The organism is Falsihalocynthiibacter sp. BN13B15 (assembly GCF_041205415.1).
GTDB lineage: Bacteria > Pseudomonadota > Alphaproteobacteria > Rhodobacterales > Rhodobacteraceae > Falsihalocynthiibacter > Falsihalocynthiibacter arcticus.
This window is the reverse complement of record NZ_JBGFCE010000018.1, coordinates 1-51,465: the sequence shown is the minus strand read 5'-3', so window position 1 is coordinate 51,465 and position 51,465 is coordinate 1. Positions and strand designations below refer to the sequence as shown.

57 protein-coding genes and 2 pseudogenes are annotated in these 51,465 nt (G+C 55.0%); 33 read left to right on the top strand and 26 right to left on the bottom strand.

What is annotated here, in order from left to right:
• The 4 genes from AB9F26_RS20320 to AB9F26_RS20305 all read right to left on the bottom strand — a co-directional run.
• A partial coding sequence (locus AB9F26_RS20320) for a branched-chain amino acid ABC transporter permease (protein WP_369768936.1) occupies nucleotides 1-708 on the bottom strand: 708 nt, incomplete at its 3' end.
• Between the two features lie 4 nt (nucleotides 709-712).
• Nucleotides 713-1,540 (bottom strand): tryptophan 2,3-dioxygenase, encoded by an 828-nt coding sequence (gene kynA, locus AB9F26_RS20315; RefSeq protein WP_369768935.1) that lies wholly within the window; start codon nucleotides 1,538-1,540, stop codon nucleotides 713-715.
• A gap of 51 nt (nucleotides 1,541-1,591) precedes the next feature.
• Nucleotides 1,592-2,692 carry a ParB N-terminal domain-containing protein gene (locus AB9F26_RS20310; RefSeq protein ID WP_369768934.1) on the bottom strand — a complete coding sequence of 367 codons (1,101 nt, stop codon included), beginning with the start codon at nucleotides 2,690-2,692 and terminating at the stop codon, nucleotides 1,592-1,594.
• Nucleotides 2,676-4,076, bottom strand: coding sequence for an AAA family ATPase (locus AB9F26_RS20305; protein ID WP_335586190.1), 1,401 nt, complete (start codon nucleotides 4,074-4,076; stop codon nucleotides 2,676-2,678). The genes AB9F26_RS20310 and AB9F26_RS20305 overlap by 17 nt, the downstream gene beginning before the upstream one ends.
• A gap of 538 nt (nucleotides 4,077-4,614) precedes the next feature.
• Between AB9F26_RS20305 and AB9F26_RS20300 the strand changes: the two genes are divergently transcribed.
• On the top strand, nucleotides 4,615-5,793 hold the full coding sequence (locus AB9F26_RS20300; protein WP_335586189.1) for a replication initiation protein: 1,179 nt from the start codon (nucleotides 4,615-4,617) through the stop codon (nucleotides 5,791-5,793).
• Between the two features lies 1 nt (nucleotide 5,794).
• On the opposite strand, the gene AB9F26_RS20295 is transcribed toward AB9F26_RS20300, so the two are convergent.
• The gene (locus tag AB9F26_RS20295; RefSeq protein WP_335586188.1) at nucleotides 5,795-7,240 is read right to left on the bottom strand and encodes a TrkH family potassium uptake protein; all 1,446 of its coding nucleotides are present in this window, start codon (nucleotides 7,238-7,240) and stop codon (nucleotides 5,795-5,797) included.
• Nucleotides 7,241-7,349: 109 nt separating this feature from the next.
• The gene (locus tag AB9F26_RS20290) at nucleotides 7,350-8,147 is read right to left on the bottom strand and encodes a sulfotransferase (protein WP_369768933.1); all 798 of its coding nucleotides are present in this window, start codon (nucleotides 8,145-8,147) and stop codon (nucleotides 7,350-7,352) included.
• A gap of 238 nt (nucleotides 8,148-8,385) precedes the next feature.
• On the opposite strand from AB9F26_RS20290, the gene AB9F26_RS20285 reads away from it, so the two are divergent.
• Genes AB9F26_RS20285 through AB9F26_RS20275 form a run of 3 tightly spaced genes read left to right on the top strand, consistent with a single transcriptional unit; the run spans nucleotide 8,386 to nucleotide 10,703 of the window.
• On the top strand, nucleotides 8,386-9,378 hold the full coding sequence (locus AB9F26_RS20285) for an LLM class flavin-dependent oxidoreductase (protein WP_369768932.1): 993 nt from the start codon (nucleotides 8,386-8,388) through the stop codon (nucleotides 9,376-9,378).
• Nucleotides 9,375-9,977, top strand: coding sequence for an exonuclease domain-containing protein (locus tag AB9F26_RS20280; protein WP_335586185.1), 603 nt, complete (start codon nucleotides 9,375-9,377; stop codon nucleotides 9,975-9,977). Before AB9F26_RS20285 ends, AB9F26_RS20280 begins: the two co-directional genes overlap by 4 nt.
• Before the next feature lie 39 nt (nucleotides 9,978-10,016).
• Nucleotides 10,017-10,703 carry a pentapeptide repeat-containing protein gene (locus AB9F26_RS20275; RefSeq protein ID WP_369768931.1) on the top strand — a complete coding sequence of 229 codons (687 nt, stop codon included), beginning with the start codon at nucleotides 10,017-10,019 and terminating at the stop codon, nucleotides 10,701-10,703.
• A 3-nt stretch (nucleotides 10,704-10,706) separates the two neighbouring features.
• Here AB9F26_RS20275 and AB9F26_RS20270 read toward each other — a convergent pair whose 3' ends face one another.
• From AB9F26_RS20270 to AB9F26_RS20220, 11 genes are read right to left on the bottom strand one after another with little or no spacing between them, the layout of a single operon-like run.
• Nucleotides 10,707-11,912 (bottom strand): NnrS family protein, encoded by a 1,206-nt coding sequence (locus AB9F26_RS20270; RefSeq protein ID WP_369768930.1) that lies wholly within the window; start codon nucleotides 11,910-11,912, stop codon nucleotides 10,707-10,709.
• Nucleotides 11,913-11,920: 8 nt separating this feature from the next.
• Nucleotides 11,921-12,196 (bottom strand): DUF6522 family protein, encoded by a 276-nt coding sequence (locus AB9F26_RS20265; RefSeq protein ID WP_335586181.1) that lies wholly within the window; start codon nucleotides 12,194-12,196, stop codon nucleotides 11,921-11,923.
• A complete protein-coding gene (locus AB9F26_RS20260; RefSeq protein ID WP_039004288.1) occupies nucleotides 12,193-12,426 on the bottom strand; it encodes a hexameric tyrosine-coordinated heme protein in 234 nt (77 codons plus the stop codon). Before AB9F26_RS20260 ends, AB9F26_RS20265 begins: the two co-directional genes overlap by 4 nt.
• Nucleotides 12,386-12,586 (bottom strand): cbb3-type cytochrome oxidase assembly protein CcoS, encoded by a 201-nt coding sequence (ccoS, locus tag AB9F26_RS20255; RefSeq protein ID WP_335586180.1) that lies wholly within the window; start codon nucleotides 12,584-12,586, stop codon nucleotides 12,386-12,388. Before ccoS ends, AB9F26_RS20260 begins: the two co-directional genes overlap by 41 nt.
• The gene (locus tag AB9F26_RS20250) at nucleotides 12,583-13,380 is read right to left on the bottom strand and encodes a DUF2189 domain-containing protein (protein ID WP_369768929.1); all 798 of its coding nucleotides are present in this window, start codon (nucleotides 13,378-13,380) and stop codon (nucleotides 12,583-12,585) included. The genes ccoS and AB9F26_RS20250 overlap by 4 nt, the downstream gene beginning before the upstream one ends.
• 10 nt (nucleotides 13,381-13,390) lie before the next feature.
• Nucleotides 13,391-13,546: a hypothetical protein gene (locus AB9F26_RS20245; protein ID WP_335586178.1), complete on the bottom strand. Its 156-nt coding sequence runs from the start codon at nucleotides 13,544-13,546 to the stop codon at nucleotides 13,391-13,393.
• Nucleotides 13,543-14,415 carry a cytochrome-c oxidase, cbb3-type subunit III gene (ccoP, locus tag AB9F26_RS20240; protein ID WP_369768928.1) on the bottom strand — a complete coding sequence of 291 codons (873 nt, stop codon included), beginning with the start codon at nucleotides 14,413-14,415 and terminating at the stop codon, nucleotides 13,543-13,545. Before ccoP ends, AB9F26_RS20245 begins: the two co-directional genes overlap by 4 nt.
• Entirely contained in the window at nucleotides 14,412-14,579 is a 168-nt protein-coding gene (locus tag AB9F26_RS20235; RefSeq protein ID WP_369768927.1) for a cbb3-type cytochrome oxidase subunit 3, read from the bottom strand. Before AB9F26_RS20235 ends, ccoP begins: the two co-directional genes overlap by 4 nt.
• A complete protein-coding gene (ccoO, locus tag AB9F26_RS20230; protein ID WP_335586175.1) occupies nucleotides 14,576-15,304 on the bottom strand; it encodes a cytochrome-c oxidase, cbb3-type subunit II in 729 nt (242 codons plus the stop codon). The genes AB9F26_RS20235 and ccoO overlap by 4 nt, the downstream gene beginning before the upstream one ends.
• Nucleotides 15,305-15,307: 3 nt before the next feature.
• A complete protein-coding gene (ccoN, locus tag AB9F26_RS20225) occupies nucleotides 15,308-16,945 on the bottom strand; it encodes a cytochrome-c oxidase, cbb3-type subunit I (RefSeq protein WP_335586174.1) in 1,638 nt (545 codons plus the stop codon).
• A gap of 1 nt (nucleotide 16,946) precedes the next feature.
• Nucleotides 16,947-17,372 carry an Rrf2 family transcriptional regulator gene (locus AB9F26_RS20220; protein ID WP_335586173.1) on the bottom strand — a complete coding sequence of 142 codons (426 nt, stop codon included), beginning with the start codon at nucleotides 17,370-17,372 and terminating at the stop codon, nucleotides 16,947-16,949.
• Between the two features lie 240 nt (nucleotides 17,373-17,612).
• Here AB9F26_RS20220 and AB9F26_RS20215 point away from each other — a divergent pair, with 240 nt between their 5' ends.
• The 6 genes from AB9F26_RS20215 to AB9F26_RS20190 all read left to right on the top strand — a co-directional run bounded on the left by AB9F26_RS20215 (nucleotide 17,613) and on the right by AB9F26_RS20190 (nucleotide 23,710).
• Complete coding sequence (locus AB9F26_RS20215; protein WP_335586172.1) at nucleotides 17,613-18,383, top strand: FCD domain-containing protein; 771 nt, start codon at nucleotides 17,613-17,615, stop codon at nucleotides 18,381-18,383.
• On the top strand, nucleotides 18,376-19,527 hold the full coding sequence (locus AB9F26_RS20210) for a PLP-dependent transferase (protein ID WP_369768926.1): 1,152 nt from the start codon (nucleotides 18,376-18,378) through the stop codon (nucleotides 19,525-19,527). Before AB9F26_RS20215 ends, AB9F26_RS20210 begins: the two co-directional genes overlap by 8 nt.
• Nucleotides 19,528-19,575: 48 nt before the next feature.
• Nucleotides 19,576-20,838 (top strand): sugar ABC transporter substrate-binding protein, encoded by a 1,263-nt coding sequence (locus AB9F26_RS20205; protein WP_335586170.1) that lies wholly within the window; start codon nucleotides 19,576-19,578, stop codon nucleotides 20,836-20,838.
• 68 nt (nucleotides 20,839-20,906) lie between these two features.
• A complete protein-coding gene (locus AB9F26_RS20200) occupies nucleotides 20,907-21,770 on the top strand; it encodes a carbohydrate ABC transporter permease (RefSeq protein WP_369768925.1) in 864 nt (287 codons plus the stop codon).
• A gap of 8 nt (nucleotides 21,771-21,778) precedes the next feature.
• Nucleotides 21,779-22,618 carry a carbohydrate ABC transporter permease gene (locus AB9F26_RS20195; protein WP_335586168.1) on the top strand — a complete coding sequence of 280 codons (840 nt, stop codon included), beginning with the start codon at nucleotides 21,779-21,781 and terminating at the stop codon, nucleotides 22,616-22,618.
• A gap of 12 nt (nucleotides 22,619-22,630) precedes the next feature.
• A complete protein-coding gene (locus AB9F26_RS20190) occupies nucleotides 22,631-23,710 on the top strand; it encodes an ABC transporter ATP-binding protein (protein ID WP_369768924.1) in 1,080 nt (359 codons plus the stop codon).
• A gap of 354 nt (nucleotides 23,711-24,064) precedes the next feature.
• On the opposite strand, the gene AB9F26_RS20185 is transcribed toward AB9F26_RS20190, so the two are convergent.
• Nucleotides 24,065-24,277 carry a LysR family transcriptional regulator gene (locus AB9F26_RS20185; protein WP_369756864.1) on the bottom strand — a complete coding sequence of 71 codons (213 nt, stop codon included), beginning with the start codon at nucleotides 24,275-24,277 and terminating at the stop codon, nucleotides 24,065-24,067.
• Nucleotides 24,278-24,385: 108 nt separating this feature from the next.
• Between AB9F26_RS20185 and AB9F26_RS20180 the strand changes: the two genes are divergently transcribed.
• Nucleotides 24,386-24,805, top strand: coding sequence for a nuclear transport factor 2 family protein (locus AB9F26_RS20180; RefSeq protein WP_335586166.1), 420 nt, complete (start codon nucleotides 24,386-24,388; stop codon nucleotides 24,803-24,805).
• 466 nt (nucleotides 24,806-25,271) lie between these two features.
• Nucleotides 25,272-25,451 carry a hypothetical protein gene (locus tag AB9F26_RS20175; protein WP_369768923.1) on the top strand — a complete coding sequence of 60 codons (180 nt, stop codon included), beginning with the start codon at nucleotides 25,272-25,274 and terminating at the stop codon, nucleotides 25,449-25,451.
• Between the two features lie 430 nt (nucleotides 25,452-25,881).
• On the opposite strand, the gene AB9F26_RS20170 is transcribed toward AB9F26_RS20175, so the two are convergent.
• A complete protein-coding gene (locus AB9F26_RS20170; RefSeq protein ID WP_369768922.1) occupies nucleotides 25,882-26,160 on the bottom strand; it encodes a hypothetical protein in 279 nt (92 codons plus the stop codon).
• Between the two features lie 201 nt (nucleotides 26,161-26,361).
• A complete protein-coding gene (locus tag AB9F26_RS20165; protein ID WP_369768921.1) occupies nucleotides 26,362-27,243 on the bottom strand; it encodes a DMT family transporter in 882 nt (293 codons plus the stop codon).
• Nucleotides 27,244-27,759: 516 nt separating this feature from the next.
• Between AB9F26_RS20165 and mobC the strand changes: the two genes are divergently transcribed.
• Genes mobC through AB9F26_RS20140 form a run of 5 tightly spaced genes read left to right on the top strand, consistent with a single transcriptional unit; the run spans nucleotide 27,760 to nucleotide 32,117 of the window.
• Complete coding sequence (gene mobC / locus AB9F26_RS20160) at nucleotides 27,760-28,308, top strand: plasmid mobilization relaxosome protein MobC (RefSeq protein ID WP_335586162.1); 549 nt, start codon at nucleotides 27,760-27,762, stop codon at nucleotides 28,306-28,308.
• Complete coding sequence (locus AB9F26_RS20155) at nucleotides 28,298-28,810, top strand: hypothetical protein (protein ID WP_369768920.1); 513 nt, start codon at nucleotides 28,298-28,300, stop codon at nucleotides 28,808-28,810. The genes mobC and AB9F26_RS20155 overlap by 11 nt, the downstream gene beginning before the upstream one ends.
• Before the next feature lie 32 nt (nucleotides 28,811-28,842).
• Complete coding sequence (locus tag AB9F26_RS20150; protein WP_369768919.1) at nucleotides 28,843-30,099, top strand: hypothetical protein; 1,257 nt, start codon at nucleotides 28,843-28,845, stop codon at nucleotides 30,097-30,099.
• Complete coding sequence (locus AB9F26_RS20145; RefSeq protein ID WP_369768918.1) at nucleotides 30,029-31,435, top strand: type IV secretory system conjugative DNA transfer family protein; 1,407 nt, start codon at nucleotides 30,029-30,031, stop codon at nucleotides 31,433-31,435. The genes AB9F26_RS20150 and AB9F26_RS20145 overlap by 71 nt, the downstream gene beginning before the upstream one ends.
• A gap of 37 nt (nucleotides 31,436-31,472) precedes the next feature.
• Complete coding sequence (locus AB9F26_RS20140; protein ID WP_369768917.1) at nucleotides 31,473-32,117, top strand: class I SAM-dependent methyltransferase; 645 nt, start codon at nucleotides 31,473-31,475, stop codon at nucleotides 32,115-32,117.
• A 240-nt stretch (nucleotides 32,118-32,357) separates the two neighbouring features.
• On the opposite strand, the gene AB9F26_RS20135 is transcribed toward AB9F26_RS20140, so the two are convergent.
• Entirely contained in the window at nucleotides 32,358-33,146 is a 789-nt protein-coding gene (locus AB9F26_RS20135) for a FadR/GntR family transcriptional regulator (RefSeq protein WP_369768916.1), read from the bottom strand.
• 132 nt (nucleotides 33,147-33,278) lie between these two features.
• Here AB9F26_RS20135 and AB9F26_RS20130 point away from each other — a divergent pair, with 132 nt between their 5' ends.
• The 12 genes and pseudogenes from AB9F26_RS20130 (at nucleotide 33,279) to AB9F26_RS20075 (ending at nucleotide 44,666) form a co-directional block, all read left to right on the top strand.
• A complete protein-coding gene (locus AB9F26_RS20130) occupies nucleotides 33,279-34,301 on the top strand; it encodes a DctP family TRAP transporter solute-binding subunit (RefSeq protein ID WP_369768915.1) in 1,023 nt (340 codons plus the stop codon).
• Nucleotides 34,302-34,358: 57 nt separating this feature from the next.
• Entirely contained in the window at nucleotides 34,359-34,871 is a 513-nt protein-coding gene (locus tag AB9F26_RS20125) for a TRAP transporter small permease (protein ID WP_369768914.1), read from the top strand.
• Nucleotides 34,868-36,142 (top strand): TRAP transporter large permease, encoded by a 1,275-nt coding sequence (locus AB9F26_RS20120; RefSeq protein WP_369768913.1) that lies wholly within the window; start codon nucleotides 34,868-34,870, stop codon nucleotides 36,140-36,142. Before AB9F26_RS20125 ends, AB9F26_RS20120 begins: the two co-directional genes overlap by 4 nt.
• Nucleotides 36,143-36,161: 19 nt before the next feature.
• The gene (dgoD, locus tag AB9F26_RS20115; RefSeq protein WP_369768912.1) at nucleotides 36,162-37,337 is read left to right on the top strand and encodes a galactonate dehydratase; all 1,176 of its coding nucleotides are present in this window, start codon (nucleotides 36,162-36,164) and stop codon (nucleotides 37,335-37,337) included.
• A 318-nt stretch (nucleotides 37,338-37,655) separates the two neighbouring features.
• Nucleotides 37,656-38,678 (top strand): annotated as a pseudogene (locus AB9F26_RS20110) (IS30 family transposase).
• A gap of 225 nt (nucleotides 38,679-38,903) precedes the next feature.
• On the top strand, nucleotides 38,904-40,154 hold the full coding sequence (locus tag AB9F26_RS20105) for a DUF3604 domain-containing protein (RefSeq protein WP_369768911.1): 1,251 nt from the start codon (nucleotides 38,904-38,906) through the stop codon (nucleotides 40,152-40,154).
• Between the two features lie 9 nt (nucleotides 40,155-40,163).
• A complete protein-coding gene (locus AB9F26_RS20100) occupies nucleotides 40,164-41,141 on the top strand; it encodes an HAD family hydrolase (RefSeq protein WP_369768910.1) in 978 nt (325 codons plus the stop codon).
• A gap of 119 nt (nucleotides 41,142-41,260) precedes the next feature.
• The gene (locus tag AB9F26_RS20095) at nucleotides 41,261-42,019 is read left to right on the top strand and encodes a hypothetical protein (RefSeq protein WP_369768909.1); all 759 of its coding nucleotides are present in this window, start codon (nucleotides 41,261-41,263) and stop codon (nucleotides 42,017-42,019) included.
• Nucleotides 42,020-42,039: 20 nt separating this feature from the next.
• On the top strand, nucleotides 42,040-42,288 hold the full coding sequence (locus AB9F26_RS20090; RefSeq protein ID WP_369768908.1) for a hypothetical protein: 249 nt from the start codon (nucleotides 42,040-42,042) through the stop codon (nucleotides 42,286-42,288).
• A 3-nt stretch (nucleotides 42,289-42,291) separates the two neighbouring features.
• The gene (locus AB9F26_RS20085; protein WP_369768907.1) at nucleotides 42,292-43,554 is read left to right on the top strand and encodes an AMP-binding protein; all 1,263 of its coding nucleotides are present in this window, start codon (nucleotides 42,292-42,294) and stop codon (nucleotides 43,552-43,554) included.
• A 10-nt stretch (nucleotides 43,555-43,564) separates the two neighbouring features.
• Entirely contained in the window at nucleotides 43,565-44,296 is a 732-nt protein-coding gene (locus AB9F26_RS20080) for an SDR family NAD(P)-dependent oxidoreductase (protein ID WP_369768906.1), read from the top strand.
• Complete coding sequence (locus AB9F26_RS20075; RefSeq protein ID WP_369768905.1) at nucleotides 44,271-44,666, top strand: hypothetical protein; 396 nt, start codon at nucleotides 44,271-44,273, stop codon at nucleotides 44,664-44,666. The genes AB9F26_RS20080 and AB9F26_RS20075 overlap by 26 nt, the downstream gene beginning before the upstream one ends.
• 2 nt (nucleotides 44,667-44,668) lie before the next feature.
• Here AB9F26_RS20075 and AB9F26_RS20070 read toward each other — a convergent pair whose 3' ends face one another.
• On the bottom strand, nucleotides 44,669-44,983 hold the full coding sequence (locus tag AB9F26_RS20070; protein WP_039004259.1) for a polymer-forming cytoskeletal protein: 315 nt from the start codon (nucleotides 44,981-44,983) through the stop codon (nucleotides 44,669-44,671).
• 152 nt (nucleotides 44,984-45,135) lie between these two features.
• Between AB9F26_RS20070 and AB9F26_RS20065 the strand changes: the two genes are divergently transcribed.
• From AB9F26_RS20065 to AB9F26_RS20050, 4 genes are read left to right on the top strand one after another with little or no spacing between them, the layout of a single operon-like run.
• Nucleotides 45,136-46,290: a fumarylacetoacetate hydrolase family protein gene (locus tag AB9F26_RS20065; RefSeq protein WP_369768937.1), complete on the top strand. Its 1,155-nt coding sequence runs from the start codon at nucleotides 45,136-45,138 to the stop codon at nucleotides 46,288-46,290.
• 48 nt (nucleotides 46,291-46,338) lie between these two features.
• The gene (locus tag AB9F26_RS20060; protein ID WP_335586199.1) at nucleotides 46,339-47,157 is read left to right on the top strand and encodes an ABC transporter substrate-binding protein; all 819 of its coding nucleotides are present in this window, start codon (nucleotides 46,339-46,341) and stop codon (nucleotides 47,155-47,157) included.
• 11 nt (nucleotides 47,158-47,168) lie between these two features.
• Nucleotides 47,169-47,999 (top strand): amino acid ABC transporter permease, encoded by an 831-nt coding sequence (locus tag AB9F26_RS20055; protein WP_369768904.1) that lies wholly within the window; start codon nucleotides 47,169-47,171, stop codon nucleotides 47,997-47,999.
• Nucleotides 47,999-48,727, top strand: a complete 729-nt coding sequence (locus tag AB9F26_RS20050) for an amino acid ABC transporter ATP-binding protein (protein WP_369768903.1) — start codon at nucleotides 47,999-48,001, stop codon at nucleotides 48,725-48,727. Before AB9F26_RS20055 ends, AB9F26_RS20050 begins: the two co-directional genes overlap by 1 nt.
• Here the strand turns inward: AB9F26_RS20050 and AB9F26_RS20045 are convergent.
• From AB9F26_RS20045 to AB9F26_RS20030, 4 genes and pseudogenes are all read right to left on the bottom strand, one after another.
• Nucleotides 48,724-49,413 (bottom strand): ABC transporter ATP-binding protein, encoded by a 690-nt coding sequence (locus tag AB9F26_RS20045; protein WP_369768902.1) that lies wholly within the window; start codon nucleotides 49,411-49,413, stop codon nucleotides 48,724-48,726. The two genes, AB9F26_RS20050 and AB9F26_RS20045, sit on opposite strands and share 4 nt — an antisense overlap.
• Nucleotides 49,410-50,159, bottom strand: coding sequence for an ABC transporter ATP-binding protein (locus tag AB9F26_RS20040; RefSeq protein WP_369768901.1), 750 nt, complete (start codon nucleotides 50,157-50,159; stop codon nucleotides 49,410-49,412). Before AB9F26_RS20040 ends, AB9F26_RS20045 begins: the two co-directional genes overlap by 4 nt.
• Nucleotides 50,152-51,135 (bottom strand): branched-chain amino acid ABC transporter permease, encoded by a 984-nt coding sequence (locus AB9F26_RS20035; RefSeq protein ID WP_369768900.1) that lies wholly within the window; start codon nucleotides 51,133-51,135, stop codon nucleotides 50,152-50,154. Before AB9F26_RS20035 ends, AB9F26_RS20040 begins: the two co-directional genes overlap by 8 nt.
• Nucleotides 51,132-51,465: pseudogene (locus AB9F26_RS20030) on the bottom strand (branched-chain amino acid ABC transporter permease); the annotation flags it as partial. The gene AB9F26_RS20035 and the pseudogene AB9F26_RS20030, both read right to left, overlap by 4 nt.

The window sequence follows — 51,465 nt, the reverse complement described above, 5'->3', positions numbered from 1 at the left end:
TCCGCCGATAACGATCACGACGAAGGCCAAAATCAACACAGGTTCGCCCATTCCAACCTGAACCGACTGAATCGCCCCAACCAAGGCCCCCGCAAACCCTGCCAGCGCCGCGCCAATGGCAAATACCACGGTATAGAGCCTTTTTATATCCACACCAAGGGCGGCAATCATTTCGCGGTCGCTCTCCCCTGCCCTAATCTGAATGCCCAGCCGTGTGCGCGAAATCAACAGGAAAAGCCCCGCCGCAACAGCCAAGCCAATCCCGATCAAAACCAGCCGATACAGTGGATACTGCATCCCTCCAGGAAGGGTCACAGGCCCCGAAAGCGCCTCGGGGATATTGAGGAAAAGCGGGAACGAGCCAAAGGCCCACCGCGTCGCCTCCGAGAAAATCAAAATCAACGCGAATGTCGCGAGCACCTGATCCAAATGATCCCGCGCATATAATCGCCGCAAAACCACAATTTCCATCAATGCCCCCGCAGCCGCCGAGGCCGCAAGCGCCGCGACCAAAGCCAGCAAAAACGATCCCGTCCAACCGGCAACCGCCGCCGCCGCAAAGGCCCCGACCATATAAAGCGAGCCATGCGCCAAATTGATCAGCCCCATAACGCCAAAAACAAGCGTTAATCCTGCGGCCATCAGAAACAACATGATGCCGAATTGGAGGCCATTTAATATCTGCTCAAGCAGGAGAACCAAACTCATGAGATCAAAGGTCTGTCCGAACGCGCCAAAGCTCGGGAAACAGCTCAACCGCCAACATTTTCGTCAAATACGCCACGCCCGCCGTGCCCCCCGTTCCGCGCTTAAATCCAATCACCCGCTCGACAGTGGTGACATGGTTAAACCGCCAGCGCCGGAAATAATCCTCCAGATCGACCAGTTTTTCGGCAACCTCATACAGCGACCAATAGGTTTTCGGATCGCGATATACCTGCGCCCACATGGCCCGCACCGCATCGTTTTCGCAATGCGGCGTCCTCGAAGGCGTGCCAATCGTTTCGGTCGGAATATCCATCCCCTGCCGCGCCGCTAGCCACAAAACTTCCTGATATAGGCTCTTTTTGTGCAATTCGGATTCAAGTCGTTCCATCGCTTTCGGGTCATGCGCATGGGGCTTCATCATGTCCGTATTTCGGTTCCCCAAAATGAATTCAACAAGCCGATATTGTGCCGATTGAAACCCCGAGCTATGCCCCAAGGATTCGCGAAACGTTGTATAATCGCTGGGCGTCATCGTGCGCAAAACATCCCACGCATTGTTAAGCTGCTCCATGATCCGCGACACCCGCGCCAACATTTTGGACGCCTCCTGAAGGTTGTCCGTGGCAATTGCCGAGCGCGCTGTATCCAATTCATGTAGCATCAATTTCATCCAAAGTTCAGACGTTTGATGCTGAATAATAAACAACAATTCATCTGGCGCCTTGGACAGGGGATGTTGCGCCGTTAGCAGCTTATCCAGTCCAAGATAGTCGCCATAGGACATGGATTTTGAAAAATCGGTTTTGGCACCATCTTTGTTTCGATCTGTCACTGTCTGCCCTTACTTAACTTTGGTCTAAAAAATTTTAACTCGTTGAAAAATTTAACCTTTTTCAAATAACTGCGCAAGATATTGCATGGCTTCCTCCACCAAAATACTATCAACACGTGCGCCTTTAATCCGAATAAGGTGCCCTTGGCTATCACTTTGTCGCTGCAAGGTAACCCCTGTCGAAAGGCGCAGCGTATCCGCCCCTTCCCATCCCGTCACCCGTTTTGGCCGCCCGCCCTTGGGTTTTGGTTGTGCGTCATCTTCGTATTGCAGCACAACTTCTTCCAGAAGCGCCCATTCCTCGATTGCGGACTGGCATTGCCCCCGCTCCTGCCCTAGGGCCAGATTTTCACGCAACCGCGCCTCTGCCCCATTGCGCAGAACCGCCGCCAGCCGAAGCCCATCTTTTTCCCGCAGCATTTCTGGAAACACAAGCAGGTCGCCGAGCTCCTCAAAGATCAGAGAGAAAGATCGAATCTTGGAACGCTTCGCTTTCGACGCCGCACTAAACAGCGCATCAACGGCCGCCTCCGTGCTGGCAAAAACACCTTGCTGTGCCGAAATAACCGCGATGCGCCCACGCTCAAAATGCGACAGCGACGCGCGAATTTCGTTCTCCTCAACCATCGCCGTGACCGCTCCGCCAAGCGCCTCCGGTTCACGGACCAACGCCTTAATCGTCGCGTATTTTTCTTGTTTGGTTAACGCGTAGAGGTCGCGCACCGCCTGAAGGCGTCGAAATCCAGAGATCAGCCCATAGGGTTGCGCCGCACCATCCTGCGCATAAATCTCCACAGGGAGCCTCAACCCGTGCGCCGAAATGGACAGCTTCAACTCGTCCATTTCCGCCGCATCTAAAACCATCCGGTCTCGCACCATGGAGTTTTCGGCGATGCTCTCGATCGCGATATCTTCGATCAAACGCCCCTGCCCTTTGGCGTCTCGATGCGCATTAGCATCCGTCTTATCGCGCGCCATTTCTGAACGCCCCTCAACCGAAATTCCCGCATGTTCGCGCGCGGCATCCGCCGCAACTTGTGAAATTGGCGCGACCACTGCGTTCGGGCGATTAAGGGTTTCGCGACGAAACTCTGCTTCAATCTTGTCTAATTCATCCGCGCTTGGCGCAATAACTTTACGTCGCTTGGCCATCGTCCGTCTCCTGTTTTGCCATCTTCTCATCCCGCCACCACGCAGCAAGAACGATCTCTTTCACCTCGGCCCACGTTCGGTCAAATGTCTCTCGCCCGCGCACATAGGTATCGCGATTGAACTCGCGATAATCCGCTTCATAAATCCCATTCACCTGCTCGCCAGCCTGCCCAACCATTGCGGTCAAGTCCTGCCGAAACGTGGTCATGAAGTCGCCGAAATAAGCCTGAATAACATTCGCGAGATCAGTCTGCTGAGCGGCATCAAAACGCGTTATCAACGTCCGCACGGCATCCCATTCAAACTTCACATCCTCCAACCCAAGCTTGCGCCGCTGGCTATTTTCACCATCCTCGATGCTGGCAAATGTCGAATAGAGCATGTCGAAAAATCGACCCGTGGAATCGAACTCAAGGAACGATGCTCCTAGAGGTACCAGAAGGATGTCAGCTGCCGCGAGGGCATTGATTGTGAGGTAGCCGAGGGCAGGGGGGGTATCGAGGAGGATTATGTCATACTCGTCAAGGATTCCGCCTTCTTCGAGGCCGTTCGTGAGGGCATCCCAAAGCGGCCAGGATCGCGATTGCATCCGCCAAACGGGCACTTGGAACTCTGCCCAGTAGAGATTGAGCTGAGCGCCTATCAAGTCTATGTTCGGCCAGTGGGTGCTTTGGATGAGGTTTCGCGGCGAAACCTGCAGCGCTTCCGTTAAGGTTTCGTCAAGGGGGAGTTCGGGCTGTCCACCTGCTTTTCGGACTTTGTTTTCTTCTTCAACGTGGCGGGCATAATCGCGGGCCATAATCGGGAAGGCGGTGCTCCATTCATCTTGAACGGTGCCACCCATAATCGAGGTCATTGAGCCTTGGCTATCGAGATCAATGACGAGGACTTTGTAGCCATCCAAAGCCGCACTCATGGCGAGATGTGCGCAGGTGGAGGTTTTGCCAACACCGCCTTTGAAGTTCGCGACCGCGATAATCTTGGCCGGAAGTCCCTTGGGGCGATAGGGACGGTATTCGCGATTGGCCGCGCCTTCGGTGGCGAAATGCTCGCGCAGGGCCATCACATCCAAGAGGGAGAACCATTTGGAATTGCTTTCGCCAGCACCTTGGGGCAGGTCTGGATGGGCCTTGAGGACACGGCGAAAATGGGCGGGGGCGACGGGGATCAGATAGCGGCAGACTTCCCATGTGGAGAACTTTCTAAGCCGCTTTTTACCATCCGGAGCGTGACCGTTTTTCGCCAGTTCATCGCGCCCCTTCGAGGCGAACGCTGCAGCTTTCGCGAATCGGGCGGTATCTATAGGCTGAGAAAGAGATGCTTCTGCTCGGGCTGGATCGATGCCGAAGTAGGGGGGCAGGGGAGACTTACCAGAGGATGTCATCTTGATTCACCGATGTTTGCTAAATTACGCGTCTTTGCGGTTTTTATCTCACATGACAGGCCGTTTGGGAATCAATCTTTCCTGAATAAAGATAAATAAAAGAAACACAGCGCCTTTTGCTTTAAGAATATATAGAATCTTTAAGGACTTTAATTCAGATAAATTTATTTATTACAGTTGGTTAGATGGGCTTGGGTGCCCGACTACAGGCGCAAAGGGACCCTGATACGGGACGAAAGGTGTTGGAATACGGGATGTAAGGTACCGATTCGCGGTTTTAGTATCTAATTGTCGCGTTAGAGCCTGTTTGGGAGAATCAATGAAGGTAGCTGCGTACCCCTGTCCTGTAAATTGGTACCTTTGGCAGTGTGAGACTGGACGGATCAGCGTGAAAGGAACCCGTCTACGGGACCACAATCTTCCCTGTTAAGGTATCCCAAACCGGATTGTGAAGAGGTTCCTTTTGAGGTAAAGTCCTGGGAACTATCCAAAGAGATATCCCATTGAGCGCCGAATTTTGCACGTACAGGGCAACAGAATGCAGGACATACCGAAAGATAAATTAACCGGCGCGCTCAAACGGGGGGCGGTGAAAAAGCACGTGGCGGCGATTCATGTGTCGGGCAAACTGACGCTCTTGCAACGCAAACTCTCGAATGTATTGCTTTTGAATGCCTATGACACTCTGACTCAACAGCAGGTATTTCAAATTGATGCGCGCACCCTTTGTATGCTGGTGGGCTATAATTCCAACGACTTTGATACGCTAAAACAGTCGCTGCGCGGGTTGGCGGAAACGGTGGCGGAATGGGATATGTTGGATGCGGCGGGCAAGCAGGAATGGGGCGTGTCGAGCCTGTTGAGTTATGCCAAACTTAAGGACGGGATTTGCGAGTATGCCTATTCGCCCGCGCTTGCCGAGAAACTGGCGGACCCGAAGGTTTTTGCGCTGATTAACCTGAACATTCAACGCAAATTTACCAGCGGTCACGCACTGGCGCTCTATGAAAATTGCTATCGGTTTCATCGCACGGGCAGCACCGGATGGTGGCCGCTTGAGATGTTTCGCCGCCTGATGGGGGTTGCGGATAGCGAATACTACGAGAGTTATAAACACCTGAACGCGAAGATTATTAAGCCCGCCGTGTCAGAAATTAACCGCAGTAGCAATATTCTGGTGACGCCAGAAGTGCGCAAACGGGGGCGGGCCGTGAGCGACATTCGCTTTACCATTCAGAAAAACCCGCAACTATCGATTTTGGATCTGGACGATGGGGCAGGGCTGCGCCGCGCGCCCGTGTATGACCGGCTTCGGGGGATGGGGATTAGTGACCGCTTGGCGCGGCAATGGTTAACGGAACACGGTGAAACGGTGATCCAAGGCAAGCTTGATTATGTGGCGGGGCAGGGTGGTGTGAAAAGCCCTGAACGCTATCTCGCAGCGGCGCTTCGTGATGATTATACGGCGGAACCAGATACAAAACCTGTGCCTGTCATGTCGGCCCGCGCGGCACGATTGGGGCGTGTTAGAGACTATTCAGCTGCCCGTACTCCAACGCAGAGGGACGCCGATAAACGGCTGTTTTTCGCGAGTCTGACCGAAATTCCAAAACGGCAAGATTTTGAACGCCACGGATGGATGTCCGCGCAAAATGCGGTTGCGATTTTTGCGTTTTGGGAAGAGTTTAACCCCGAAATTTTCGACGGCTTAGAGTGACCTAAATAGCCCAGAAACGGCGCGAGGCCAAAACATAGAGCGACAGAATTTCAAGTCGCCCCGCCAACATACCAAAAATCATGATCCACTTTGCCGTTTCGGGGAAAGCCTCCATCGATCCTGTGCCACTGACGGCCTGACCATAGGCGGGGCCGATGTTGGCGACCGACGTCCAAGCGGCCGTGATCGAGGTTTCGAGCGACAATCCGGTGAGGGAGAGGGCGACGGCGATGACCCCCATAGTGAGGATGAAAAACGCGAAAAACGCCGAAACAGAGACGATTACGTCTTGACTGAGGGGGCGACCATCGAGGCTTGGGCGCGAGGCGGAATGGGGATAGCGAAGTTGGCGGAGTTGGTCTTTGACGCATTCGATGAGGACCAGCCAGCGGAAAATCTTGATCGAACAGGCGGTGGAGCCAGTGCAACCGCCGATCAGTCCGACCAAAATAATCACCGTGAGGGGAAAGCTGCCCCAGGCGGCGATATTGACGCTGGTGTAGCCCGTGCCCGAAAACAGCGACGCGAGGTTAAAGAAGGTTTCGCGAAAGGTCGCCTCTGCTGTGTCGGTGCTGGTGGTCCAGCGATAGAAAAAGACCAAGCCACCGGACACGAGAATCCAACGGAAATAGGCGCGGACTTGGATGTCTTTGAGGAGGGGGTTGGCCTGACCGCTTAGGATCTGAACGAAGCGGATGAGAGGGAGGCTGGCGAGGATCATAAAGACCGTCGCAACATACTCCAGCGACCCCGTAAATTTTGCGAAAGACTGGTCGGAGGTTGAGAAACCACCCGTGGAAATCGTGGTGAGCGCATGCACGAGGGCATCGAAATATCGCATGCCGAAATAGACGTAAGCAACGAAACAAATGACGGTGAGGAGGATGTAAATTCCCAACAGGGATTTCGCGATATCCAAGGCGCGAGGCAAAACTTTTCCTTGCGTATCAAAGCCTTCGGTCAGGAAGAATTGCATCCCCCCAACCCGCATAGTGGGCAGGAAAATCATCGCGACAATGACGATCCCCAAGCCGCCAAGCCACTGCAAAATACCACGCCAAAGCAACACACCTTCAGGCATTTCATCGAGGCCGAAAAAAACCGTGGATCCGGTGGTTGTCATGCCGGACATGGACTCAAAATACGCGTTAACGATGGTTGTGTCGGGCGCGCCGAAGATAAAGGGCAGGGCGCCAAAAACTGGCAAAACAACCCAAGCGAGCGACGTCAAAAGGAAGGATTGCCGCCGCCCGAGGGACTTACTTTGGTGGTTGGAGGTGGCGATCGACGTGAGGAGGCTAAAGAGGATGGTGATCGCGCCCATCATGGTAAATACGGACGCCGGTTGGCCGCCAAAATACGCATCAACGGCCCCGCAAACCAACATGAGCGCCCCCATTATCCCTGCGAGGATTCCGATAATATTTGCAACGGGGCGAAGTTCCATTTAGCGCCTTTGCAAAGCTACTGGGACAGGGGGATGGTTTGGACAACATTATCGCACAAGGAAGGGTATGCAAGGAATTTTGCCACACCACACCGCGATACGTTAAAATCTAGGTTTCATCGTGATAATCAAAGCGTTCCATCATCGGCCGACACATCTCATTGACGATCGCGCGAAATTCAGGATCTAGGGGGCTTAAGCGGTTGCTGATGTCAATTTTGGCGTGATATTTTGGGGAATACCATGGGTCGTTTTCGTTGAGGGCGGCGTCGGGATCAGGATTATGAATGCCAAGTCTGTCAGGATCGATGTCCGATAAGCCTGTAAACGCGCGCAACGCGTCAAGAACGCTTTCTTGCAGGATGTCTTCATAGCGAAGCACAAAAAGAACATCCTTAAGACCAGGATGGTCGATGTGGTGATAGGTACTCATATAAACTTCAGCACATTGTTTGACGTCTTCCACACCAAAAACGAGGCCGGATTTTTCATTCACCGCCTGAAGCGAACGCACCACATTGTAGGGGTGGCGCACGGTTGTCACAAATTTTACCCGGCCATGCAAAAGTGCATTTATTTCGGAAAAATATGGTGTCATCGCCGGGTCTTTTACGGTCAAAATCTTGGGGTCGTCGAATACTTTGCTCACATGCGCAAGCGAGAGTTCAAGGTGGTGGCGGCTGTGTAACCGGAAATGCTCGGGCTCGGCGAAAAAGGTCTTGGTGTGATTATCCCAATTGTCCATCCCCGTCCAATAGGACTGAATAAAGGGTAATATGAAACTAATTTCGGAATGGTAAGGATTGGTATCTTCCGAAGTACAGATGAGATGGTGCGTAACAGTTGTTCCAGAGCGAGGAGCGCCGCCAACAAAAATGACAGGTTGAGATTCGTCAATGGGATGCATGTTTAGCACTTCTCTTTTGGAGCTTCATTAATCCGGTTCAGGGAAAATGAGGTTGCAATTTCCCACGATAAACAATCACGGATACGGGTAATTCGCAAAAGGGTTTTTGTAAAGTCGGGATTCTTGGGCGTCGGTATGCATAAGTCTTGATACAACGTGGTGTTTTCTGCCCAAATGTAGGTCCGCCCCTTGGCTTTGGAGGGTGTCGTCCTTAGGTTCCACCTAAAGGACACATTCAATGCATCATTTCTCCCTTCTCGATTTGTCGCCCATTCCCGAGGGCAAAACTGCGGCCGACGCCATTGCGCATACGGTTGAACTGGCCCAGCTTGCCGAGGCGGCGGGGTATCATCGCTATTGGTTGGCGGAGCATCACAATATGCCCGGAATTGCCAGTGCGGCAACCGCGGTGGTGATCGGCCATGTGGCGGCGGCGACGCGCAAAATGCGGATCGGGGCAGGGGGCGTTATGCTGCCCAATCACGCGCCCTTGATGGTGGCCGAGCAATACGGCACGCTGGCGACGATTTACCCTGATCGGATTGATCTTGGGTTAGGGCGCGCGCCCGGAACAGACATGGAAACGGCGCGGGCGTTGCGCCGACATATGACCCCTGAAGATAGTTTTCCACAGGATGTTCAGGAGCTAATTGGCTATTTTGACGCGCCAAAAGCGGGGGCCAAAGTGCGGGCAATTCCGGGGGAAGGGACGCAGGTTCCCGTGTGGATTTTGGGGTCGAGCCTTTATGGTGCGCAACTCGCGGCCTATTTGGGCCTGCCCTATGCGTTTGCCTCCCATTTTGCACCTGCGATGTTGGGCGAAGCGCTGGACGTTTATCGCGAAACATTCCGACCCTCGCAGTTTTTGGCCAAGCCCTATGCGATTGTGGCAGCAGGGGTTTGTGCGGCGGACACGGACGAGGAAGCGGAGTATCTTCGCACGTCACAATTGCTGGCGTTTGCGCGGCTTCGCACAGGAAATCCGGGGAAATTACCCGCGCCGATTAAGGATATTTCGGCGGAAGTTCCCGCCGCCGTTTTGAGCCAAGTGAAGCAAGCGATGTCATGTTCGGCGACAGGATCACCCGCGCGGGTTGAATCCCAGTTGCGACAGATAATTGACAATTTTCAGCCCGATGAATTGATGATTACGGGGATGATCCATGACCACGCGGCGCGGATGAAGTCGTTTAAAATTGCGGCGGAAATTCTGACCGAGTTGCGCCAGTGAACGCCGAATTCACACGGGTTAGAGACGTTCCACAGGGGGCGTTCCGCTTTATTGCGCTTGATGTGGAAACGGCAAATGGCGATGCGGCGAGCATTTGTCAGATCGGGATTGCCTGTGTGCAACCCGACAATCATATCCAGTGCTACGCCACCTATGTGAATCCTGAAATGCCATTTGAGCCTTTCAACTCCGAACTTCATGGGATTGATGCGCAAACAGTCTCTAACGCACCGCTTTTCCCACAAATATGGGCGCGGTTGCTGCCGCTTTTGGCGGGGCATCACCTGATTCAGCACAGTAATTTCGACAAGAACGCCATTAACGCAGCTTGTGCCGAGAATGGCCTGCCCGACCCCGCATTGCAGTGGAGTGATAGCGTTGGGATTGCGCGGCGAACGTGGCCGAGATTAAAGGGCAATGGCGGGCACGGGCTTGGCAATCTCAAGAAAATTTTGGGGCTGGAATTTGAGCATCACGACGCCGGAGAAGACGCTCGCGCGGCGGCTTTGGTGGTGTTACATGCGGAGGAATACCTCGAAATGGGGTTTGAGGCGCTGGTCCTTTCTAAGAAGGAACGGCAACTTTCGTTTCCGTTTTAGCAGACTTGTTGGGTATAAATTTTTCTGGGATTTTGAGGCATGGAATTGAACGAAACCACTCTCACGGATTGTCGCCCCACGCGAGTGGAAATCGAGCGCATAAGCGGCGACGGGCAACCGGCAACGCTGATCGGGTGCGATCTTGAAGGCATGGACTTGTCGCAACTTGATATGGCGGGCTGGCGGTTTGAGCGGTGCAATCTGGCGCGGGCGTCCTTCAACGGCGCGCATCTTGAGGAGGCCACGTTCAAGGGGTGCCGCTCGGCGGGGTCGCGTTTTCTGAGCGCTGATTTGCTGGAAGGTACGATAGACGGCGGCGATTTTAGCAACGCCAGTTTTCTGGGCGCGACGCTTAACGGCGCGTCAATCCTGCGGTGCAAAATGACGGGCGTTGACCTCACGGATGCGAAGGCGATGAGCCTCGTGCTTGAGGAAGTTCTGCTGGTTCTTGCCATTTTGCCGAAGTTTTCGTTTCGAAAAATGACCCTCAAGCAAGTTGATTTTAGCGAGGCCGATATGAGGTCGTGCGATTTTCGGGATGCGGTTTTGGACGAGTGTTCGTTGCGCGATGCTAACTTGTCGGACTGTCGATTTGAGAACGCAGATTTGCGGGGGTGTGATTTGGGCGGGGTGAAGTTGACGGATGCGCGGCGTTTTAAGGGCGCGGTGATTTCTCGGCAACAGGCAGCGGAATTGCTTGGGCAACTTGGTTTGCGGGTGATGTAGTTCCTAGTTGCGTGCGGGTTTTGGTTTCATGAGGGCCGCGCCGTAAAAGAGAGCGAAGCCGAGGAAGGCCGCAATCCAGAGTGCACCGGAGAGGGAATAGAGGGTCATGGCCGCGTCGCTGTAAAATGCGGCGGCTAGGCGTGCGATGACCGATCCGATTAGGAACGCAAAGATTGCCACAGTACCGTGTCCCGCGCGTAGGGTTTGGCCAGTGTGGCCCAATGTGGCGCGGGTCATCATGGCCAAAGTCATCAGGCCAAACGCGCCGGCCATCCACAAATGTTGCGCGGCAATGGCGGGAAAAAGATCGGGCCGAAGGATCGAAAATCCCTCCAGAACGGCGCCGAGGGGGAGGAAAGCGTAGGCAAGATGCAGGACCCAAAGGAGCGGTTCGGCCAAGGTTTGCGCCCCTTGCCAGCGGATAAGGCGGGCAAAATGCAGCAGGCCTATGATCAGGAGGGCGATCCCCGTTAGGGCGAATGCTGGAGCAAAAACCCACAACAGAAGTGCGAGAACCGTGGCGAGAAGAGTGGCTTTGTCGAAGCGTTTCATTGGGGGGACGGGGAGGCGTGTGGCTTTTTTCTGGACCAACCAATTGCGGGTGAAAGAGGGGACGACGCGCCCACCGATGACGGAAATCATCAGGACCACAGCAGAGATACCGATCCGAAGCCCGTAGCCTTGTGCGGCGATTTCCCCGCGTGCGGCTTCGATGTGGAACAGCAGATTTGCTAGAATGAAGACCGATAGAAGGGCGAGGACCACCAGATTGCGCCAGTTTTTACCAGCGATAATCTCGCGCAGGATAACGCCGCCCAGTACGATGGGAAAGGACAGATCAATGGCGGCCGCGAAGCCTGTGGGCCAGAGGTCGGCGCTGGCCAAGGCAATACGTCCCGCAAGCCAAAGCGCGAAGAGGCCGGCTAGATTCCAGCCGACGACCGGGAGGCGGCCTGTCCAGTTGGGCACTGCGGTGAGTAAAAACCCCGCGATGATCGCGCCGAGGTAACCGAACAGGAATTCATGCGCATGCCATGAAATTGGGTCGAGGTGGGTTGGCAATTGGAGGTTGCCCGACAGCATCAAAATCCAGAGGACCATCGCCAATACCGCCCAGAGAGCTCCGAACAGGAAGAAGGGGCGAAAGCCATAGGAGAATACGGCGGGGCCTTGCCATTGGCGGCTTTGTTCGGAGGTTGTCTGTTTCATATTAGAGCCTATTGCTGGTCTTTTGGGGTGCGGGAGGTGGCAGGGAAGCTTGCACGTTTGAGAATGTTCCCCGCCTGATCGACGACAAAACGCACGACGCGGTCGCGGTAATGGAAGGTGAGGCGCGCACGACCAAGATCTTCGTCAATGCCAGCTTCGCTTAGGGAGGTGATCTCGCCGTTGCGCATCAGCGCCTGAACGGTGGTGACCTCAAGATTGAAGGCCTCCGCAAGCAGGGTGGCGTCGACGACAAAACCGTCTTCATTGGTTTCGACCTGCGTCATGATGCGTCTCTCCAATAGCCGTTGGCGGCGGCGACCGTGGCGAAATGGGTGGCGACAATCTGGCTTGAGGCGATCAGCGCATCGGGGTCGACGGCATATTCGGAGCGCAATTTTTCGCGGATGCTGGCGTCGGGTTGGGTCATTTTTATCGCGACGCGGCTAAGTTTGACGGCCAGTTCATAGCCCTCTTCAGGAGTTTTTGTGATCAGGGTGGGGAGCCAAGTTGTCATGTTTCTGTCCTTTTGTTCGAGGGGGAATATCCTTGAGCAATACCCGCGAGGCATTGCCTTGGGGATCATCGAATTGGTTGTTGTGGAACGCCCAAAAGAAGGCGGCGACACCGATCAGGCCGAAGCTGATGGAAAGGGGAATAAGGACAAGAAGGCTCATTGCGCGTCCTTCCAAATGGCGCGGTAGGCGTGCCATGTGCCGTGCCCGAGGACGGGGAAAACCACGGCCAAACCGAGCAGGCCCGTTGCCATACTTATTGCAAGTCCGACTGCGATGATCGCCCCCCAAGCGAGGGCGACGGGGAGGTTTTGCAGGGTCATGGAGAAGCTGAGGCCCAAAGCCGTAAGGGCGTCGCGTTTTTGGGCGAGCATCATCGGTATGGAAAACAGGCTGAGAGCGAAGGCGAAACCCGCGAAAAGGCCGCCAACCGCGCCGCCGACCAGGATTAGCGACCATCCGCGCCCTGTTGTCAGAACGTTGGCGAAGGCCACTTCGGCGCCGGGAAAGGGGGTGAGGCCGAAGAAGAGCGCATAGAGTAAATCGGCGGCGCGGAGCCAGAATAGGACCAATAGGCCCAGCAATAGACCCGCATAGGCCAACTGTCCCGAGGACGCGGGGCGCACCAGTACCATGCGCCAGAGGGAGACGGGGTCGCCCGTTTCAAGTGCGCGACTTTTTTCATAGAGGCCAAGGGCGAGGAAGGGACCGATAATCAGAAAGCCTGCGATGGCGGGGAGTGCGAGATAAAGCAGACCCGCGGCGGCCAAGGCCCAAAGCGCGGCATAAGAGAGCGCAACGAGCAGGATGCCATAGGCGAGGCTTGAGACGGGACTCGCGCGCAAGTCGTTCCAACCTGCGGCCAACCATGTGAAAGCCTCGCGCGCGGGCAGGGCGCGGGCAAAGATCAATTCCGGCTTTTCAGGCGCGCGAAGCGTTGGGAGAGGTTCTAGCATGTCAGATCCTTCAACAGGCGGGTTTGGCGGCGGGGGCCGCCGAAAGGGTGCAATCGGGTTGCGACAAGAAGGCCACCGAAATGAAATGCGCGTTGGCTGCGATAAAAATTCCGACAAAAGCCACGGCCGCTATTATGGCCAATCTGCGCTGTGAGGTTGCGGTCATTGGGGTGCCTCCTGTGCCAATTCGACAACATAAAGCGTGAGCAGATTTATCTCGGCGTTGGAGAGGCGGTCCGACCACGATGGCATCACGCCCTTTCGCCCGTGGCGTAATGTTTGCAGGACGGTATGCGGGTCTTGGCCATAGATAACGGCGGCATCCGTGAGGGAGGGTGCGCCGTTTTCCAGCCCGCCTTCGCCAGTTTCGCCGTGGCACGCGCTACAGTTTTCCTCAAACAGAAGGGTCGCGGGGGCGTTGGGGTTCATCGCGCCATTGGGCAGAGTGGACACCAGATCGCCAAGGGCGGTGAGTTCGTCGGGTTCCATCCAGTCGAAAGCGGGCATTTCCGCAAAGCGGGTGTCCTCATGCGGAGCATTGATGCCGACGCGCAGGGTTTCGGCGATGATTTCAGGGTCGCTGCCCCAAAGCCAAGTGGCATCATTCAGCGCGGGAAACCCCGGTCCGCCGCCCCCTTCGGTACCGTGACAGGCGGCGCAATTGTCCAGAAACAGGCGATTGGCCGCGGGCATGGCGAGCGCCATCAGGGGGGCATCGTCGCGAAGGGGCGCGACATCTTGGGAATCAAACTGCGTCATCCAATCGCTGCGTTTTGCGTCCAAATCTTCCAAACCGTCGAGGGCCTGTTGCTCCTGACTGAGGCCAAGAAGGCCGCGCGTGTAATCCTTGCCGATGGGCCACGCGGGCAATAGCACCCAAGTGATGACGGCATATAAAAAGGTGAGCACCAGCGCCCAAATCACGATTTTCGGAAACGGGGTATTGAGTTCCTTAATGCCGTTCCAATCGTGGCCAGTGGTTTCATAGCCGGTGACGGGATCGACTTCAGGGGGCTCGTGATGTGGGCCGCTCATTGGTTTTCCTCCGCCAATTGGTCGGGGAGGATGGAGCGGGCGGCGCGGTCATGCTCGGCGCGGCGTTTGGGACTATAGGCGCGGATTACGACGATCAGGAAGAACCCCATCATCCAGATCGGGCCGAAGATTTTGGCGACAGCGACGAGGGTTTCGTAGGTCATTCGACGTCTCCCGCTTGGATTTCATAGGCCGCATTTGTCAGGGTGCCGAGGGATTGCAGATAGGCCACCACCGCATCCATTTCGGTCAATCGCGATGGGTCGCCATCAAAGGCGCGGACCGCAATATCATCGCCATAGTGTTCAAGCAGGGCGTCGACATTGTCGGAATCCGGTTGGCTTTGGGCCGTTGCATCGGTAAGGGCCGACGCGATCATGTCGGGATTATAGGGCACGCCTAGACGGGCGAGCGTTGCGAGTTGGCGCTCCAAAAGCTCGGTGTCGAGCGGCTCCATAAGCCACGGATAGGCGGGCATGATCGAGGCGGGAACCACGTCGCGCGGATTGATCAAATGCAGGCGGTGCCAGTCGTCGGAGTATTTTTCGCCTTGCCGCGCGAGGTCGGGGCCAGTGCGTTTTGAGCCCCACAGCATCGGGTGATCGTAGGCACTTTCGGCGGCGAGGGAGTAGGGGCCGTAACGGTCCAACTCATCGGCGAGGCTGCGGATCATTTGGCTGTGACAGGCGTAGCATCCCTCGCGAATATAGATTTCGCGCCCCGCCAACTCGAGCGGTGTATGGGGGCGCATATCGTCTGGCACCTCGATGGTTTCGTCGATCACAAACAGAGGCGCGATTTCCACGATGCCGCCGATGGAGGCGGCAAAAATGATGCCCACAACCAGACCCATGGAGACTTTTTCAAGATTATAATGCAGCTTTAACATGGTCTACTCCGCCGCTTGTGGCTTGAGAGGAAAATCGAGCGGTTCGTGCAACGGGTCCGCAGAGCGGAACGTGGCCCAGCAGTTTACTGCACAGATTATCGCGCCCGTCAGGAACATCAGCCCCCCGATTGTGCGCAGCAGATAATAGGGAGCCATCGCCTGAACCGACTCAACGAAGCTATAGGACAGCGCGCCGCTTTCGTCATAGGCCCGCCACATCAAACCCTGCGTAATCCCCGCGTTCCACATTGAGATCACGTAGATCAGCGTACCACTTACGGCGAGCCAGAAATGCCACTCAATCGCACGCGGCGAGGCCATGGTTTCACGGCCCGAAATTTGCGGCACCAAGGTATAGATCGCGCCGAAGATGATCATCGCAACCCAGCCAAGCGTGCCGGAATGCACGTGTCCGATGGTCCAATCGGTATAGTGACTTAGGGAGTTCACTGGACGGATCGCCATGAAGGAGCCCTCAAACGTTGAGAGCCCGTAGAACACCGCTGCGACGAACATGAACCGCAAAGTCGCGTCATCGCGTACCTTGTGCCACGCACCGTTTAGGGTGGCGATGGCATTGCCCGCAGACGCCCAAGACGGCACCAAAAGCATGATCGAAAACGTCATGCCGAGGGTCTGAACCCAATAGGGAAGGGCGGTGTAATGCAGGTGGTGCGAGCCAACCCAGATATAGAAAAACACGATGCCCCAGAAGCTGACGATTGACAGGCGATATGACCAAATCGGACGCCCAGAGCGGACAGGCAGGAAGTAATAGAGCATCCCCAGAAACCCAGCGGTCAGGAAAAACGCGACGGCGTTGTGCCCATACCACCACTGGATCATGGCGTCCTGAACCCCCGCCCAAATGGTGAAGCTATCGGCGGCACCAAAACTCACAGGTAGGGCAAGATTGTTGACAATATGCAGCATCGCAACAACGAGGATAAAGGCCATATAGTACCAGTTCGCCACGTAAATATGCGGCTCATGGCGGCGGGCCAAAGTGCGGATATAGAGGGTGAAATAGATCACCCAAACGACGACCAACCACAGATCGGCATACCACTCGGCTTCGGCGTATTCTTTGGATTGGGTGCTGCCCATTAGGTAGCCCGTTACAGCCCAAACGCAGAATAGATTGAAGCCGATGAGGATGAACCAAGGGCTGATGGAATCCGCGAGACGGGTGCGGGCCGTGCGCTGAAGCACGTAGAAAGACGTGGCAATCAGGGCGTTACCGCCAAAGCCGAAAATCACGCTGGTTGTGTGTACGGGGCGCAAGCGGCCAAAGCTGGTCCAACCGACGGCGGGCGTTGCTTCTGGCCAATAAAGAAGGGCGGCGACCCAAACACCGACCCCCATGCCGAGAATGGCCCAGATTAACGTCATATGGATTCCGAACCGCGTGGGCCGGTCATAATATTGGTTGGCACGATCTGCGTTGGGTTCAGGATCATAGAAGGCGCCGCCGATGCTAAAAACCAGATACAGGCCTAAAACCATGGCCATTGTGCCATGAACCGCCATCACGCCGTGACGCGCGCCGGCGGCCATGAGCAAGCCAAGGAGGACAAGAGCGACCGCGAGGCCAAAGCCGACCCGCCGTTCAGATTGACTGAGTGTTGCGGCTGCGGTCATGCTAAAATTCCTTTGGGGTAACAAGTGGGGCGAGGGCGATATCTGCCAATGTCTCGCGATCAAGATCAGCCAAAAAGGCCCTTTCGGCGGAGCGAAGTTTGGCTTTTAACCGACAGCGCCCGTCGATTGTGCAATCGCCACCACTCGCGCCAAAGCATTCAACAAGCGGCTGGCCATCTTCGAGCAACCTTACAAGCTCCCCGAGGCGAATGTCCGTGGCCGCCCGTGCCAGGGTCGCTCCACCACCACTACCACGACGGGTTGTGACGATGCCACCCGCAGCCAGTCGTTGCATGATTTTGGTCAGGTGATTGCGCGACAATTCAAACTCATCCGCCAATTCTGCGGTCGAAAACGCGCGCTCTGGGGCGCTTGCCATACGCATAAGCATACGCAGGCCGTAATCGGTGAAGGAGGTGAGGCGCATGAAGGGCTCCGCATTAAATAGGTATCTATAGTACCTATTATCAGAGCGAGCCAAGAATGCAAGCAGGAATTGCTTCGGCAGGCGGTGAGATCTTTTCGAATCACTTTTGGTCAGTGACGGGGTTTGGCAAAAAATAGAGCCTATTGTTTTCTAACTTAATGAAAATACATGATTATATTTTGTCATACATTATACTTGATTTTGTCGGACATTATATCGTAGCGTTACTTCAGAAGGTTCATGGGGGTCACGGTTTTGCCAGATCAAACGCAACAATCAAAACGAGATCGGGCGCAACAAGTCGCCCAAGCGCTCGATTTATTAGAAGCGGGCAACAGTAAGCGTGACGTGCTGGATGCGCTGTCCTTAATGATTGAACGCGCGGGATTGGGGATTGGGGATAGCTTGCCGCCCGAGGTTCAGATTGCCCAGAAACTGGGAGTTGGGCGTGCCAAAGTGCGCGAGGCTTTGACCGCATGGCAAAACATGGGGATCGTGACGCGCAACAAAAAGGCGGGCACACGGTTGGCCGCCGAAGTCTGGTCCAATTCCATCCATATGCCTGTGACGCTCAAGCTCGAAGCCGAGAGCCTTTTGCGGACCCATTCCGTGCGCCGACCACTTGAAATCGAGACATCGCGCTTGGCCGCACGCTATGCGAATGACGAACAAAAGCGCGAAATTTATCGACGCGTTTTGGAACTGATGCGCATTTATGACGCTGGCGGCGATTGGCGCGCGGCAGATTACGAATTTCACCGCGCTTTGCACGAAGCCTCGGGAAATCCGCTTTTCGGACAACTCATTCGGCAAATTCAGCAAGGCTTTAACGAAATTTACGAAACACCCTTTGGCCAACCACATTTGGGCCAAGCTTCAATTCCCCTGCATTTGGGGCTCGCAGATGCGGTCATTGCCAATGACGAAAATGCCGCTGCGAGAATTACGGATGAGATTATGAACTTAGTAGAACAAAATGTCCGCGAGATTATGGAGACCTATAATGGTTGAAAGCGACAATATATCCACCTTGCTTGCCTCCGTTCTTGACGATGTACACGGCTCTATTGTGCCGCCAATCGTGCAAACGTCGCTGTTTGCGTTTGATAATTATCAGGCGTTTGAGGACCGGATGGCGGGGCGCACAAATACGGCGATTTATACCCGTGTGCAAAACCCGACCGTAGCGGCGTTTGAAGGATTGATGGCAAAAGCCGAGAAGGGCGAGGCCGCCGTTGGGTTTGCTTCGGGCATTGCGGCGATTACGTCGACCTTGCTGGCGTTCCTAAAACCCGGTGATCGGGTGGCCTGTGTTGAGCATGTTTATCCGGACACGTTCAAGTTTATGGAGCAGATGTTGCGTCCCTTTGGGATTGAAACAACCTATCATACCGCCAGTGCATTTGAGGATGATCCTGACCTTCTGAAAGGGGTCAAGATTGCTTATCTCGAAAGCCCAAGTTCGGTTATTTTCGTGTCCGTTGACCTCGCGAAAGTGGCGGGACATGCCGCGCGGCACGGTACGCTGACGATGATCGACAACTCGTGGGCGACGCCTGTTTTCCAAAACCCGCTGACCTTGGGCATTGATATCGTTATCCATTCGGCGTCGAAATACATCTCGGGGCACTCGGATACTGTGGCCGGTGTCGTGGTGTCTTCCGCTGAGCATATCGGGAAAATTCGTGATCTGACGCTGCCACTCTTGGGGGCGAAACTTGCGCCGTTTGAGGCCTTCTTGCTGGTGCGTGGAATGCGCACCCTCAACGCGCGGATGATGCAACATCAAGCGACGGCGAACCTGTTTATCGATCGCCTTGCCTCGCTGCCGCAGGTGCGCAAAATCAACAGCCCCGGCGCGAACCACGTTCCCGGATTGACGGGGCGCAGCGGCTTGTTGTCGATTGAATTTGACGAGAGCGTCGACATTCCGAAATTCTCGGATGCGCTGCAACATTTCCGCCTTGGCGTGAGTTGGGGCGGGTTTGAGAGCCTTATTCTACCGGCGAGAGTGGGCCTAGCCCAAGCTGGTGAACAAAATTCAATGCAAAAATTTGGTGTTTCTCCTCAGCTGGTCAGACTCAGCCTTGGGTTGGAGGATCCAGAAGATCTTTGGGCGGACTTTAGTGCCGCCCTGAGCCAAAGCGCGGCCTAATCAGGCATAAAAAGACGCTCGTATTAACGTTCAACAAGGATGGAGACTATGACAAAAAATCTACTTACCGCATTAAGCGCTGCTGCCATGCTGATGGCTTCAAGTGCATATGCCGACACCACGCTTAAGCTGGTTGAAGTGATCACCAGCCCCGAGCGCACCGAAGTTTTGCAGGGCATGGTCGATGCTTACGAGGCTGCAAATCCCGGTGTGACGGTCGAAATTACCAGCCTCCCATGGGGTCAGGCGTTTGAAAAACTCGCGACGATGGTTGCGGGCGGCGACATCCCTGACGTGGTCGAAATGCCCGACACATGGCAAGCGCTTTATGCGGGGTCGGGTCAGTTGGCCAGCCTTGCGGGCTATGTTGACGGCTGGGAAAACGGCAGCACCCTCACCGAAAAAACATTGGCGATGGGCAGTCAGGCGGGCGATCTTTATATGATCCCTTACGGCTTCTATTTGCGGGCGATGTTCTACAACAAAAAACTCCTTGCCGAAGCGGGTGTAGACACCCCTCCTGCAACGATGGAAGAGTTCATGGCGGCCTCTGCGGCGGTGTCTGAACTTGAGGGTAAATCTGGGTATTGTCTGCGTGGCGGTCCAGGTGGCACCAACGGTTGGATCATGTTCGCGGCCACAATGAACGGCACGAATGAGTTCTTTACCGAGGATGGCCAGAGCCGCATCAACGAGCCAAAATCCGTTGAGGGCATTCAGTTCATGATCGATATGTATCAGAAGGGATATGCGCCCAAAGACAGTGTAAACTGGGGCTTTAACGAGATCGTCGCGGGTTTTTATTCCGGAACCTGCGCCTTCCTTGACCAAGACCCAGACGCGCTGATTGCGATTTCCGAACGGATGCCCGCCGAAGATTTCGCGGTTATTCCGATGCCCGTTGGACCCTCTGGCAAAGCCTTCCCAACAATCGGTTTCGCCGGTTGGTCGATCTTTGACTCCTCCGAGCACAAGGACGATGCGTGGAATTTGGTGGCTGCCCTGTCAAACCCAGATGCGAACGCGACTTGGGCCAAACGTGTAGGCGTTATTCCAATTCACACAGGCGCCGATCAGGACCCTTATTTCCAATCGGAACAGTTTGCGGGATGGTTTGCCGAGTTGAATGGCGAACAATATGAGCCGACCGTTATGCCAACCTATCTTGAGCAATGGGGCTATTTCGGCAGCACCATTTTGCTGGAAACCAGCCAAGAGGCGCTTTTGGGTCAGCGGACCGCACAAGAAGTTGCGGATGAATGGGCCGAATTGCTCACTGCTGAATATGCAAAATGGAAAGCTGCGCAGTGATTTCGCGCAAACATACAACAGCTTCGCCCGGGGGAACCCGGGCTAGGCGCTCGCTTTATTGGCAATATATGGTGGAGCCTTTCCTCTATTTATCGCCCGCGATTTTCCTGATTGGTGCGGTGATTATGATCCCGTTAATCATCGGGATTTCCTATTCCTTTCAGTCGATTAACTTGCTTAAGCCCTTTGACTCGGGTTGGGTTGGTTTTGAAAATTATCAGGCGCTTTGGTCTGATGCCAAATTCTGGCTCGCCTTGAAAAATACCTTCTGGTGGACCTTCTATTCGATCAGCTTTCAGTTCATGCTCGGCCTTGGTCTGGCGATGTTGTTGAACACGCAATTCTTTGGCAAGAAGCTGTTTCAGGCGCTCGTGTTCCTGCCTTGGGCGGTGCCGACTTTCCTCTCGGCGCTAACGTGGGCGTGGTTGTTTAACCCTGTGATCGGGCCTTTGCCGCATTGGATGGCCAGCCTCGGAATCCTGTCGGAACCCTATAATATTATGGGCGATCCGGATTTGGCGCTTTGGGGACCGATCGTTGCCAACATATGGTTTGGCGTGCCGTTTTTCGCGATTACCCTACTGGCCGCGTTACAATCCATCCCTGGGGAGCTTTTTGAAGCTGCCGAGATTGATGGCGCATCTGCGTGGCAAACCTTCTCCAAAATTACCCTGCCGTTTTTGGCCCCGATGATTGCCATCACCATTTTGCTGCGCACCATCTGGATCGCCAATTTCGCCGACCTTATCTATGTGATGACTGGCGGCGGCCCCGCGAATTCGACGCAAATCGCCAGCTCCTATATTTTCACCACCGCCTTTCGCAAACTTGATTTCGGATATGCTTCGGCCATCGCCGTCGCCCTTCTGGGCATCCTGTTGGTCTATGCGGTGGTCCTGCTTTGGCTTCGCAAGAAGCTGGTCAAGGTCTGAGGTTTATTATGTCAATCACACGCAAACGCCCCGTCCTGACCGTTGGAAAATACGCCGCCCTTTTGGCTTATCTCAGCTTCGCTCTTTTTCCGCTATACTGGCTGTTTAAAATCGCCATTACGCCGGATAAGTTGATCTATACCGAGGGCACAAAACTTTGGCCGTCGAGCTATACGTTTGAAAATTTCGGCACGGTGATTTTTCAAACCGATTTTCTTCAGTATTTCGGAAACTCTCTCTATGTGTCTCTGGGAACGGCGGCGCTGACAACGTTTTTTGCGGCTGGGGCGGGCTATGCGTTTTCGCGGTTCGATTTCGCGGGGAAAAAGCTGATCGTGGCGATTATGCTCATCACCCAGATGTTTCCGCTGTTGATGATTATCGCGCCGATATACAAGATCGTGGCCTCGCTTGGGATGCTCAATTCGCTGACCTCGCTGATTGTGGTTTATACCGCGTTCAACATCCCCTTCGCGACTTTCCTGATGCAGTCCTTCTTTGATGGTATTCCCAAGGATCTTGAGGAAGCGGCGATGATGGATGGTTGCACACGGTTTCAGGCTCTGCGCCAAGTGATTTTCCCGCTGACGCTTCCCGGATTGGGGGCGACACTCGGATTTGTCTTTACGGCGGCATGGTCGGAACTCTTGTTCGCACTCATGCTTATTTCCAAAAACGAGGCCATGACTTTCCCTGTTGGGTTGCTCACTTTCGTTTCGAAATTTTCGGTGGATTGGGGGCAAATGATGGCTGCTGGCGTGTTGGCGCTGATCCCGAGCTGTCTCTTCTTCATCTTCATTCAACGCTACCTCGTTCAGGGCCTCACGTCCGGCGCGGTAAAAGGATAAGGGGCCAAACATATGGCACGTATCGAACTCAAAGATGTGGTGAAACGCTATGGCTCCGTTGAGGTGCTGCGCGATATTAACCTTGATATTCAGGACGGCGAATTCGTGGTTCTGGTGGGGCCGTCGGGCTGTGGAAAATCCACGTTGTTGCGCATGATTGCCGGGTTAGAGCCTATTACCTCGGGTGAATTCCTGATTGACGGCGAAATCATGAATGACGTGCGGCCGCGGGATCGCGACATCGCGATGGTTTTTCAATCCTATGCGCTTTATCCGCATATGAGCGTGGCGCGCAACATGGGGTTCTCGATGGAGATCCGAAAAGACCCCGCAAATGAGCGCGTTTCGCGGGTGAAACAGGCGGCGAAAACCCTCGGCCTAACCGCTTTGACCGAGCGTTTGCCCAAGGCGCTTTCTGGCGGTCAGCGCCAACGTGTTGCGATGGGTCGCGCCATTATCCGCGACCCGCGCGCCTTTTTGTTTGACGAACCGCTCTCGAATCTTGATGCGGCCCTGCGGGTTGAAATGCGGCTGGAAATTGCGCGACTTCACCAAAAGCTTGGCGCGACGATGGTCTATGTGACCCATGATCAGGTCGAGGCGCTCACTCTGGCGGATCGGATCGTGGTCTTGGATGGGGGCGACATCCAACAAGTCGGCTCGCCGCTTGATCTCTATGAACGTCCCGCGAATAAATTCGTGGCCCAATTTATCGGGTCGCCCACAATGAATGTGGTGCCCGTAAAGGGGCTATCCGGTGGAGTGACGACGGCCGATGGTGTGACGATCCCATTGCCACATTTGCCAGACACGCTGGCCGCCGTTGAGATGGGTATTCGTCCCGAACATATCGACGTCGTAGACCCAAACGCAGGGCACTTGGTCGGAATCGCTGACGTGGTCGAGCATTTGGGATCGGACACTAATATCTATGTCAACGTTGAGGGGCTTGGTCCTTTGATGGTGCGCAAACACGGAAATATTCCCGCCAAATCTGGTGATCGGCTTGGCCTGCGCATTCAATCCGAAAATGCCCATATTTTCGCAGCGGGTGGCACGGCTTTGCGGCGGGTTACATCCGCGACAGCTTAAACCGGCAGTAATGTGCGCGGCGTTGTCGCAACCAAGGAGAGTTGTCCGAGTTTTTGCAATAATTATCGAAATGAACTCGTTGGATGACATTAGAAAAACGATTAAGGGATTCAGACTAAGTCTCGTGCCTGCCGTCAATTTGTGGGATGCGGTGATCTTTCGCGCAACTTGTCATCACCAAAGCTGCCATCAAATAGACGTTTTTCAGCGTGAAACAATTCGGTTATGAAGGTTCGGAACACCGTCAATCGGGCTGTGTGGCGCAAATCACGCCGAAAGAGGAACCAAAGTTCACTATCGTAATACGATTGCATCGGGGCGACGCGGGTCAGTTCCGGATCAGTATCCCCGATCCTACAGGGCAGTTCGGCAATGCCCAGACCGCTGCGTGCCGAGACGTGCAATGCGGTCTGGGACGAGATTTCGACCGCCTGACGCGCGGTAGAATAGTGATTGTGCTAGGCGACGCGAAACCGTCGAGTGGTTCACTCCAAGTGTACGCGCTGCGCCTGCAATATTTCTGGCCCGTGCGATTGCCAAAAAGACGCGGTAGTCATTCCAATCCATCAACTCTCGCTTCCTCCGACTCCTATTTTTGCACGGTAGATTTGCATAGATTGCCAATTTTTGGACGGCCTTTGATCATGTATGCAGGAAAAAAATGGAGGAAGTAAAATGACCAACACAACTGAACTCAAGAACCACCTGCAAGAACAAGTTGTCAGGATGTATGCCTGCCTAGATGCCGAAGATGTCGGCGGATACATGGCTTTCTTTACCGAGGACGCTTCGTTCGAAAGCCTGTTTGGTGCCATGCAGGGACGTGAGACGATCCGCGACTTCATGACCAACCATGTTGCGTCTGGGATGGAACATGGAGTGCGTCATTTTTTGAGTAACTTCTATCTTGATGTGGATGGCACCACCGGGAAGCTTAGTTTTTATGTCGCCAAGATGCAGGTGAAAGTCGGGCCAAGTTTGATCGGTTCCGCCGCAGCAGAATGCCATTTCGATATGTCTCAGGGCGACACGCCTTTGAACAAGATCATCTTACACATTGATGAGGCATCCCTGACCACACCCGATGAATTGTGATGGGCATTGAAGCAAAACGGAGCCGGATCCGTCGCGCCGTGTTATTGGAGGTACCCCTGTGGGTAGTTTGAAAAGCAGTCATTTGTTCGAACAGACAGAATTCACACTTTGTTCGCCGAACCGCCAGAAAGTTTCAATTTTGATACCAAAGAGCAATTCAAACGGCGGTTTACCCCCTCTGAACAAGTGGTAACTTGCTACGTTTTGAAGCCATTGTTTTTCCAGAGACATCGCGCCCAACTAGACGCCCAAAAACGGCGGCCCTGCGCCTGTTAAATGCCGGTTTGCTGATTTAGGGATCATTCGAAAATAAATTAGGTTTTAGTCAGATAGGCGAACTAGAGCCTTAATTAAATAACGGAGACTTAATATTAAAACTGTCCTCACAACGACCGCCGCCATTCTTGCTTTTACTGTCCCTACTTGGGCTGCCAGCGTGTCCGAACTGGATACCAATGGGGATGGCATGGTGACAATTGATGAGCTGAAAGTCGTCAGTCCTGAAATCGCCGATGAAACCTTTGCCGCTCTGTATCCGTTCAGGCCTTTGGCGAAGGTGGTGGTTGATCTTACTCCTTTACGGTCCTCAAAAAACAAGCGTTTGACGATCCAACCACCACCACAGCTCAGCATTCTAAAGTGCTGAGCTGTGGCTCTTGTTTCGCACAAAAGCTGGGATATTCATAAGACAAGCGTTTGTTGAACGCCCCATCTGTCCGCAAACCACTCACCTCCGACAGCGGTATAGAAGCACTGGGGTTTTGACCGTCTGTACTCCTTGGCATGACCAAGGCTTATCCGTTGGCGGGCGTTAGTTATCTTAGCTGTGATTTTGGTATGGTCAGATAATTGCCTAGACTGAAGTTTTTGGGTGGCAGCAACAGCCACTCGGAAGCCCCTGTAAGGAATTCTTCAGCTTTGCTGGAAGCCAAATCCAAAAAATGCGGCCCTTGAAGGGATCACTTTAATCCGCTCTCATGATCTCAATATCTGCTGCCGCGCCTCTTTCTGAGCCGCGGCAGAGGTTGTCTGCAAGGCCGCTTGATGTCGCGTCGATCTGCACGGCAACCGGAGCTCTAATCAACCCACGTATCGCTATCCTTCAGAAACCTATCGTAACGTTCGGCAGTGTCTTGAACGTCGTCCATTACTTTCGCGCGTTCTTGATCGAGACAGCGCAGGTAGCGTTGCGCGTCGCTGAAATAATGCTCAAACTCTTGTCGGAATTCTTCTTGGTATTCCCGGGCCACGTCAGCGTTTGTGCGAGGGGGAGCAGCAGGTGGATCACAGAAGGCTTGCGCTGCGGACGAGAGGGCGAGAGAGGGCAACAGGAGGGCCAAAATAAAACGCGTCATTCTTCTAAGGCCCCGTCGTGGCTTCGGACATTCTCTGTTGAGTTCTATTTTGGACGTATCATCCAAAGCGGCGGTCTTCGATTTGGAGAACCGTCCAGCGCTGCAGGATCAATCGCTGAAAAGTGCCAACTGACAACAGCCAGTTCGTTGCCGTGAACGAAGTATTCAGAGTCAGTAGCCTGATGAAGAGCACTAACAACCCTACACCCGTATTTCGGAACGTGACAACGCCCTACGTTCGCGCAAGAATGTGAATAACCCTGTGCCAATGACGATAGCAGCTCCGAGTAAGGTCAGTGCATCGGGGCGCTCGTTGAAAACCAACACGCCGATAACAAGTGAAAACAACAGGCGTGTGTAGCGAAACGGGGTGACGGTCGAGGCGTCGCCTATGCGCATGGCGACAACAATGCCGTAGTAGCCGGCACCGCCAAAAAAAACACCGCCGACAAAATAGGCGGCTTCTAGCTCTGAAACGGCAACCAGCGTATCCGAGCTCAAAAACAGCAGTATTGTGCCCGCAACAATCAGCGATGCGAAGGCTTGGAATGAGATTACTGTTGAAGCGACATTCTCAGGAATTCTGCGGGTGATCAGATCACGCGCTGCAACGCCAACAACTGAGATGAGTACTAAAAGCACGGCAGGGTCAAAGCCGCTGAGGCCTGGCCTGATGATGATTAAAACTCCGATAAAACCGACCGTAATCGCAGTCCAACGCCGCCAACCTACCTGTTCCCCCAAAAATAACGCGGCCCCCATTGTGATGACCAAAGGCGTCACTTGAAACACGGCGGCAACTGTGGAAATGGGGACCAAGGATAGGGATGTTACAAAAGCAACGGCTGCGATGGCGTCGGCCGATGCGCGCGCGATGGTTGCACGCGTCCAGACGTGTGCTGCGAATATGTTGTGCCCCTTGGTGTATGCCATGAGCGCGAAACCGATGGAACTACAGGCGCCAAGCACGATCAAAATCTGACCTGTGGAGATTGTGCTGGAGAGTAGTTTTACAAACAAATCTTCCAGCGCGAATCCAGCCATAGCGGCGATCATCAGCAATATGCCGTTGAGGTTGTTCATACAGTCTTTCCAGAGAGATACTGTGCTTTGGGCACTATCGCCTTTGGCATGTTTAATTTTGGTTCATGTCAAACTTAGAATTGGACTGGGTGCAAGACCTATATTGGCCCTCGCGGGATCAGCCCAAGAAATCAACGAGCCGCTGTCGTCGCTGCGCTCCGGGCCGCATCAATGGCTTGCCGATTCCGATTGATGGGCCCCCGACCACAACTAGTGATGCGGCAACGTGAGCGATCCAGCCCCCAAATACTGGCATGCGGAGATCGCGAAAGATTGCCGCCCAAAAAACTAAGGCCGCCTCGGCGCCCGAATGGGGCTTGAGAGGCGGAGGTTGACGTCCCTGTGGGCCGCCAATTCAGCCGTGGGGCTGAACGCTGCGCGCCGAAATTGAGCATTCTACTTCTTAACGTACTTGGACCCTTTAGTTTTGACAGTGGGCCAAGCTCTGAAGTTGAATGCAGTTGCAGGATATATGCAACGTAAACGCAACAATGTGTGAGGGTGGTTTTGGGGCGGTTGAAGAGGGCAGACAGAGACAAGATTGAAACCCGCCTAAGGGCGGGCGAGAGCGTTGCTCTTATCGCTAAGATTTTTGAGGTCAACCGAACAACAATTTGGCGCGTGAAGCGGCGTTTAGAGGAACAGAAGGAGGCGGCTTCGGCAGTCATTCCCATCGCTTTGAGGGCGTCTCGGGCAGAAGTTCACGCTCTGGAGGCGGTGATTGAGCGTTCGGGTAGTCCTACGAAGTCCGCATTTCTACGCTCGATGCTGCGCAAAACGCTTGGGTTTTACGAGCCAGAGGAGGAAAGTGCACAGGCGTTGCGCGATGTTCACAGTGAATTATCCAAGGTTGGTGCCAACATTAATCAGATCGCAAAAGCCATGAACCGCGCGCAAAAGATCAACGGAAAGGCCAGTCCCTCCACGCAAGACCTCGCCAAAATTTATGCCTTGTCTGACGCGTTGATCCAGCTCTCGCAGTTTCACCGGACGCTCTTCAATCATACGCAGACCCGCAGCGCGCATGTTTTGACCCTGATTGAGAGCGACGATCATGGGGCATAGTTACTCCCCTGTAGATGCTGTCATGGGGCGGCTTTTTGACGATAAGCATAAGAAGAAATCCGGGGGGCAAGAGCGCCCCAGGCGGGGGCATTCGAGTGCGCAGCGTTTGGCGCGCACGGCCCAGGCGCAGCGCCCGAGTGCCGTGTTCAAACTCATTCGCAGCGGCGGCACGACAAGTCGCGCGGGGCTGAAGGGGCAGCTTGAGTATGTGTTCGACAAGGCGGACGATGTGCTTGATGCGCAGGGCCGCTATGAAGGGCAGGGCGGTCTTTCCAATGCCGATATGAATCGTGTAACGCGGCTTTGGGAGGGTGATATGTGGGGCACTGCCAAGACGGGGTATACGTCGCATTTGTTGCTGAGCTATCCCATTGGAACCGCTGTAGGCGATGTATCCGCAATCACCAAAGCTGTCTGCGAAGAGATGTTTCAATCCGGGGACGTTCATTACGATTACGTGGCGGGCATTCACACGGATCGGATCACCCGCACGCGCACGTGATTGTGAATCGCCGTGGGGATGACGGTCGGTTAATGACCCTGCGCAAGGATACTGATTTAAGTTACGAAACCTTCCGAGACAGTATGGTCATTCATGGCGAGCGGCGCGGTGTTTACATGGAATCTGGATCTCGGTTTGAGAAGGGCCTCACGGATCGCGCTCCAACGGCACGGGAGGTTTACCGGGCCAAAGATGAAGGCCGCGGGCCGGACTCAACACCCCGTACGGGTGCTGCTTTGGCCTACGCGCTCAAAGAAGTTGACGAAGCCGCTGCCCTTTACAGCGCGGTTGCCGTTCTGGCCGCGAACGATGGTTTCTCGACCCTCACGAAACTCTGCACCATGGCTGCAACTCATCTTTCGAGCCATCAACCCCTGCAAGGAAAAATACCAATGGACGGCAGCGACTTTTCTGAAGCGGAAGCTTTTGACAAAAAACTAGAACAACTTGACGGGTATTTAACGCAGGCGCGCGACGGAATTGAAAAAGCTGCGCCGAGCGCGCGACCCGCGTTGCAGCGGGCCTATTCCGATATCATGACCGAGGCCACAAAACTCAATCCAAAGACGATGGCGGCGCAATCCTTTCATCAGGATGCGGGCAAGGTTAGCCCCTATGGCGCAGACTTTATGATAGATCGGGATGTGCTGAACACGCCGAATGTTCGCGCCAATGTTGTTGAAAGCCTTGAAGGGACAGGGATTGATCCCGTTGAGGTCATCGCGCGGATGGAAGTCACCGCGACCAATGCGTATTTGGAGCAACGTTGGGCGTTGAGTGACATGGAGGCCATTGCCCGACAGCGAGGATTGGATATCTCCGACACGGGGGATTTCCGACAGGTGAACTTGGGTTTGAATGATGCTTATGAAAACATTCGCCTTGGGTTGATCGAGGCGGGCGTTGCGCACGATCGACATGGTGAATTGACCGAAGCGGAGGTGGTGCACGAGCCAGTTGGCAATTCCGTGGCCGTTCTGAAAGACGCCGCCGAGAGGTTCCTCGCTAAAGACAAGATCAATGTTGAGGCCGAACGTAAAACGATGGTTGATGCTTTGCGTGATCATCTGGGGCCGGATCAGGTGCGCCGCACCCTTGACGGAGGGGCCGACGATCTAGATGGCCTGACAGGCAATCACAATGCCAGTCAATATCTGCGTTTGGAATTGTTGAAAGACGAACGCCTTCAGGGTCGGGATATCGACCAAAAGATAATGGATGGCCTCTCAACCGATGTCGCCAAAACCCACGCCCCCAAAGGGCGCGAGCGCGACGGCTTGGAACACTGATATGGGTCGCGTTCTTTTAGGGTATGTCTTTTTCCTCTTTGTAGGTTCCTTGTTTGGTTATGTTTTGGCCGTGGCTTATATCAACTCGCAATTACAGCAGCCGGTTGGATTGTTCTATCCTCTCCTGAACGCTCAAAGCTTCGCGGGCGCCTTGCCAGAGGTTTTTGAAACAGCCGTCGTTATTCTGGGGGTTTGCGCGTTCGCGGGCTTGGCGGTTGGGGTGTATCTCGTGTCAGAACGTCTTACGATTTTTGGCACACCCCATTGGTTGACCCACCAAGAACTGCGGCAGGGAAAGTTCTTCAACAAACCTAGCCTCGGGTTTCTCGTTGCTAAAACGTCCAAGCCAAATCGAAAGGCAAAGTTCATTTCCTCAGAGAAGTTTCCGCACTGTCTGGTCATTGCCCCAACGGGGCGCGGGAAGGGGACCGGCTTCGTTATCCCCAACCTTTTGACGACAAAAGGATCAGCGGTGGTCCTCGATGTTAAGGGGGAGAACTTTGAGAAAACTGCGCGTCACCGCAAAAGTATAGGCGACAAAATTATTCGGTTTGCTCCAACAGATTTTAAGGGGTCGTCTCACCGCTACAACCCGTTGCTTCGAATTTACGCCTTGGAGAATGAATCCGAGCAAATGTTCGAATTGCAAAAACTTGCGACGCTGTTTTTGCAGAGCGACAATTCCGCGAATGAAGGTCTTTTGCGCGGCGGAATGGATGCCTTTGTTGCAGGCGTCTTGACGGCCTTTGAGCGCAAGAAACCCACCATGGGCGAAGCCTACCGCATCATCAATGGTGGTGAAGGTGAGTTCGCAGAGTCGTTTCGCAAGTATGCTGCCGAAACAGGCCGCCAAGATGTGCGACTTCTGTGGGAAGGGCTCGCGAAGATTACGGAAAAAACCTTGTCTGGGTATGTTTCCATGCTAAACACATCCGGTCTTGCGCCTTGGAAAAACCCGCATGTTGATGCAGTCACATCTCACACGGACATAGACTTTTTTGATTTGCGAAAATCGCCGCATAGCGTCTATTTCACAATCCGCACTCAAGATATCGAAAGCATGGCCGGCCTTATTCGGTTGTTTTTCTCGGACCTTATTGCGTGCTTGGAACATCATGAGCCGACCAAGAATGAACCTTGGCCGGTGATGATCGTGCTGGACGAGTTTCACAAACTGGGCAAAATGCCGATTGTCGCCGAGTCCATTACAACGTTGCGGTCTTATGGCGGCCGACTTGCAATCATCACGCAGACCATTCCCAAGTTGGACGAAATTTACGGCCGCAACGAACGGCTCAGTCTAGAAGGGGGAGCGGGTCTGAAAATATTCATGTGATAGTGATCCCGGTCATCGGATCAACGATGGTGCCGAAATGACCGCTTGGGAGGTGCTGTTCCGTCGCCATTTAGGCGAAGCTAATGGACGGAAGCTTTTGGATATGGCGTCAGGCACGGGCGAAATTGCACGGCTGTGCCAACGTCTCGGATTTACTGTGACAGGATTGGACTGGGCAGAACCGATGTTGGCAAAGGCACGAGCGAAGTTACCGAAGGTGACATTTCTCCAAGCAGATGCCGAGCACCCCATGCTGCCTGAATGTAGCATGGACGTTATCGTAACGCGGCATCTGGTCTGGACTCTCGTGGATCCTGCCGCAGCTTTCGCTGCCTGGCATCGAACGCTGGTGCCAGGCGGGCAATTGTTGCTAGTGGATGGCGATTTCGTCAGTCGCAGCATGTTGGTTCGACTTCTTGAGCGTTTCGGCTCAACTCCCACAGCGAACCGCAATTTGGCGTGGCACCGATCAATTTTGTCGCGTGTGCATTTTTCAAACGGTGCTCGGGCAAAGGCAGTTGTTGCTTTGCTAGCGGCCGCTGGTTTCACTGATATCACCGTCGACAAGCGTCTTGACGCAATCCACCGCGCACAAGCAAGGGAGCTTGGCTGGAAAAAGGCTTTTCGCCGCCGCTCGGAGCATCGCTACGCCATTAGCGCTAGAAAACTTAGTTCTGAGTAGGGAAGACATTTCTAGGCTATCCTGACGTTCTGGCTTTCCTACATCTAGTAGTGGTCACGGAACCCAAGAAACTTCCCTGGGCCGGTGCTGGCTAACGGCCGCGCCAGTCAAGCTGCTTCAGGCTGGGAGCAGCCTGAAGCCTCCCACTGCATTAACCTTTAAGAAATCGATCATTGATCGCACCTTCAGCGGCAAGTGGCAGCCTCCGCGCCAAGCACGACGCTTTTCGATTGGGGGGGCTTACCTGGTGGTGTCGAGTGGCACGCGGGACTGCTGCCAGAAGTCATTTGCCGTGCGCCGGTTGAGTTGGAGCATGTTGCGCATGGTTTCTTCGGCAGTCGCGGCGTCTCGAGAACGGATCGCCTCGGCGACATGGATATGCCCTTCGCGGGAGACGGGCTCGCCTTCCACCACTAGCACCCCGTACTCGTAAGAGATACGGAGCATGGTCAGAATGATTTCTTGCAACTGCCGCATCATCATATTGCCGGTAGCCTCAAGGATCGTAGCATGGAAAATACAGTCGGCGGTGAACATTGCCTGCACATCGGCGTCGCCGGGATACATCGCATGGGCGCTTTCCAGAAGCCGGGTAATCTGATCGTCATTTGCGCGCTCCGCGGCCAATGCGGCGGCGGCGGGTTCGATGATGCAACGCAGTTCTGTCGTTTCTGCAAACATCTGGCGTATTCGAGGGTGGGCTGGATCGTGCCACGAGACGACGTCGGCATCGAGAAGTGACCATTCCTCAAGCGGGCGTACACGTGTTCCATAGCGCCGGGCGGTGCGCACCAGACCTTTTCCTGACAAGACCTTGATGGCGTCGCGCACGGTTGCGCGGCTGACGTCGAGCGACACCGCGAGTTCGGACTCTGTCGGCATAATCTGTCCCAGCGCGTAGACACCATTTGTAATCCGTCGCCCAAGCACGGCCACAGCTTCGCGGGCTGCGCCACTCGGAAGCGGAGAACCGACCTCAAGCGGAAACGCCAGATCACCCACGCGCAGCCCTGATCGGTCGCTTTTCATAATTCATCCTTTACGTATGATCTAGAGCTTTACATATGATCTAGAGATGTGCATAGTTTACGCACCGCTATTGGAGCGGAACAGGGAGGGCCCGTCAAGTTCCATAGCCACAAAGTCTGAATGGAGGAATAAATGCAAATTAGAAAACTCGTTGCCACGGCATGCGCCGGGGCAGTCGGCGGACTGTTGTCTACCGCAGCCATCGCGCAGGATATCAAGTTCGGCATCGGCATCCCAGAAGGCGATTTTCCAGAATACAACGCGCTCGTGCGTTTCAAGGAATATGTCGAATTCAAAACCAACGGCGAATTGTCCGTACGCCTCTTTCCCAACAACCAGTTGGGCGGCGAACGCGAGATGCTCGAACAGGTCCAGCAGGGCAGCCTTGAGCTGACATTTGTCGCTGACGGCGCGATTGCAGGCTTTTACCCACCAATGCAGGTTTGGTCGATTCCCTACCTGTTTGAAAGTGCGCCAGTGGCTTGGGATGTCATGAACGGGACATTTGCGGACGATATGCGCGGCGATATTCTCGAACAGACCGGCCTTCGGGCGCTCGCATTCTCACAGAATGGTTTCCGGTCTTTCACCAATAACATCCGCCCAATCATTAACCCAGAAGACATGGCGGGCATGAAAATCCGCACTATGGAAAGCCCCGTGTTCATGGAGCTTGTCAACTCCCTGGGGGCAACAGCTACGCCAATCTCTGGTTCTGAGGTCCTGATGGCGCTACGCCAGGGCGTGGTGGACGGGCAGGAAAACCCGCCCGCAGTTGTTTATGGAGGCGGCTTGGGTGAGGTGCAGAAATACTACACGCTTGATGAGCACGTCTTCGGCCTGCACGCCATCATCGCCAATGAGGAATGGTTCAGCGGGTTGTCCGAAAGTCACCAGCAGATCATCAAAGACGCAGCCTTGCTGATGGCATGGACTGAAAATCTTCAAAAAACTGAAGGAGATTGGCTGTTCTCCGAAAAGCTTCGTGATGAGTTGGGGATGGAAATCCACGTCTCGACGCCCGAAGAAAAAGCAGCGTTCAAGGAGATCACACAGGCGCCTGTCGAGGCTTTCATCCGCACCCAAGTTGGGGACGAGCTTGTCGATGAACTTCTGGGTCGAGTCGGCGAGGCAAAATCAAGGCTCTACGACTAAAGGCACAACGCGTTGCCCCTTCTGAATAGGAGGGGTAACGCAAACGGAGCACACCTCATGCACAGTTTTATCCTCTCCGCCGCAAGGCTCCTGACGCGCAGCACTGAAACGCTCGCGACGCTGCTTTTGATCGTCGTCACAGCCCTTAATCTGACGCAAGTAGGCGGTCGCTACCTGTTCAACACAGGATTTGGCTGGACCGAAGAATATATGCGCTACTTGATGATCTGGCTGATGATGCTGGGTTCGGTCGCCTGCATCTTTCGCGCTGAGCATATGGGCATCGAATTTCTCGAACATCTCGCAGGGCCAAAACATGCGCCCTTGGTTAAATCCGCGCTGTACAGCGTTGCCGCAATCTTTTGCCTGTACGTTCTGGTCTACAGTTGGCCCTTGGCTTTGCGGAACGCCTCTCAGGTCGCGCCCGCGTCAGGTATCCCGATGATTTATCCTTATATGGCACTGCCTGTGGGGGCCGCATTGATGCTGGTACAGATCGCTTTAACTTGGTTTGTAGGCTTCGAGCCTGACAACGATGAAGACCTCTCTGACATTGGAGGCGCAGTATGATCTGGGTCGCCATCGCAGGGTTAAGTTTGCTCTTTCTGGGTGTTCCCGTCGCCTTTGCAATTGGACTTGCGGGGCTTGTCGGGGTCTGGATCGCAGACATCCCGCTCGCCATCGTCGCCACACGTCTTTTCACGGGCGTGGACAGCTTCGTCTTTCTTGCAGTGCCATTCTATATTCTTGCCGCCGAGATCATGAGCCAAGGCGGCATCACGACCCGTCTCATCGTGATCGCAAAGCGGGCCTTTTTGTGGTTACCGGGGGGCACAGCTTTTGCCAACATCGGCGCGTCTGTGCTGTTTGCAGGGATCTCGGGTTCCGCCGTTGCGGACGCCGCCGCCTTGGGCCGAGTTTTCATCACTGAAATGCCAAAAGAAGGTTACAGCAAACCCTATTCCGCCGCTGTTACGGTAGCCTCATCGATCATCGGACCTATAATTCCGCCCTCCGGTCTGGCAATCCTTCTGGCAGCGGTTTCGGGTATTTCGGTCATCGACCTGTTTCTCGCGGGCGTTATTCCTGGGCTGCTGCTCGGCGGGGCCTGCGCTGCTGTCGTGGCTGTCGACGCCCTGCGCGGCAAGCTGCCCAAACCTGTGCTAGTACAGTCAGGCGACAGCACACTGCGCATGGTCGTTGAAGGCATCGCTGTCGCCACGCTGCCCGTCGTCATTGTGGGCGGCATGGTGGTCGGAGCCTACACCGCAACCGAAGGCGGCGGCATCGCCGTGGCCTACGCCATCTTTCTGTCAGTCTTTGTGTTTCGCGGAATCGACATGGCCGGGCTTTGGCGGGCGTTCATGAAAGCGGCGCGGGTATCGGCGACGATCTACCTACTGGTCGCAGCGGCGACGATCCTGTCTTACGCGCTGAACCTTCTGGGCATTTCGTCGTGGATCGGCACCACTGCCGATATGTTTGGCGGTCAACCCGTGCTGTTCCTCTTTGCAATAGCGCTTTTGATGCTGGTGCTCGGGACATTTCTGGACATCGGTGCCGCGATCCTGATCTTTATTCCACTGCTTTTGCCGCCTGTGCGTGAACTGGGCATCGACCCGCTTCAAGCCAGCATGGTGGTAATGATCACCCTTGCCATCGGCCTCGTCACCCCCCCCGTCGGCGTTGTTCTGTTTGTGGTCATGCGCGTTGGAAATATCGGCATGTTGCCCTTGATGCGCGCGCTCACACCTTTTCTTATCGCGGAACTGGCGGCGGTTGTCCTCTTGTGCCTCGTGCCGCAGCTATCCACATGGCTTCCGACTTTGTTTAATCCCTGATCCAAGAAGGCTCTCTGTTATGAAGATCACATCCATAGAAACTACCGTCGTCAACGCGGTCCATCGCAACTGGATCTTTGTCAAAGTGCAAACCGACCAGCCTGGCCTGCACGGTTGGGGTGAAGCGACGCTCGAGTGGAAAACCCGCGCAGTCACAGGCGCCATTGAGGACCTGGCTCCCTTTGTTGTCGGTGAGGACCCCATGCGGATCGAGCATATCGTGGCGCGCATGACCCGCTTCGGCTTCTGGCCGCTGGGAGCCATCGCGGGGAGTGCGATTTCGGGTATCGAACAGGCGCTTTGGGACATTAAGGGTAAGGCACTTGGCGTGCCCGTCTGGGAGTTACTTGGCGGGCGGGTGCGCGACAATGTACGCGTCTATACCCACCTGCGCCGCGCTAAAATCGGCGCACAAGTCGGGATTGAAGACATCAGCGCTTTCTGTGATGCGGTACAGGAAACGGTCGAGATGGGCTATAGCGCGGTGAAGATCGGCCTCATTCCCTATACCGGCCACGACGCGCCACTCTCGGCCGTGCGCCATACTGCCAAACTGGCAGAAGCGGTTCGTGCGCGGGTTGGAGACGATATCGACCTCATGGTTGACTTTCATGGCCGTCCCGAAACGATTGAGGCGGCAAAGGCATATATTGATGTGATCGCGCCGATCCATCCGCTCTTTGTCGAGGAACCGATCCAGCCTGGTAATACTCCCGCCATGGCCGATCTGGCGCGGCGCGTGAATTGTCCCTTGGCCACGGGCGAGCGGCTGTTCACACCGCGCCAATTTGCCGAGGTCGCCGAAACACGCGCAGTTGCCTTCCTTCAACCGGATCTGGCGCATTGCATTGGCTTTAGTGGAGGCCGCCGCATCGCCGCGATAGCAGAGGCCGCAGGCATGGGCGTGTGTCCACACAACCCGATGGGCCCCGTCGCAGGTGCTGTGGCACTGCAGTTCGATGTGGCCACCCCGAATTTTGTTATTCAAGAGGAGGCTGTCGGATTGGTACCGTGGTTTGAAGACATCTGTAGTGACTACCCGTTGGCGCTGGTTAACGGCGCATGGGCTGTTCCCGATGCGCCGGGACTTGGCATTGAAATTGACGAGAAGGCTGCAGCTCAGCATCCTTTCGAACAGGAAGTCATTCCCGCGACTGACGCCGTTTTAAGCGACGGTCGCACCGCCAACTGGTAAATGAAACACTGGTAGGGTTGGAAATCCATGGTCGTGCACCTAGTCTAGCGCCAGCGGCGGGCCAGACATTTGGCAAAGTCACCTATCACAATAAAAGTCCATCGGACCCATAAATACACGTGTCATAACGTTGAAAACACTTATCAAAAAACTTAAATTAACATAACATTGATTATAGGACTTTCTCATGTAGCTGGGTGCGCGCTACCTCCAACTGCGAATCTTGTTAGAAAACAGTATGTTATCTGACAGGAGGAAGCGGTATGGGAACGACTTATACACAGCTTAGTATCACAGAACGCCGCAGAATTCCTTCTCATTGATTGCTTTGCAATCAACTGCCAGGCAGTGGAACGTTGGAAGTACGCTAAAGTCCCTGTCGATGACATGGCTCGCGTGTTGAAGCGCTGCCGTTCGACAATTTACAGAGAGTTGAGGCGTAATTATTTCTCAGATGAAAGTTTACCTAAGTACGCTGGTTACTACGGCTCTGCGGCGCAATTAAAGACTGCGGATCGGCGTGCAAGACAACGTAAGCTGATCAAACATCCTAGCTTATGCGACAGCGTAATTAGACAACTTAAGAACGGTTGGACACCGGAGCAAATTGGCAACCGGATGATCCTTGAGAAAGCGCCGCTAAGGGTCTGTCAGGAAAGGATTTACCGCTACATTTATTCCAAAGACGGCATGAACCAAGAATTGTGGTGGTATCTGCCGACCCATCGCATGTCGCGAAAACCACGCCGTGCGCGCAAACGCCAGCCACCTAAGTTCCATCGCGATGTCAGTATCTTGTTCAGGCCGGATGATGTTGCTCACCGACGTCAGTTTGGCCACTGGGAGGCAGATTTAATGTTGTTCAAACGAACGCTTGGACAGACAAATGTCACAACTCTAGTTGAACGCGTGAGCCGCTTCACACTGATCTTAAAGAACCCTAACAGACGCACAAAGCCGGTCATGCATTGCCCGGCAGGCGATACCCGTATCGCCGAGAGGGGGCAAGATTATGAAGGCAATCAAAGAATTGCCTCATGTCGCGCGCAGATCCATTACTTTTGATCGCGGCACGGAGTTTGTTTCCTGGCCACAACTGCAAGCTGAGATTGGCACGCAGACATGGTTCTGTGACCCCTCTTCACCGTGGCAGAAAGGCACGGTGAAGAACACCAATCGAAGGGCGAGACGTTGGTTGCCCCGCAAAAGAGACATTAGAAGAATGACGGATCACGACATCAAGAAATCAGTGACCGCCTGAACAGCACACCCCGCAAATGCCTCGGCTGGAAAACCCGCGCAGAAGTCTTCCGTGAAAAGATGTTGGAGGAAATGCGATGAGCGCCCTACCCTAAGGCCTAACAAGAGTCGCACTTCAAGCATCGCTCACACGCAAAGTTAAAGTGTCTCACATTAGCAAAGTTAAAATGTCACACTTCCCCGTCTGAAACAGGTTTGGCTGAGGGGGCACCAAAAGATTTTCCTAATGACTACGCCCATGTTCGGTCCTAAACTGCGTGCTATAAATATTAGTGTCCAAAGATTTACGAAAGGGATATTCCGTCCATGAAATATTGCACCCCTTTCGGCGCTCTTACATTTGCCGCAACGTTGTTTGGTTCCGGTTTTGCCACCGCTCAGACCGTGATGGACGGGGGTGGGTCGCTCGATCCGGCCAAACTAGAAGGTCTCTTTCCGGCCCGCGCGTATTCCCCTTATGCGGGCCGCAATTTTCCGGATCGGCCCTTTTTCGGCGACACCCATCTTCATACTGGAATTTCGATGGATGCGGGGGCGGCTGGTGCACGCCTGAGTCCCGCTGACGCCTATCAATTTGCCAAAGGCAAGGAGTTGACCGCATCAAGTGGCCAACAGGCGCGCCTCTCACGCCCGCTCGATTTCCTTGTTGTTGCCGACCATTCCGACAACATGGGCTTCTTTCCGAAACTCTTGGCAGGCGACCCGTCCATGCTGGCCGATCCAACAGGGAGAAAATGGTATAATCTGATCCAGTCCGGCCAAGGTGCCGAGGCCGCGATGGATATCGTCACCCAATTTGCGGCGGGTACATTTCCGCAAGCTCTGATGTCGTCACCCGATTCTCCGGCCTATAAATCGACGTGGGACGACATCATCAAAGCCGCAGACGAGGCCAATGATCTGGGGATATTTACCGCCTTTATCGGGTATGAGTGGACCTCGCTTGTTGCCCCCGGCAGCAACATGCACCGCAATATCATTTACCGCGACGGCGGCGATGTGGCGCGCCAAGTTTTGCCCTATACCACGCAAGCGCCCTACGGCAGCAACAACCCGCGCGACCTCTGGGATTGGATGGAAAACTACGAGGCAAAAACCGGCGGCGACATTCTGGCAATCGCCCACAATGGCAATCTCTCCAACGGTATTATGTTTCCTGTGATCGAGTCATTTGACGGCAAGCCCGTTGATCTTGCCTATGCCCAGACCCGCGCCAAATGGGAGCCTCTTTACGAGAATACCCAAATGAAAGGCGACGGCGAGGCGCACCCCTTTCTCTCTCCCAATGATGAATTTGCGAATTTCGAAACATGGGACAAGGGCAACCTGAACGTCAGTGCCGCCAAAACCCCCGAAATGCTGCAGTATGAATACTCCCGCGAGGCCCTCAAGAACGGGATTTTGCTCCAAGACAAAATCGGCGTGAACCCCTACAAATTTGGCGTGATCGGGTCGACGGATTCCCATACCGGCCTCGCAACCGCCTCTGAGGACAATTTCTTTGGCAAGGTTTCGAGCATGGAACCCTCCGCCGAGCGCACATCGACCGTGTTCTAGGAGTTTAGAATGAAGCTAACAAAATATATTGCCATAACCTTTTTAATTGCCGCGACGCCCGCCTTCGCCGACCCACTATCCCTGTGGAATGACACCGAAACCAAAACGTCGATCATGGAGTTCGTTGAGGGTGTTACTGAAGAGGGCGGCGAAAACTTTGTGCCCGTGCCCGACCGCATTGCGGTGTTTGATAATGACGGCACTCTGTGGAGCGAAAAACCGTTCTATTTCCAAGGTCTCTATGCCATTGACCGCCTGCAGGAAATGGCCAAGGCCGACCCCTCAATCTTAACTTCTGACGTCCTCAAGGCCGCCAACAAGAACGATATGAAAGGGATGATGGCAGAGGGCGAAAAGGGTCTCCTCGAAATCGTCAACATTTCGAGCACCAATATCACCGTTGAGGCCTTTAAAGCGAGTTCCCACGAATGGCTCACCACCGCCAAGCATCCCACCACTGGGCTGATCTTTGCTGAAATGACCTATTCGCCGATGATCCAATTGCTTGAATATCTGCGCGAAGAAGGTTTCACGACTTATATCGTGTCCGGTGGTGGCATTGATTTCATGCGGGCGATCTCGCAACAAGCCTATGGCATTCCCCCTGCACAGGTCGTGGGGAGCCTCGGCAAGACTCACTATGAAGTCAAAGACGGCGTACCAAGCATGATCAAGGACGGCGGCATTACCTTCGTCGATGACAAAGACGGCAAGCCCGTCGGCATTGATCGCTTTATCGGCCAACGCCCAATATTTGCTGCTGGCAATTCTGACGGCGACCTCGCGATGTTGGAATGGGTGACCTCGGGCGAGGGTCCCACCTTCGGATTTCTGGTCCATCACACCGATGCCAAACGCGAATTCGCCTATGACCGCGACAGCGACGTGGGCAAATTGTCCAAAGGTCTGGATGAAGCTGCGGCCAAGGGTTGGGTGCTCGTCAATATGGCCAAAGACTGGGCCGAGATTTGGGTCGGCAAACTGTAGCTCCTTTTAGGCGGTGCAGAAATGGCATTTGCGCCGCCTAATTATCGGTATAGCCAGTTGAACCTGAATATAGTAGGAGGCATAACGACCCCAACGCCCCTGCGACGAAAGCTTAATGCATGACTTCCTTTTGCCATACAGACCCCGCCGCCAAGATCGGCGAGAATGTGACCTTGGGCTTTGGCGTCAGAATCTATGGCAACGTCGAGATCGGCGATAATTGCCAGATTGGTGATTTTTGTGTCATCGGACATCCCAGCCTGAAGCCCGATTGCGCTCCACTGAAATTGGGCGCGGGTGCGGTGATCCGTTCGCACGCTGTAATTTACGAGGGCTCCGATATTGGCCCCCACCTTGAAACGGGCCATCACGTGGTGATCCGTGAAGGCGCGCAGATTGGCGAAAACCTGCGTTTAGGCAATTATTCCGACATCGAAGGCGCGTGCCACATTGGCGATTTTGTCCGCATGCACAGCTATGCCCACGTCGGTCGCGGCTCGCAAATTGGCGATTTCGTCTGGCTGTTTTCGCTCACGACCCTGATGAATGATCCCCTGCCCCCCTCGCATATTTCCGAACCAGTAACGATTGGCGATATGGCGACGGTCTGCGTCAATGTGCAATTGATGCCCGGAACTGTGATTGGGCGCGGCGCGATGATCGCCTCTGGTGCGGTCGCGCACGGCCAAATCCCCCCCGCCGTTATTATCTCAGGCACCGATGGTGAAGTCGCTGGACCCGTGCATTTCCTGATGCATATGGCCTCGCGCACCCGTCATCCGTGGCACAAACATTTTGCCGATGCCTATCCAGAACGGGCACGGGATCGCATTGCTGCTTTAGGCGCCGAAATCGACGCCGAAGCCGCTGATTTGTAGAATTTTCAAGGAGTAACTAAATGGATCGTTCAGAAATCCTCGCACTAATGAATACGGTTATGGTCAAACGTGGTCGCGCCGAAATCACCGACGAAACGGTCACGACACGCGTGGCAAATTTTCGCAGCCTCGACTTTTCCGAAGTCGCCTTGCGGATCGAAACCAAGGTCGGCGAGGAGTTGGCCTTTGATGCGGCCTCCATGCGCCAGATCGAAACCGTAAAAGACGTTCTGGATTTCTTTGCAGAAATCACTCGGAAAGCCGCCTAGGCAATGACCACCATCTGCTCTGACAACCACTTGTTTTTCGGCGAGACCGCCGAAACTTGGGCCAGCCTTCGGGCGCAAACCCAAGCGCGTTTGGGTCAAGCAGAGGGCTATCTTGCGCAACGCTGCGTGTTTGTCGTTGATGATATGCGCGCTGCCCTTGGCGTTGTGGCCTTCGGCATTTCAAACGGTGCGATGGATTTCGGCGTCGTTGAGCGTAACCGCCTTTCGCCCGAAGTGAACGCGCGGTTTGCCGAAAATGGCGTGCGTTTGGTGGATGCCGTGAATGGCTCCCCCCTCGGAGATACCCCCGTTCAGGCCGAAGTTCAGGCGGGCCGTGTCACCGTTTTAACCTCCGGTACCACGGGTTTGTTGAAACTGATCCCCCACACCGCAGACACCTTAAACACCTTCGTTCAGGTTCGCGATTTGCCTGCCAACAACTGGTTCATGCCCTATCAAATCGGCTCCTACGCGTGGTACCAAATGGTGGCGCTTGGCCTTTTTGTGCGGGAACAGGGTCTTATACCCGCCGATTTCGACGATCTCGCGGGCAGCTTTGAGGCCGCGATGCGCGCCGAACATGTTACCGCGATTTCCTCGACCCCAACGTTTTGGCGTCATGCCCTGATGTCGATCAACGAGACCCTTTTGGCCGCCACGCAAATGCGCTCGATTTCCATGGGCGGCGAAATTGTCGATCAAACCATCCTCGACCGCCTCGCGGGCCTCTATCCTGCCGCCAAAATCCGCCACATCTATGCCTCTTCTGAGGTTGGGGCCGCGATTGTGGTGACCGATGGCAAGTCCGGATTTGACGCACAGCTTTTGGGCCGTGAGGACGGCAAAATCGGCATGAAAATTCAGGACGGGCGGCTTTTTGTGCGCTCGCCCTATGCCAACCACGCCGATGCGGGCGGCTGGATTGATACCGGCGATCTGGTCGAAGAACGCGAAGGCCGCGTCTATTTTGGCGGCCGCGCGGGAAATACCATGATCAATGTTGGCGGCCAAAAGGCCTTCCCGCCCGACATCGAAGCGCATTTATTAACACATCCAGACGTGGTCTGGGCACAGGTCACCGCACGGCGCGCGCCGATGGTCGGGCATTTGCCGCAAGCCACCATTGTGTTATCCCAAGTCAAAGACGCGGACGCCGCCGAAGCCATGCTGATCGCGCATTGCGAAGGTAAATTGGCCGACTACGCGACCCCCCGCATTTGGAATTTTATTGACAGCGTGCCCTTGCGGGCAAGTTTGAAAAGCTGAGGAGGCAGAAATGCACACCAAGAACCAATCCATCATTGTGTCGGGCGGCTCGCGCGGGCTTGGCCTGCATATGTGCGAGCAGCTTTTAAAAGAAGGCAACAAAGTTGCGACGTTTGCCCGTTCCCACACCGAGGCCATGGACCGCCTTGCCAAGGAATACGGCGACGCGTTTTACTTCACCTCTCTTGATGCGGTTGATGCGGCGGGTGTTGCCCGTTTCGTCGCCGAAGTTGCCGACCGTTTTGGCGCCCTCGACAGTGTGGTTAACAACGCAGCCATCGGCCAAGACCAACTTTTGATGCACACCGATTTGGACACCATCCAAAACATCGTGAACATCAACATCATCGGCCCCACCCTTCTCACCCGCGCTGCAATCAAACACATGATCCTTGGCGGCGGCGGCAATATCTGCAACATCTCGTCGATCTGTGGCTCGCGCGGCTACGCTGGCTTGTCGGTTTATGCGGGTTCCAAAGGCTACCTCGACGCTATGATGCGCACCCTCGCGCGCGAAGTTGGCGACGCTGGCATCTTTGTAAATTGCGTGGCTCCTGGCTTCTTTGAGTCCGAAATGTCCTCGGTGCTTAAGCCCGAACAACTTGACACCATCAAACGCCGCACGCCCTCGGGCAGCCTGTCAAATGATGAGAATATCTTCAAAGTTGTTGATCTGGTGATTTCGGGAACCGCGAATATTCAAGGGCAGGTTCTCTTTGTCGACGGCGGCATCACCAATTAAATCGCGCACAATCGCGCAAGTCTTTGGCGGAGAAATTCGCCAAGACGCGACCCTGAGCGGCCCCGCCAGCTATGATGGTGCGGGCCGACGGTTTGTTTTTCACACCGAAATGTCGCTTGAAGCCGTCGCGATCGACGTCGAATTGCGATCCGAACCCGCAAGCGCTCAATTAACCAAAGCCCTCGGCGAGGACGCGCTCGCACGCTGGACCGAAATCGAAGTTTTGGCCAAGCTCTATGACGTTCCGGCCCACATCGTCCTAACTCAGGTTCAATCCCTGAGCCCTCAAGTCTTCGCCCAAAAATTTCCAGCCGAAATCCTGCGGTGCGACACCGCAAGCCACTTTATCGCCGTTGGTCGTAAGGGGTAAAGCTACCCGCCAGAAACCGTCACTTTGCCTTTAACGGACGCACCCTTGTGCATTTCCATCTCTTGCGCCGTGATATCTGCCGAGCAGTCCGCACCTGAGTGCAGCTCAACTGCTTCCGCCGAAACCGCCCCACTCAAGTGGCCGCGTACATGAACCGTTTTTGCCGCAACCGAGCCTGCAACACGCCCTTCGGACAGGATATCCACCGAACTGCCGGTAATATCCCCGTCAATTTTTCCCGCGATGTCGATATCCGCAGTGCCCGATAGGTTGCCTGTAATCACAAGATCTTCTGCGATGATTGTCTTCCCCACCATTCTTCTCCTGACAATTAAAACCGTTGCCAAAGGCTAGCCTGTCGCCCCCCCTTGCGCCACCACTATTTCCATCGCTTGGAAAACCGGCGCATTCAAGTCATTGCCCCCCCCCCGTTTCCGCGTTATCTCCGTGTTAATCAATTCGGGAGCGTATCGTGACACCATTTCTCTCTGACATCGACCAAGCCGGACTTTTTGTCGGGCGCGTCTGGAACGCCAAGGTTCAAGGGCCAAGCGTTGTGACATTACGCGCAGGTCGCGTCATCGACATCACCCAAAAAGCCGCGCCAATGGTGCGGGATATCTGCGAAATGCCCGACCCCGCCGCCTATGTGCGCGCGGCCCACGGCCAAGATCTCGGAGCCTTCGCAGAAATCTCCTGCGTCCCTGCGGGCGACCTCTCCAAAACCCATTTCCTCGCGCCTTGCGATCTGCAATCCGTCAAGGCTTGCGGCGTAACTTTCGCCTCCTCGATGGTGGAGCGCGTGATCGAGGAACGCGCCGCCGGCAACCCTGCCGCCGCCGAAGAAATCCGCGCCCGCGTCGGGGCCTTGATCGGCGACTCCCTGCGCGACATCAAAGCAGGCTCCGCCGAGGCCGCCGCCGTCAAACAAGCCCTGATAAAAGAGGGTCTTTGGAGCCAATATCTTGAGGTCGGAATCGGCCCTGATGCGGAGGTTTTCTCCAAAGCACAGGTGCTCTCCTCCATGGGCCCCAATGCCGAAGTCGGCCTGCACCCGATCTCAAAATGGAACAACCCAGAGCCGGAAATCGTCCTGCTCGTCTGCTCCCAAGGCCGCATCCTCGGCGCAACCCTCGGCAATGACGTCAATCTGCGCGACATCGAAGGCCGCTCCGCCCTCTTGCTCTCCAAAGCCAAAGACAACAACGCCTCCTGCGCCATCGGCCCAATGTTCCGCCTCTTCGACGCGGACTATTCTATCGACGACGTCCACTCCGCCGAGCTCGACCTTACCGTCACCGGCGAAGACGGCTACGTGCTGTCCGGCCATTCCTCTATGAAGGAAATCAGCCGTGCGCCCGCCGACCTCGTGGCCCAAACCTTGGGACGGCACCACCAATACCCCGACGGAATCGTCCTCTTTCTCGGAACCCTCTTCGCCCCGACACAAGACCGCGACACTCCCGGCGAGGGCTTCACCCACCACCTCGGCGACACCGTGACCATCTCTTCCAAAGGCCTCGGATCGCTCACCAACACAGTGCGCCTTTCCACCGACTGCACCGACTGGACCTTCGGCATCAGCCACCTGATGCGCAACCTCGCCAAACGCGACTTGCTTTAACCAAACCACGGCCTAAACTTAGCAAAACTCAAAAACCTAGGGACGGATATGAAACGCATTTTAACAACAGCCCTGATGACAACCTTCATGGCCTCCACCGCAAGCTTCGCCGACACCTGTGCCGCCGGAAAAACCCTCACCGATGGCGTTTTGACAGTCGCCACAGGAAATCCGGCCTATTTCCCGTGGGTGATGGACAACGACCCAACCAGCGGCGAAGGCTTTGAATCCGCCGTCGCCTATGAGGTCGCCAAACGCATGGGCTTTGAAGGCGACGCCGTTGTCTGGACCTCCGCAACCTTCGATCAATCCATCCAACCTGGCGCGAAAAACTTCGACATCAACCTGCAACAATTTTCGATCACCGCTGACCGTGAAAAAGTTGTCGATTTCTCCGACCCCTACTATTCCGCCGCCATGGCCGTCCTCGTGCGCCAACCCACAATCGACGCGGGCGCAACGGGCGAAATCGCCTCGCTCAAGAGCCTAAAGTGGGGCGTTATGGGCTCTACCACCGCACTTTCCACTGTCACCGAAGTGATCGCGCCCGACGAGTCTCCCCTGCTGTACGACGATAACATCAACGTCGTCGAAGCCATGAAAGCCAACCAAATCGACGCCGCAATCTTCGACCTCCCAACCGCCCTTTACCTCAGCGCAGTTGTCCTCGATGACGGTGCCCTCTTGGGTCAATTCCCCGCCGATCGCAGCGAAAACCCCGATCAATTCGGCTTCCTGATGGAAGAAGGCAGCCCGCTTAAACCCTGCGTCAACGAAGCTCTCGCCGCCATGACAAGCGACGGAACCCTTGCCGCAATCGAGGCCAAATGGCTGGCCGAAACCACTGGCGTGCCAGTCCTTAAATAATAGTAATTCCGATGAAAAATCCACGCGCGGGCCTCACGGCCCGCCAAACTTTTGAGCGCAAAGCCCACCGCAAATCGCTGCTGATTTCCACCTTCAGCACACTCATTGTGGTCGGCCTAATTGTACTCCTCGTCCCCCTCACCCCTGGTTGGGACCGCGTAAAATCAAGCTTTTTCAACGGCGAAATCCTCATCGAAACCTTCCCCGGTTTGCTCAACGCCTTCCTCTGGGACATCGCGATTTTCCTCTGGTGCGCCCCCGCCATTGCCATTCTTGGCCTCGTGATCGCCCTCATGCGCGACGCCCGCGCCCCTGCCCTCTTTCCGCTCCGCATCTTCGGCATCCTCTATACCGACATTTTTCGCGGCGTCCCCGTCATCCTTATCATCTTCCTCATCGGCTTCGGTATTCCGGGCTTAGGGCTGCCGCGCCCTTGGAATAGTCCCTATATCTGGGGTTCCCTCGCCCTCATCCTGACCTATTCCGCCTATGTCGCCGAGATTTTCCGCGCGGGCATCGAATCCATCCACGACAGTCAACGTTCCGCCGCCAAATCCCTTGGCCTAAGCCACCGCGACATGATGCGCGACGTCGTCCTCCCCCAAGCCATCCGCCGCGTCGTTCCCGCAAATATGAACATGCTCGTCGCCCTCCAAAAAGACGTCGCCCTCCTCTCCTTCATCGGCCCCGTCGAAATCCTGCGCCAAGCGGGAGTCTACAAATCCCTGCTCGCCAATTTCACCCCCTATGTCGGTGCCGCGCTGATCTTTTTGGCGGTCACAATCCCCGTGACCCGCTACGCCGATCACTTGATCGCAAAACAAAACAAGGCCCGCAGTTAATGTCGATTCTCCGCCTCTCCAACGTCACAAAATCCTTCGGCGGTACCGAGGTTCTGCGCGGCATTGATCTCGACATTTCACGCGGCGAGATGATCTGCCTGATCGGCGCCTCTGGATCGGGAAAATCGACCCTATTACGCTGTATTAACCTGCTTGAGAGTATCGAGGATGGCGAAATTTGGTTCAACGAAACCGATATTTCCCTCCCCCAAATCACCCCTCAACCCATTCGTCAAAAAATTGGTTTGGTCTTTCAGAGCTTCAATCTTTTTCCCCATATGACCGCGCTGGAAAACGTGCTCCTCGCACCCCGCCGTGTGTTTAAAAAAACCCGCGCCGAGTTGCTGCCCGAGGTCACCGCTCTTTTCGAGAGCTTCAATCTAAGTGATCGAATGCACGCCTATCCCGATCAACTTTCAGGCGGCCAACAACAGCGCGTCGCCATAGCCCGCGCCCTCGCCATGCGCCCCGAAATCATGCTGTTTGATGAGGTTACATCCGCTCTTGATCCCGAACTCGTCTCCGAAGTTCTAGACGTTTTGCGCGTGTTGAAATCCCAACACATGACGATGATTTTGGCCACCCATGAGATGGGTTTCGCCAAAGAAGCCGCCGACCGCATTTGCGTCCTAGATGCAGGCAAAATCATCGAAGAAGGCTCCCCCGCGCAAATTTTCGGGACACCAAAATCCGAACGCACGCGGAAATTCCTCGCGTCCGTGCTCTAAACGCCCAAATATTGCGCGGTGATCTCGGGCGTCAATTCTGCCATGGATGCGGCCCAAACACTGGCCCCGCGCTCCAAAATCACCGCTTTATCGGCAATCGCCGACAGTTCTTTGATCGACTTATCCACAACCAGAATCGCCAATCCGGTTTCCCGCTTCAAATGCGCAATCGAGGCCCAGATTTCTTGTCGCACCAGTGGCGCTAACCCTTCGGTTGCCTCATCCAAAATCAACAACTTCGGATTGGTCATCAACGCCCGCCCAATCGCCAACATCTGCTGCTCGCCGCCCGACAAAACCGCCGCAAGTTGCGTTTTTCGCTCCTCAAGTTGTGGAAACAACCGCAAAACAGCTTCAAAATCCCACGCGCCCTTCCGCGCCGCCGCAATCAGGTTCTCATAGACGGTCAAATTCCCAAAACACCGCCGCCCTTCTGGCACAAGCCCAATCCCTAAACGCGCCGCTTGATGCGATGCCAACCCCTGCAAATCCTGTCCCGAAAATGAAAGACGACCCGCAGTCATCGGCAACATCCGACAGATGGTTTTTACGGTCGTGGTTTTACCCATCCCGTTGCGCCCCATAAGCGCCAAAACTTCGCCTTCGCCCAGCGTTAGAGACACATCAAACAAGGCCTGCGTCGCACCATAAGACGCAGCCAAATGGTCCAAAGACAACAAATTCATGCGTCCTCTCCCAAATAGGCCCGTTGCACCGCTTTATCGCTACGAATTTCCGCCACCGTTCCCGTGGCAATTATCTCGCCATAGACCAAAACACTCACCCGATCCGCGAGCGCAAAAACCGCGTCCATGTCGTGTTCGACCATTAAAATCGGCGCTTCATTTCGCAATCCATCAAGGAATTCCGTCAACGCAAGACTCCCCTGTGTCCCTAGCCCCGCCATGGGTTCATCCATTACAAATGCACGCGGATTCAGGGTCAAAGCCACCGCAACTTCCAACTGCCGCCGTTGCCCATGCGAAAGCTCCGACGTACGTGTCGCTGCGTGTTCCATCAGTCCCACGCGCTCCACCGCCTCCTCAGCGCGTTCGCGCAAGCCCTCGTTGCGCAACACGCCCCCAAACGGCCAGTACGCCCGGCCATGCGCCCCAATCACCCCCAGCAACGCGTTCTGAAGCACAGTATCTTCCATCGCCAACGCCGAAACCTGAAATGTCCGTGCCAACCCGCGCTTGGCTCGATGCGCCACAGAAAGCGCCGTCACATCCTCGCCCGCAAGCATTATCCGCCCAGAATCCGGAGTAATTTCTCCCGCAATCTGCTTAATTAGGGTCGATTTCCCCGCTCCATTTGGTCCAATAAGCGCATGGATCTCCCCCGCCCTCAGGTCCAAACAAATATCAATCGACGCCTTCAGCGACCCAAACGTCTTACAAACTCCGTCTATTTTCAGAACCGCGTCAGTCATGCGCCTTCTCCCGACCGACCAAAATCCCGGTCACGCCCCCCGGCGCAAACAATACAATCCCCAGCAAGATAACCCCCAGATAGATGTGCCAGAATTCGCTCAACCCGCCAAGAAAATGCTCCAGCGCAATAAACAACGCCGCGCCAATCACGGGCCCAAAAAGCCGCCCTACTCCGCCCAAAATCACAAACACCATGATCTCGCCACTCGTCTGCCAGCTAAACATCGTCGGGCTGACAAAACGGTTGAGATCAGCAAAAAGCGCGCCCGCCAATCCGGTCATCATCCCCGAGATCACAAAAGCCACCAGTTGCACGCGGTACCTCGAAATCCCCACGGTTTCGACCCTAATCGGCGATTGCCGCGCGGCATTCAGCGCCAAGCCGAACTGCGACTTGGCAATCGCCGACGCCGCAATCAACCCCGCGATGAGCACTCCAAAACAGATGCCGAAAAACTGGATCGGATCGAGCGTATTCAACCCCGGAAAGCCATTGCGGACATAAATCGACAACCCGTCCTCACCCCCATATGCGGGCCAACTGATGGCGAAATAGTAAAACATCTGGCCAAATGCGAGGGTGATCATAATGAAGTAAACGCCCGTCGTCCGCAGACAAATCGCCCCAATCACCAAGGCCGCCAACCCCGCCGCAATCACCGCGACCAGCCAAATAACGGGCATCACATTTGTGCCCTCAATCACCACAGCGCCCGAAAAAATCGGCGTATAAATCTGCGCATGACTTGCAAGGATGCCCATGGCATAACCACCGATCCCAAAAAACGCCGCGTGCCCCAAACTCACAAGCCCGCCAAGCCCCAGCGCGATGTTCAGCCCGACCCCCGCCAATGCCAAAATCGCAACTTTCGTCGCAAGTGTGATCACGAACGGCTCATCCGCCCCATAGGCCCACAGTGGAACAGCCAAAAGCCCGGCCAAAACGGCTCCGTTTAACATCTTTTCCCGCGTCATGCCCGCACCCCAAACAGGCCCGTCGGCCGCATCACCAAAACCACCGCCATTAAAATATAGATCGACATAGACGCGAGCGATGACCCGATCGAGGCCGCCGCGGATGGATCCATAAACAGCGCGAAAATCATCGGCAAGAACAACGCGCCCAAAGTTTGCGTCAAGCCCACCAATATCGCCCCTATCAACGCCCCCTTAATCGACCCTATTCCGCCGATAACGATCACGACGAAGGCCAAAATCAACACAGGTTCGCCCATTCCAACCTGAACCGACTGAATCGCCCCAACCAAGGCCCCCGCAAACCCTGCCAGCGCCGCGCCAATGGCA

What these genes read in the sequence shown, in the direction of transcription:
- ccoP (WP_369768928.1), bottom strand. Translation starts at nt 14,415, where the DNA reads ATGAGCGGCCCACATCACGAGCCCCCTGAAGTCGATCCCGTCACCGGC.
- AB9F26_RS20130 (WP_369768915.1), top strand. Translation starts at nt 33,279, where the DNA reads ATGCAAATTAGAAAACTCGTTGCCACGGCATGCGCCGGGGCAGTCGGC.
- AB9F26_RS20070 (WP_039004259.1), bottom strand. Translation starts at nt 44,983, where the DNA reads ATGGTGGGGAAGACAATCATCGCAGAAGATCTTGTGATTACAGGCAAC.
- AB9F26_RS20165 (WP_369768921.1), bottom strand. Translation starts at nt 27,243, where the DNA reads ATGAACAACCTCAACGGCATATTGCTGATGATCGCCGCTATGGCTGGA.
- AB9F26_RS20215 (WP_335586172.1), top strand. Translation starts at nt 17,613, where the DNA reads ATGGGGGTCACGGTTTTGCCAGATCAAACGCAACAATCAAAACGAGAT.
- AB9F26_RS20235 (WP_369768927.1), bottom strand. Translation starts at nt 14,579, where the DNA reads ATGACCTACGAAACCCTCGTCGCTGTCGCCAAAATCTTCGGCCCGATC.
- AB9F26_RS20040 (WP_369768901.1), bottom strand. Translation starts at nt 50,159, where the DNA reads ATGACTGACGCGGTTCTGAAAATAGACGGAGTTTGTAAGACGTTTGGG.
- AB9F26_RS20310 (WP_369768934.1), bottom strand. Translation starts at nt 2,692, where the DNA reads ATGGCCAAGCGACGTAAAGTTATTGCGCCAAGCGCGGATGAATTAGAC.
- AB9F26_RS20265 (WP_335586181.1), bottom strand. Translation starts at nt 12,196, where the DNA reads ATGACGCAGGTCGAAACCAATGAAGACGGTTTTGTCGTCGACGCCACC.
- AB9F26_RS20300 (WP_335586189.1), top strand. Translation starts at nt 4,615, where the DNA reads ATGCAGGACATACCGAAAGATAAATTAACCGGCGCGCTCAAACGGGGG.
- AB9F26_RS20180 (WP_335586166.1), top strand. Translation starts at nt 24,386, where the DNA reads ATGACCAACACAACTGAACTCAAGAACCACCTGCAAGAACAAGTTGTC.
- AB9F26_RS20050 (WP_369768903.1), top strand. Translation starts at nt 47,999, where the DNA reads ATGTCGATTCTCCGCCTCTCCAACGTCACAAAATCCTTCGGCGGTACC.
- AB9F26_RS20145 (WP_369768918.1), top strand. Translation starts at nt 30,029, where the DNA reads ATGGCCTCTCAACCGATGTCGCCAAAACCCACGCCCCCAAAGGGCGCG.
- AB9F26_RS20100 (WP_369768910.1), top strand. Translation starts at nt 40,164, where the DNA reads ATGAAGCTAACAAAATATATTGCCATAACCTTTTTAATTGCCGCGACG.
- AB9F26_RS20055 (WP_369768904.1), top strand. Translation starts at nt 47,169, where the DNA reads ATGAAAAATCCACGCGCGGGCCTCACGGCCCGCCAAACTTTTGAGCGC.
- AB9F26_RS20295 (WP_335586188.1), bottom strand. Translation starts at nt 7,240, where the DNA reads ATGGAACTTCGCCCCGTTGCAAATATTATCGGAATCCTCGCAGGGATA.
- AB9F26_RS20120 (WP_369768913.1), top strand. Translation starts at nt 34,868, where the DNA reads ATGATCTGGGTCGCCATCGCAGGGTTAAGTTTGCTCTTTCTGGGTGTT.
- AB9F26_RS20260 (WP_039004288.1), bottom strand. Translation starts at nt 12,426, where the DNA reads ATGACAACTTGGCTCCCCACCCTGATCACAAAAACTCCTGAAGAGGGC.
- AB9F26_RS20155 (WP_369768920.1), top strand. Translation starts at nt 28,298, where the DNA reads ATGGGGCATAGTTACTCCCCTGTAGATGCTGTCATGGGGCGGCTTTTT.
- AB9F26_RS20060 (WP_335586199.1), top strand. Translation starts at nt 46,339, where the DNA reads ATGAAACGCATTTTAACAACAGCCCTGATGACAACCTTCATGGCCTCC.
- AB9F26_RS20170 (WP_369768922.1), bottom strand. Translation starts at nt 26,160, where the DNA reads ATGACGCGTTTTATTTTGGCCCTCCTGTTGCCCTCTCTCGCCCTCTCG.
- AB9F26_RS20245 (WP_335586178.1), bottom strand. Translation starts at nt 13,546, where the DNA reads ATGACCGCAACCTCACAGCGCAGATTGGCCATAATAGCGGCCGTGGCT.
- AB9F26_RS20275 (WP_369768931.1), top strand. Translation starts at nt 10,017, where the DNA reads ATGGAATTGAACGAAACCACTCTCACGGATTGTCGCCCCACGCGAGTG.
- AB9F26_RS20210 (WP_369768926.1), top strand. Translation starts at nt 18,376, where the DNA reads ATGGTTGAAAGCGACAATATATCCACCTTGCTTGCCTCCGTTCTTGAC.
- AB9F26_RS20305 (WP_335586190.1), bottom strand. Translation starts at nt 4,076, where the DNA reads ATGACATCCTCTGGTAAGTCTCCCCTGCCCCCCTACTTCGGCATCGAT.
- AB9F26_RS20095 (WP_369768909.1), top strand. Translation starts at nt 41,261, where the DNA reads ATGACTTCCTTTTGCCATACAGACCCCGCCGCCAAGATCGGCGAGAAT.
- AB9F26_RS20045 (WP_369768902.1), bottom strand. Translation starts at nt 49,413, where the DNA reads ATGAATTTGTTGTCTTTGGACCATTTGGCTGCGTCTTATGGTGCGACG.
- AB9F26_RS20085 (WP_369768907.1), top strand. Translation starts at nt 42,292, where the DNA reads ATGACCACCATCTGCTCTGACAACCACTTGTTTTTCGGCGAGACCGCC.
- AB9F26_RS20290 (WP_369768933.1), bottom strand. Translation starts at nt 8,147, where the DNA reads ATGCATCCCATTGACGAATCTCAACCTGTCATTTTTGTTGGCGGCGCT.
- AB9F26_RS20200 (WP_369768925.1), top strand. Translation starts at nt 20,907, where the DNA reads ATGGTGGAGCCTTTCCTCTATTTATCGCCCGCGATTTTCCTGATTGGT.
- AB9F26_RS20270 (WP_369768930.1), bottom strand. Translation starts at nt 11,912, where the DNA reads ATGAAACAGACAACCTCCGAACAAAGCCGCCAATGGCAAGGCCCCGCC.
- AB9F26_RS20205 (WP_335586170.1), top strand. Translation starts at nt 19,576, where the DNA reads ATGACAAAAAATCTACTTACCGCATTAAGCGCTGCTGCCATGCTGATG.
- AB9F26_RS20035 (WP_369768900.1), bottom strand. Translation starts at nt 51,135, where the DNA reads ATGACGCGGGAAAAGATGTTAAACGGAGCCGTTTTGGCCGGGCTTTTG.
- AB9F26_RS20285 (WP_369768932.1), top strand. Translation starts at nt 8,386, where the DNA reads ATGCATCATTTCTCCCTTCTCGATTTGTCGCCCATTCCCGAGGGCAAA.
- AB9F26_RS20105 (WP_369768911.1), top strand. Translation starts at nt 38,904, where the DNA reads ATGAAATATTGCACCCCTTTCGGCGCTCTTACATTTGCCGCAACGTTG.
- ccoN (WP_335586174.1), bottom strand. Translation starts at nt 16,945, where the DNA reads ATGACCGCAGCCGCAACACTCAGTCAATCTGAACGGCGGGTCGGCTTT.
- AB9F26_RS20090 (WP_369768908.1), top strand. Translation starts at nt 42,040, where the DNA reads ATGGATCGTTCAGAAATCCTCGCACTAATGAATACGGTTATGGTCAAA.
- AB9F26_RS20150 (WP_369768919.1), top strand. Translation starts at nt 28,843, where the DNA reads ATGACCCTGCGCAAGGATACTGATTTAAGTTACGAAACCTTCCGAGAC.
- AB9F26_RS20250 (WP_369768929.1), bottom strand. Translation starts at nt 13,380, where the DNA reads ATGCTAGAACCTCTCCCAACGCTTCGCGCGCCTGAAAAGCCGGAATTG.
- AB9F26_RS20080 (WP_369768906.1), top strand. Translation starts at nt 43,565, where the DNA reads ATGCACACCAAGAACCAATCCATCATTGTGTCGGGCGGCTCGCGCGGG.
- AB9F26_RS20195 (WP_335586168.1), top strand. Translation starts at nt 21,779, where the DNA reads ATGTCAATCACACGCAAACGCCCCGTCCTGACCGTTGGAAAATACGCC.
- AB9F26_RS20125 (WP_369768914.1), top strand. Translation starts at nt 34,359, where the DNA reads ATGCACAGTTTTATCCTCTCCGCCGCAAGGCTCCTGACGCGCAGCACT.
- dgoD (WP_369768912.1), top strand. Translation starts at nt 36,162, where the DNA reads ATGAAGATCACATCCATAGAAACTACCGTCGTCAACGCGGTCCATCGC.
- AB9F26_RS20175 (WP_369768923.1), top strand. Translation starts at nt 25,272, where the DNA reads ATGGTGACAATTGATGAGCTGAAAGTCGTCAGTCCTGAAATCGCCGAT.
- ccoO (WP_335586175.1), bottom strand. Translation starts at nt 15,304, where the DNA reads ATGTTAAAGCTGCATTATAATCTTGAAAAAGTCTCCATGGGTCTGGTT.
- AB9F26_RS20220 (WP_335586173.1), bottom strand. Translation starts at nt 17,372, where the DNA reads ATGCGCCTCACCTCCTTCACCGATTACGGCCTGCGTATGCTTATGCGT.
- AB9F26_RS20135 (WP_369768916.1), bottom strand. Translation starts at nt 33,146, where the DNA reads ATGAAAAGCGACCGATCAGGGCTGCGCGTGGGTGATCTGGCGTTTCCG.
- AB9F26_RS20140 (WP_369768917.1), top strand. Translation starts at nt 31,473, where the DNA reads ATGACCGCTTGGGAGGTGCTGTTCCGTCGCCATTTAGGCGAAGCTAAT.
- AB9F26_RS20185 (WP_369756864.1), bottom strand. Translation starts at nt 24,277, where the DNA reads ATGGATTGGAATGACTACCGCGTCTTTTTGGCAATCGCACGGGCCAGA.
- ccoS (WP_335586180.1), bottom strand. Translation starts at nt 12,586, where the DNA reads ATGAGCCTTCTTGTCCTTATTCCCCTTTCCATCAGCTTCGGCCTGATC.
- AB9F26_RS20190 (WP_369768924.1), top strand. Translation starts at nt 22,631, where the DNA reads ATGGCACGTATCGAACTCAAAGATGTGGTGAAACGCTATGGCTCCGTT.